A 57,671-nucleotide genomic window follows, 5' to 3' on the forward strand; every position below is an offset into this window, starting at 1 on the left:
GTAAAAGTTTATAAATACATACAAAATTATAATACAAACAATGATTCAAAATAATGGGTTTGGATAATAGCAATATAGAAGTACCACAAATGCAATTTCAAAATATATCAAAAGCACTTACCCTTATATAAATGCTTCCTGCGTTCCTCCTCAGCAAGTTTAGAAACATAATCCCCCATAGAAATCTCATAATAGGTTTTCGCAATATCAGCATAAACCACATACAACTGCTTGCAGTTCTCAAAATCAGTTTTGAGAGCTGCTATTTTTTTGCTCGAATATCCTGAGCGGATTAAAATCAACTGCGCTAATGCTAATAAAAAAACTGAGCATATTTCTCAAATAAAGGGAAATATGCTCAGTTTTTGTCCTTCCTTATGACAGCGCTGACATCTGCAAGCAAATAAGTAAAGATGTTTTTCTCTACAACAAAATTAACAGAACACGCAGGCAATTTGTGCAATTTAGATGAACTTTAAAAAACTTTCTCATTTCACCCCGACAAAACAGCCTGCTAATCTCCTTAACTTATGGAGGGCAATATTTTTCAGACTGCTTTTTCAAACAAAGAAATAAAACTTTTCTTTAAATCCTTAGATGAGAGGTTACGCTTTGCAAATTGCACAGGATATACGGCTGAGAATTATGCAATACAGACGAAGTTTCAAAAAGTTTTCCGAAGCTACCGTAAAAATCAAGGATTTTTGTCCTGACGTATAAAGGTGAAAATGCACTCTCTTAAAAAATTCAAGGAGGTACAAAGTATGACAATGAAAAACAAACAGGAGCTTATCGCACAGGCAGCCGCGCTTCTGAACGCAATGCTTGAGGCGGAGGACGATACCTCGGCGGCTGCGCTGCCAAAATCAAGCAAACCTATTGAAATGCTCACTGTCAAGGAATGTACGGAGGCTGTAAAAGGTTTATCCGAACACACCGTCCGTCAGCTCATTGCACAGAACAAGCTGCCGTATATCCGCACAAGTCAGGGACGGCACGGAAAAATTCTCATTTCAAAATTGGCGTTACTCTCGTATTTCGGAGGTGTTGCCTAAAGCCGAACTGGCTTTTGGACAAAAACGCAATAAACGAGGTAAAGTACTGTAATGAATTCCTGCAAGCCTATCCGCTTAAATGTATCGGCGGCAAACTTTATGACATTGACGGAGAAGTTTCCGACAGCATTGTCAGCGTCAGAATTTCTTAAATGCTCGTGTACGGGGATTCAAGGGCTTGAAAACAAGTTATATACCAATTGTCATTTAAGGTGTGCAGTGGAAAGCTGCTGCAATGATACTTTTGATAGAAGTGGACGGTATGGGAATGGATGTCAAAAGTATCTTTGCGTTACTTTCGCAGAAAGTAACAAATGCGAGACGCTCAAAAACAAGGAGGGGATTGTTTTACAAATATGAAAAGAACAATCAGCGGACGTATCGGAAAGGAGCACAGCCTTGCCCACAACAACCGTGAATTAATCACCGATAATGTTGACCGCAGCAAAATCAAAAACAATATTATTATCATCCAAGAAAGCATTGAGGATGTTTACCATGAGCTTTTCGACAAGGCTCTGACAGAATACAATGCCAAACAAAACCGCAAGGACCGTATCATCAGGGATTACTATGAGCATATCCGGCACAGCAGGCAGGAGCGTGACTTCCACGAGGTCATTTTTCAGATTGGAAATATGAACGATACCCCTGTTGGATCTGAAATTGGCAAAATTACTGCCGATATACTAAAACAGTTTGCCGAGGAATTTCAGGCAAGAAACCCACAGCTTCGTGTTTTCAACGCTGTGATACATATGGATGAGGAAACACCGCACCTGCACCTCGATTTTGTTCCCTTTGCAACAGGTCAGAAGCGTGGACTTTCAACAAGGGTATCGCTTACAAAAGCACTTGAACAGCAGGGCGGATTTAAGGCGGAGGGCAAAATGAACACCTCCTGCAAGCTGTGGATTGATACAGAAAAGCAACGGCTTTCGGAGCTTATGCACGCCAGAGGCATTGAGCGGGAGCAGCTCGGAACGAACAATGAGCATTTGTCGGTGCTTGATTTCAAGAAGCAGGAACGTTCCAAAGAGGTTGCGCGGCTTGAAAACAAAATCGAGTGTGCGGATAATCTTCTAAAGCGCCGAAATGACCTGCTGAACGATGTCGAAGCCGTTATCGACAGGCTGGACGGTGATTATTGGGAGAAAAAGGAAGCTGTTAAAACGCTTGAAGCTGAGTTATCAGATAAATCAGCGGCATTATCGGAAACCTCTGCCGTCGTTGCAGAAAATATGTCTATCCTTGACCGGACCGCCGATAAGGTCAGCAAAATTGTTGATATTGACAGCATTTCCGTAAAAGAAACGCTGTTCGGCGGTAAGGTTACGGTCGCTAAGGAGGATTACGATAGTCTGACTGTTCTTGCCAAAAAACACGTTACCGCTGTATATCATGAAAATGAACTGTCCTCTGAAATAGAAAAGCTAAATAAGGACAAGACAAGTTACGGCAAACGTTAAATTTGAAGTATTTGCGGAACAGTGATTTGAGGAATATGCTAAGCTTAATCTTCGGAATACCTCATATGAGCGTATGCTCCAGCTTCGTAATCGTGTATATCCTGCCATCGGTCATCTGCGAATAGACAAAATAACGGGACGGCACATTCAGCAGTTTATCAACGATCTTGCACTGAATGGGAAAAGCATGAAAACAGGCAAGCCTCTTTCACGCAAAACGGCGGTTCATCACCTTAGCTTTATTTCAGATGTGTTTGCATTCGCTGTGAGGATGGATATGCTATCGGATAATCCTTGCCGAAATGTTACTGTGCCCAAGGGCGAGAAAAAGGAAAAGGAAATCTACACCATTGAGGAAATAGAACAGCTTTTCCGACTGCTTGAAAATGCGCCGTTAAAGTATCGTACATTCTTTACGCTGGCTATATACAGTGGTCCGCATAGGCGAGCTGCTCGGTCTGGAATGGAAGGATATTGACTGGGATAATCATGTCATATCCGTCCGCAGAACATCTAACTATTCCGCTAAAAAGGGGATTTACACCGATACTACCAAGACGAAAAAATCACAGCGTTCGCTGAAATTTCCAACTGCAGTAATGGATTTGCTGAAATCTTATAAAGCCGAACAGGACGAGGAAAAGGCTAAGCCGGGAAGTAAGTGGATTGATTATAACAGGCTGTTTGTAAAGTATGACGGGCGACCTATGAATAACAATACGCCGTATTTTTGGTTCAATGAATTTTGTGAGGAAAACAACTTTCGTTTCTGTGACATACACTCCCTGCGGCATTTCTATGCAAGCGCTCTTATCAATGAGGGCGTAGACGCCGCGGCAATTTCGGTAGCGTTAAGTCACTCGGTTATCAGTACAACCACCTCAATTTACTGTCATGTATTTCAGCAGGCACAAGCAAGGGCGGGTGAAGCAATTGCTTCCGTTCTTGATTTTTCTTCAAAAGGCAAAGGAGCATAAGTTACGGCAAATGACAGGGAGTCGGAATAATGGACAAATAAAGGACAGAAGCTCGTAAACTCCTGTCCTGTAAAAGAAAAAACCACATAAAATCAACGATTTTATGTGGTAGATAATGGTGACGGAAGCTTGAATATAGACGAACTCATTTTCACCTCTAATACTTTTGGATACATAGTGAAGTTGAAATAGTTGTTTGCGATATTAACGATTCAGACGGTGCTCTGTTAACATTTACTGCTTGAACTTAAGATTATGGATATGAAAACTCCCTATCACCGAGATGATAGGGAGCTGCTTTTATAATGCTGCATCAAGTAGCTTTTGACTAATCCTGTTTGTTACTTCAAGATAATATTTCATTTCGGCATCATTCATTTCACCGTCGTCAAGTTCGCTCATCTTTTCCATTGTTTCGGAATATTGTGTGAGGTATTCTGTATATTCACTGAGTAAGCTTAAATCATCCGGTGACTCATTGAACTTTTTCATAAAGTCACAGTATTCATCAAAGAAATCCTCATAGCTGTCAAGAGCTTCTTTAAACTCAGGTCGCATGCCATCAACCAGATTTTCAGCAGGTTTATCTTCTTCCGGCACTTTTGTTTCAGTTTCGCTATCAGACTCAGTATTTTCTTCACTGTCAGAAGTATTGTTGTCAGCTTGACCTGCATCTTCTTTGATCTTTTCGACATCTTCTCGGAAATCTTCTATCTTTTTCTTTGCCTTTTCAATGTCATCATCCCAAAGCTCGCTTCTCAAATCTGTCCAGAATTCATATATGTCAGAACGCATATCATACCAATCTTCATATACATCAGAACGAGTATCGTACCACCGTTCATATTCATTTGAACGCATATCATACCACTCGCTGTATTCTGAATATTCTTCGTTATCGTACGCATCATCAAGCAGACCATCATAGAAGTCATCATACATATCTTCAAGAATACCATCGTATATGCCGTCATAAATTTCTTCGCCGCCGTCATCGTATATACTGTCATACAACTCGTCGAGTTCATCATATTTGTCATCGTTAGACATACCTGAATTAACAATATCCTCGGCGTATTCAAGGCTATATTCACACATTTTTACGCACAGATTATAGTTTGTATCATAGACTCTCGCACAGAAATCGTCCATTTTTTCTGTGCCGGAAAGAAATTTTGTGTATGTATCTATCTCTGACTTTAAGGTTTCATATTCACTTGATAATGCTGCCAGTGTATCTTCTATATCCTTAATGACAACATCGTTAATATCTTCATCTGAATTAGCCGACGGTACTTTTGTTTCCTCTTCGTCAGATGCCTCTGTTCTGTTTTCAGCAGTTTCCTTTTCCGTTACCTCTGCTGAGCTTGTTGTTGCTTCGCTTGAGGATTTATCCTCGGAATTCTCTTTGCTGCCACACGCAGAAAAAGAAAGAAGCACTGAAACTGCACAAAGCAGACCTGTTAATTTTCTTATTTTCATATTGTATCCTCCTAAAACTCACATCATTCCGATGCTTTAATACTTCTTTTGCTTTTTATCTTTGCAATCAGTAACAGCACAGCACCAATAACTGATATGGTTATACCGATGTAACAAATAATGCTTGCAATTCCCCAATTGTAAGAACTGCTTGGGATAACACCTCTGTCTTCAAAATCAAACCGGATGAACTGCATAATTGCAAAGGAAATAATGTTAAAAATCAAAATTGCTATAGGCTTCTTAATCACTGAAAATAAGAGTGTAAGTACCGAAAATAAAGCAAATGCAATGATAACAACCATATTAGCTATAGCTGTTTCCTCATATAAGCCTGTTTTAATAGCGGCAGAATCTATCTTTATAAATTCTATCAAGGAAATATGTACTGCATCCTCGTTTTTCATATCTGCTTCTTCCGAGTAGACAGAATCAGGATAACTCATAAGTCGCTCGCTATAATCGTCATTAGCTGATGCAAAAGGAACAAACAATGTAATAATCATTAGAAATGCACCAACAATCGCATCTAAAGCAGGATACAATAAAGTTTTATCTTTCATAAATAAACCCTCCAATATTATAGTTTGTATAAATATGAATTATTCTTCATATAATTATGCTACAATACTTCCTATTTGCCAAGCGATATAGGAAGTATAATTCTTATATATGGTAAACAGGAGGAAGAAGAATGCTTATTTTTGATTTCAGAGCGATAGGGAACAAATTGCTGGCAATACGCAAGAAGGCAGGACTTACTCAAAGCGAAGTAGCCGAAGCCGCAAACTTATCTGACAGGACTTATGCCGATATAGAACGTGGCACGGTGAATATGCGCATTGAAACCGTGTTAAAAATATGCGAAGCCCTGCATATAACGCCGGATATTGTTCTTACCGAAGAATGTCCAAGTCTTTCGACTAAACAAGCTGAGCTTATTGCAGAGCTTGACAAATGCACACCGCAACAAAAGGAAACAGCGCTGGAGCTTATAGCTGTCTATTTGAGGTCACTTAATCTTCCGTAACATTGTTCTTCTCATCAACAGGGAGTTTTTCTTCATCAGCAAGAGCTACTTCCTGTTTTAATATTTCTGCCACCTCCTGCATTTTCTTTCGGCTTTGACATTTTTCACGGTGCTTATGTATCAAATATGCACTGCCGCCAATGATAGCCGTACATATGACCCCGATTGTAATGCCACCTACTCTTGCATTTTTTACACAATGCACCTTATCTTCATCAAGCATACGGACAATCTTGATAAGACCGTCAACCATTGTGCTTTCGTTGCCACCACCGCATCTTTTCAAGAAGCGTGTAACGTGGTCTGCGGACTTGCCTTTGAGGTGAGATAAATCTTCGATTATAAGTGTTGTTGTGTTATTCATAGTGAATACCTCCGAAAAATAATCTTTATTTTAATTTTGCACTTGACTTAAGTGCAATTTTATTATATAATATCATTGTGGAAATGTAAAGTAAGTTTGCATTACTTTTAAGGTAAGGAGAATGTGGTTATGCACTATAATACAGAAATAATAGGTAAAGTGATTGAGTCTGAAAGGAAAAAATTAGGATTCTCTCAGGAAAGATTAGGAAAAAAATTAAGAGTTGTAGGCAAACAGATTTCAAATTACGAGCGAGGAAAAACACTTCCGCCTATAGATGTTTTATTTAAAATGTGTGATATTTTCAATTGTGAATTAGGATACTTGTTAGGAGAGCGTGATTATTCAAAAGGCACAAAAATCAAAACACTCATATCAGAAGAAACAGGGCTAAATATTGAAACCTTAGAAATAATTAAAACAATAACAGGAACAGAACATTCGTGTATTAACTGGGGATATGAATCAGAAAAATACAGAAGGGTGCTGAATAAACTTCTCATTTCAACTGAGTTTATTGATTTTGTAAAGGCTCTTGGGGATATGGAAGATGTTTATGCAGCGAAGAAGAAAACACAGCAACCATTAGAGAAGCTGTGTAAAGAACTTGGAAGCGAACTGTTTGACGTTGCTTGTAAACACACTGGTTCTTGTGCTGAAGAACTCGAAAGTTTGAATTTAACAGCGGAAGAAATTAATGCAATCAATCTTTTTGATAAAGCACAGGATGAGTGCTATTCGCTATACTTAAAAAACGAATACGACATTAAAGTGTGTAAGTATAGCGTTCAGGAAGCACTTACGCTTTTGATAAACCGGTTGTATTCGGATGAATGATTTTATAGGGTTAAAATGAAGAAGGTATGGAATAAAATTAAAACCGTAATTACTTTGCCACAATTTATAACCGTTGGAATACTATTGGTATCAGCTCTCATATCTATTCATATATCATATGCTTACTTAAGTTTAAATGGTTTTGTATCATCGATATTTTCAAATATATTTGCTGATTTAGTAACAGGAATAGCAGTATGTTTAATATCAGGTATAAAGCAATTAAGCATATATAAGACAGACGGAAAAATAGCTTGGCTTCGTGGGATACATAATGATTTCTTGAAGTTCAATAGTCATTATAAAGAAATGCTGCGAAAGGTTAATGACTCAACAATTACAACAACAGAACTATATAACGAGATATACGATGTACTGTGTGAAGGAAACGATATTAATGCGATAATTTCTCAAAGTCAGCATAATAAGTCTTTACCTTTTAATCCATATGTATTTTTAAAAAAAGAGTTAAACTACGATGCCGTTGAGCATAAGAAGAAAAATGATATCACACATGAAAAGATTACAAATATAAATATGGATACAGTAACAACACAGTATTTGCGAGAAATTTTTAATGAAATGGAACGCTCTTTATTCGTAATAAACGGCTCGATTGTTTTAAAAATCAAAGAGCTTGAAATCAAACAGAACATATCGAATAGATTTATTTTTTAAAGCAGCATTGCAGATTACCCTCGAAGAGCGCAAAGACTTGTGATAGCTCCGCTGTCAGAAGTATCTTTGCGTTACTTCTTGCGAAGAAGTAACAAGAAGCATAGCCAACCTCATCCCTGAAAAGTGATTTATCTCCACCTCCTATATGCCGAAAAACCGAATATTTCAGATAGCTGTTTTTGTGTGAATTGCATAGAAACAGCTATTTTTCTGTCCCGAAAAAACGCTTCAAAAAGTGTCACTTTCGGGATTTTTTTGTTTATGCTGCACCAAAACACGAACAGCAAACACAGCACAATGACGAACAGACTAATCCCTACTGGTTATGACACCATACCCCCGGAAAATCGACTTTTTCAGACCCGATATTTCTGGTATTCTGTCAATTTACGCAAACGTATGTTTCGGTGTATAATGAAGATACGAACAAAACGAGTACGTTAAGTTCGCAGCATCTTAAAAATTGAATATCCCCATTTACCCGAAATGTCCCCCTTACATATACAAAAGTGTATGTCAGCTTTACGCTGTATTACGTTTTAAAGGAGGAATTTCAATGAGAAATTCAACTTGGACATCTTCGGGGAGGTTAAGGCAACCGTCAGCGTTCCCTCTGCCGCCGAGTATTACGGCGTAGAGGTGCGTAACGGAATGACCACCTGCATTTTCCACAATGACAAAACTCCGTCGATGAAGCTCTACGACGACCACTTCTATTGCTTTGGCTGCACAGAACACGGCGATGTTGTAAACTTCACAGCAAAGCTATTTGGTTTGTCGCAATATGAAGCCGCAAAACGACCTGCTTGAGCCAGAGGACGTTATAACCTTACAGGAATTTCTCGGCTATTGTCTGCTGAACACCACGAAGGCTCAGGCTATGCTGTTTCTTGTAGGACGAGGCGGAGAAGGCAAAAGCCGTATCGGTGTAATTCTCGAAAAGCTGTTCGGCAAGACTTGTTATTTCGACAGCATTGTTGCTCTTTCAAAAAATAAATTTCGACAGGGCAATCTTGTAGGCAAGACAATTCTTGTTGATGATGATATGAGCTTTGAAGCTATCAAGGACACGTCGTTTCTGAAAAGTCTTGTAACGGCGGAAACAAGTATTTCCGTAGAAAAGAAAAATGTTCAGGCTGTGCAGGCGAAGCTCTGTGCAAGAGCTATCGTGTTTTCAAACGGCAATCCGACTTCACTTTATGATAAGACGGACGGTTGGCACAGACGACTTATCGTGCTTAACACAAAGCCTGTTCCCACAGGAAGAAAGCCTGACCGCTATCTTTCGGAAAAGCTTATAGCAGAGCTTGACGGAATTTTCTTCTGGGCACTTGACGGCTTGAAGCGTCTTATTGCCAACGACTTTATTTTTACACTCAGCGAAAAAACCAAGGAAACAATGGAAGCTATAAAGCAGGAAAATTGTAACATTGCAGAGTTTATGAACGACGCACAGGCTGTTCAGCTTTTACCCGACTACACAACCAGTTCCGTTGATATTTACAACGCTTATGTGAATTGGTGTCACGGCAACGGCTTGCAGGAGCTGAAACAGAAAAGCTTTTACGACTGGCTTTACCATAACTGCGAAACGTATAATCTTGTACCTACGAACAAGGCGTATAACGGCAGAAATTATGTCAGAGGTTATGTGGGAATCCGTGTTTCATACAGAAGTCATATCGAGTAAAAAAACTTTCTCCAAGTGAAAAAGGTATGTACGTACATACCAGACTATACAAATTTCTCTCTTTCAGGGTATGTATGTACGCAGCGTTTTGAACTGGAATGAAAATTTTTTCTTCGGGAAAGTTGTCAAGCTCTGATGAGCAGATTTCTTCCCTTGCAGGACAAGGGCGCACTTATATACCACAGCGGTGGTATGTGCGCTCTGCGAGGCTCTCTTGAAAAAGTTACTCAGCACTTTCGTGCATTCCTGTTGATAGCAAGCATCGCCCTTGTGGCTACACAACCGCTTTTTTGCAAACTATGCTTACCGTAACTTCGTGACAGCAAGCATAGCGTTTGTCTATACATCGCTTGGTTTTCTACGAAACCGCCGTTGCGACAAATGCAAAAAACTTGTTGGAGGAACCCAAACCCTCTTGTGTGAAAATCGGCAATACAGCCGAGAATGAAACGAGCCGCCGAGTGAAAAAACAGAGTGGCTATTATTGTATATAATACTCCGATACCGTTTCCCTCACATACGAAAGTATGTCAGCAATTGCTGATTTTATCTGAAAGAGGGTATGTTTATGAAAACATCCACCGAAACGGTTAGCTGCACGGAGTACACCGAAATCAGCGAATTTGAGCTTGACTGTGTTGCAAAAATGTTTCTTACCATGATACAGGAGTTCTATGCAACAGAAGAAGGACAAGCAGCCTTTGAAGCTTGGATTTCTGAGAAAGAATGCAAAGCCGCCTGAGGACGAATCCCTGCCGATTCCCCGAATTACCGTATTCGGGGGACGGCAGTACATAGATGTAAAAACAGAAATTTTCCGCTTTAAAGTGTTGAATGTTAGGGCGATATATGCTATACTTAAAACAGGAAAAGTCATTTTCAACAGAAAGGAAAATAAGATGAAAGCAGTAATTTATGCGAGATACTCCTCAGACAATCAGCGTGAGGAAAGTATCGAGGGACAGCTTCGTGAGTGTATGGCTTTTGCTGAGCGTAAAGGATATACCGTAATAAAATCATACGCAGACAGAGCGATTTCAGGCAAGCGTGCAGATAACCGTCCTGAATTTCAGCGAATGATAGCCGACAGTGCGAAAGGCGAATTTGATGTCGTAATCGTATGGAAGATTGACCGTTTCAGCCGTGATAAATACGACAGCGTAATCTATAAATCCAAGCTGAATAAAAATGGGGTCAGCGTGATTTCTGCAACAGAGCCTATTGACGATAGCCCAGAAGGAAAACTGATGGAGTCCATTTTCGAGGGATTTTCAGAATATTATGTCAAAGACCTCGAACTAAAAACAAGCCGAGGAATGACAGAGAATGCAATAAAGGGAAAATTCAACGGCGGTCATATAACCTATGGTTATACGATTGACAGCGAAAAGCATTTTCAGAAGCACGAAACGGAAGCTCCGATAGTAGCAGAGATTTTCAGAAAATATGCTGAGGGTGAGGCTATCCGCAGCATTATTGACGACCTGACAAGCAAAGGCGTTACAAATCGTGGCAGGAAGCTGACATACCATTTCATCAACTGGATTTTGAAAAATCGCAGATATATCGGAGAATATACATTCCGAGATACGATGAATACGGACGCAATTCCACCGATTGTTTCAGAGGAAATATTTGATAAGTGTCAGAAAAGATTATCTGCAAATAAGCACAAGGCGGCAAGCTTTAAAAAGGTTGATGAACGCTATTATCTCACAGGTAAAATCTTCTGCGGCGAGTGTGGAACTTCAATGTCGGGCATTAGTGGAACGAGCAAAACGAAAGAAAACTATCGCTATTATCAATGTATGAAATCCAAGAAAAAGACCTGAAAAAAGAAAATCGTACAGAAGGCTTTGATTGAGGATAAGGTTTTTGACTCGATTATGCATATACTCAAAGACAAAAGTCTTGTTGCTAAAATCAGTGAGAAATGCTACGCAATGCAGAACACGGAAAGCTCGGAAGTGCCCATTCTTAAAAAGCAGTTAAAGGCTGTGAAAAAGGAAATTGCTAATGTTATGGAGGCAATTAAGGCTGGAATTATTACAAAATCCACGAAAACAACGCTTACTGACCTTGAAGAAAAGCAGGAGGCAATCGAAGTTGCACTTCCCAAAGAGCAAATCTGCCGCCCGATACTTTCAAGAGAGCAGATTGAATTTTGGATAATGCAGTTTGCGAAAACAGATTTCAAGGACGAGCTTCAGAAACAGCGTCTTATTGATATTTTCATAAATAGCGTTTTTGTTTATGAGGACAGGCTTGTTGTTTTCCTCAATTTCAAGGAGGGCGAGGTTACCCTGAGCCTTGAAAATGTAAACGAGGACATAAAAAAAGAGAACACCCACAAGTGTGAGTGTTCGTCTTCGTTTGTAAATGGTGACCCGTACGGGAATCGAACCCATGATTCCGCCGTGAAAGGGCGGTGTCTTAACCGCTTGACCAACGGGCCTTGTGATATGAGAGCGTTGTATGAATGGTAGCGGTAACTGGATTTGAACCAGTGACACCCTGGGTATGAACCAAGTGCTCTAGCCAACTGAGCTATACCGCCTTAACCGCAGCCCTCATAGCGACTTAATTATTATACACTATAAAATTGGGCTTGTCAACAGTTTTTTATAAAAAAAATGTTTTTTTAGCTTTTTTGTTTACTTGGCACAATTTCAAGGCACACCTATCAGCTGTTATTGTTTGCTGCGACAATATATTAATGCCCTAATATTATATAAGTTATTCCTTTAGCACTCTCAACCGAAGAGTGCTAATTTTCATCTGCTTTTCACAAAGTTATGACACAAAAAACATAATACAGAACTATTATATAGATAACAAAAGAAAGGTGATACCAATGTATAATAGATAACACTTAAACCAAAATAAAATTATTAATGTGTATTATAAGAAGGAGGAATTTATATGTTTGGACTTACGCCGTTTGAAAGAAAAAGCTTTGACCTTTTTGACGCTTTTCATGACTTTGAAAAGGATTTTTTCGCAGGTAATATGCCGATAAATTCTTGCAGAACAGATATACGTGACGATGGAGATAAATTTGTGCTTGAAGCTGAGCTTCCGGGATTTGATAAAAGCGATATAAAGCTTGATATTAACGGAAATTACCTGATCCTGTCAGCAGAGCATAACACCGAATCTGAAGACAAATCAAAGAATGGCAATTATATTTGCCGTGAACGCAGCTTCGGCTCGTATCAGCGCAGCTTCGATATTTCAGCCGTAAAAGCAGATGAAATAAACGCCGAATATAAAAACGGTGTCCTGACAGTTGCGCTTCCTAAGAAAACCGAAAGCTCGCCTGGCATTAAACGCCTTGAGATCAAATAAATTTTACAGCCTCCGCACCGTAGAGATGCGGAGGTTTTTGCATTTGATATAATGTAAATCGTTTACCGTCATGTGTTTTTTGTTTAAAAGGGAAAACTTTAAGGAAGAAGGTTTAAAATCTTTGCCTTTCTTAATATTTTATGATACAATATATTATAGAAGTTAAAATAATTCTAATAAAACGGAGGATTTATAAATGAACATCGCTGTCGCCCAGTCCGGAGGACCAACCTGTGCAATCAATGCGTCGCTTGTAGGAGTTTTCAGGCAGGCTCTGAAAACCCCTGAAATTGACGCAGTATTCGGATCTATTAACGGTATTGAAGGAATCATAAACGACGAACTAATAGACCTGAAACTTATAATTAAATCAAATGAGGATATGGAGCTTTTAAGGCAAACTCCCTCTACCGTACTCGGCTCCTGCCGCTATAAGCTTCCCGCTTCGGAAAAGGACAGCGCTGTTTATGAAAAAATAATGTGCTGCTTTGAAAAGCACCGTATAGAGGCATTTTTCTATATAGGCGGAAACGATTCTATGGATACCGTTATGAAGCTTTCCGAACATCTCAAAGCTGCCGGCTCCTCCGTAAAAGTTATTGGCATTCCTAAAACAATCGACAACGATCTCCCTGTTACCGACCATACACCCGGCTTCGGTTCGGCGGCAAAGTACGTTGCTGCAACCGTTCAGGAAATTATTCGGGACAGCTCGGTATATTCAATTGAATCTATCACCATTGTTGAAATTATGGGGCGTCATGCCGGCTGGCTCACAGCCTCTACCTGCGTACTGCGCGCCAACGGAGAAATTGCTCCGCACCTGATCTATCTTCCGGAAAGAGAATTTTCAGTTGAAAGCTTTATTGAGGACGTCCGAGCAATGCAGGCAAAGCATAAAGCCGTTGTTATTGCGGTTTCAGAGGGCGTTGAAATATCGGAAAAGGACGGAGATTTCCGTTCAGGAGTTACAGACAGCTTCGGTCATAAGTATCTTTCGGGAATCGGCAAGGCATTGGAACAGATACTCCGAAAAGAGATCGGCTGCAAGGTACGGTCTATCGAACTGAACGTTATGCAGCGATGCTCCTCTCATATATGCTCGAAAACCGATATAGACGAAGCTGAGGAAATAGGCTCAAAGGGCGTTTCCGCAGCTCTCAGAGGTGAAACGGGCAAAACTATGGTTTTCAAAAGAATTTCAAGCTCTCCGTATGTCGTCACAATTGAATCCACCGATGCTTCCAATGTTGCAAACAAGGAAAAGTTTTTCCCTGAAAAATGGATAAACAGTCAAGGAAACAATGTTACAGATTCCGCTATTTCCTACTTTTTTCCCCTAATACAGGGCGATGTTAAAATTGCAATGCGAAACGGAATGCCGCTGCATTTTAAGCTGTAGTCTATTTTAGATCATATCGTCGTTTAAGGGCTTATTAAAAACGGCTGTATGAATTTATTCAGGTGATTTTATCAATAAGCCTGTACCCACAGCCCTGAAGTTATGATATGCTGTTATTTTTACGCATTTTTATTGTGCAAAGTGTACGAAAAAGGCTGAGAAACATTGTGCAAAAATCTCTGTCAAAAATATAGAAAAAACTATAGTAATTTATGAAATAATCTGTTATAATAGAATTGTTACCGTATGATAGGCTTGTAATGTCCTGACAGCTTTAATAGGATTGTCAAGGTACTATAAAAATACGGAATTCAAAATTTTTTTTGGAGGTAGATACCAATGGCAAATAAGTATTGTTACCTTTTCTCCGAGGGTAATGCTAGCATGAGAGAACTCCTCGGCGGTAAGGGCGCTAACCTTGCAGAAATGACCAATATCGGTCTTCCTGTTCCTCAGGGTTTCACGATCACAACCGAAGCCTGCACACAGTATTATGAGGACGGTAAGCAGATCAATGATGAAATTCAGGCTCAGATCAATGAGTATATCGGCAAAATGGAAGAAATCACCGGAAAGAAATTCGGCGACAAGGAGAATCCTCTTCTCGTTTCTGTACGTTCAGGTGCAAGAGCTTCAATGCCCGGCATGATGGATACGATCTTAAACCTCGGTCTTAATGAAGAGGTTGTAGAGGTTATTGCTGAAAAGTCAAATAACCCAAGATGGGCATGGGACTGCTACAGAAGATTTATTCAGATGTATTCCGACGTAGTTATGGAAGTCGGCAAGAAATATTTTGAAGAGCTTATCGACGAAATGAAGGCTAAGAAAGGCGTTACTCAGGACGTTGACCTGACTGCCGACGACCTCAAGGAGCTTGCAGGTCAGTTCAAGGCCGAATACAAGGAAAAGATTGGTTCAGACTTCCCTTCAGATCCTAAGGAACAGCTGATGGGAGCAGTTAAGGCTGTATTCCGTTCATGGGACAACCCGAGAGCTAACGTTTACAGAAGAGACAACGATATTCCTTATTCATGGGGTACAGCTGTCAATGTTCAGTCGATGGCTTTCGGAAACATGGGCGACGACTGCGGTACAGGCGTTGCATTTACCCGTGACCCTGCTACAGGCGCCAAGGGTCTGTTCGGAGAGTTCCTGACAAACGCTCAGGGCGAGGACGTTGTTGCAGGCGTTCGTACACCTATGCACATCTCCGAAATGGAGCAGAAATTCCCTGAAGCTTTCGCTCAATTCAACGAGGTATGCAATACTCTTGAAAATCACTACAGAGATATGCAGGACATGGAGTTTACAGTAGAACACGGAAAGCTTTTCATGCTCCAGACAAGAAACGGAAAGAGAACAGCTCAGGCTGCTCTGAAGATCGCCTGCGATCTCGTTGACGAAGGTATGAGAACTGAAGAAGAAGCAGTTGCTATGATCGACCCGAGAAACCTCGATACACTGCTTCACCCTCAGTTTGACGCAAAGGCTCTTAAAGCCGCAGTTCCTATGGGCAAGGGTCTGGGCGCTTCTCCCGGAGCTGCCTGCGGTAAGGTCGTATTTACAGCAGAAGACGCTGAAGCTTGGAATGCTAAGGGAGAAAAGGTCGTTCTCGTAAGACTTGAAACTTCACCTGAGGATATTACAGGTATGAAGGCTTCACAGGGTATTCTTACAGTAAGAGGCGGTATGACTTCACACGCTGCAGTTGTTGCCCGCGGTATGGGAACCTGCTGCGTATCCGGCTGCTCTGATATCGTTATGGATGAAGCTAACAAGAAGTTTACTCTCGGCGGCAAGGAATTCCACGAGGGAGACTATATTTCCATCGACGGTTCTACAGGTAACATCTACGACGGAATCATTCCTACAGTTGACGCTACTATTGCCGGTGAATTCGGAAGGATCATGTCATGGGCAGACAAGTACAGAAAGCTCAAAGTAAGAACAAATGCCGATACCCCTGCTGACGCTAAGAAGGCAAGAGAGCTTGGCGCTGAAGGAATCGGTCTCTGCCGTACTGAGCATATGTTCTTTGAAGCCGACAGAATCGCTGCTTTCAGAGAGATGATCTGCTCCGATACAGTTGAAGAAAGAGAAGCTGCTCTCGCTAAGATCGAGCCTATGCAGCAGAGCGACTTTGAAGCTCTTTATGAAGCACTTGAAGGAAATCCTGTAACAATCAGATTCCTTGATCCTCCTCTTCATGAATTTGTTCCTACAGAAGAAGCTGATATTAAGGCGCTTGCTGACGCTCAGGGCAAGTCCGTAGAAACGATCAAGGCTATTATCGCTTCCCTTCACGAATTTAACCCGATGATGGGTCACAGAGGCTGCCGTCTTGCGGTAACTTATCCTGAAATCGCAAAGATGCAGACAAAGGCTGTTATTAAGGCAGCGATCAATGTTAAGAACGCTCATCCCGACTGGACTATTGTTCCTGAAATAATGATCCCGCTTATCGGCGACGTTAAGGAGCTTAAATACGTTAAGAAGGTTGTAGTTGAAACTGCTGACGCTGTTATTGCAGAAGCCGGTTCAGACCTCAAGTATGAAGTTGGTACAATGATCGAGATCCCGAGAGCCGCTCTTACAGCTGATGATATTGCTAAGGAAGCTGACTTCTTCTGCTTCGGAACCAACGACCTTACGCAGATGACATTCGGCTTCTCAAGAGACGACGCAGGCAAGTTCCTTGACGCTTACTACGACGCTAAGATCTTCGAGAACGATCCGTTTGCTAAGCTTGATCAGACAGGCGTAGGCAAGCTTATGGAAATGGCTATCAAGCTTGGTAAGCCTGTAAATCCGAAGCTTCATATCGGTATCTGCGGAGAGCACGGCGGAGATCCTACATCTGTAGAGTTCTGCCATAAGATCGGTCTTGACTATGTATCCTGCTCGCCTTTCAGAGTGCCGATCGCGAGACTGGCTGCTGCACAGGCTGCTATCGCTGACAAGAAGTAATTCTTAAACAGGATAACATAGTGCTGTAAACAAATTAACCTCCACGGCTTTCTGGCTGTGGAGGTTTTTGATGTTTCGGAATCCATATGAGAAAATGTTAGACAAACACACAAATTTATGATATACTGAGCATAAAGCGGAGAGTGTTAAATGAACTATAAAGCTATCTTTTTTGATCGGGACGGTACGCTTACATATTTTGATAGCAAAAAGGAATTTTGGCGTAACAATATTATTAGCGAATGGAGCGGAAAACCTTTTGTATTACCATATGACAAAATGATGAAACTTTTTGAACTTGCCAGCGAAGGAAGAACACCTTGGTATAGAACCGTTGATGATGAACGGGAGTTTTTCAAAAAGTTTTACAAATATTTACTGATCGGTGAAGGCGTCAAAGAGGATATAGATAGCCGTTCTACATTATTGTTTAGTAAATTGTGGTGCAATAGAGATCGGGTTCTGTTTCCTGAAACGATTGAAGTGTTGGAGTATTTTCATAGTCACGGATATAAAATGGGCGTGATTAGCGATACCTCTCCGTCTCTTGAATATACCTTGCAACAATTAGGAGTTTCAAAATATTTTACATCATTCACCGCAAGTTCATTAGTCGGGGCAGGAAAACCAAGCCCAGTCATTTTTAATGCAGCTTTGAATGCACAAGGCGTTTCGGCAAAAGAAAGCTTATATGTTGATGATCATAAGCCGGAAGCCGACGGAGCAAGAGAACAAGGCTTCACTTCTTTTTTGATAGATAGAAGCGGCAATAATTCTGATAAATGGAGTATTCAAAGTTTAAAGCAGTTAATTGATTTTGTGGAGAAATAATTATGATGACAAATCAAATCGAAGATTACATAAAAGAAAGCTTAATTGATGAAGCTAAAGCATTGGCTTTAGAATTTGTCGATTTTTTAAGAAATAACAATATAGAATTTTACAAGGACAATAGTTCTTGTTGGAAAGATAAAATATATTATTGGCTTAAATTCAAGGGCGAATGCGTTGCTTTCATAGCCATAAAAGATCCTGACGAGCCTAAAAATCTTTGGACTGTTTGGTCTAATGATAGTACAGCTTTTAGCAACGACATTATGGATGATGAAATCAAGAACAATGCTTGGAATCATATTGATTTCTGTGCTCATTGCGGTTCTTGTAACGGCGGCAAAAATAAAATCATCTTCGGAAAAGAATTTAACGGAGTGTGTGGTTGCACATTTAGAGTCGATAATCCACAACGAAGCGATTTACCTTTCTTAAAGGAAATGGTGAAACTATGTAAATTGTATATTTCCAACCATGATATAATTAAGCAAGGTTGAACAGAACTATAAATATGAATTTGACCAGATATATTTGATTGGGCATAATTGGAGGGTAATACTATGAAACATTGTGGAACACAACAAATTCAAACATCTCGTCTGCTGTTAAGACCATTTACAGATGGGGATTGTGATAATATGCTAAAAAATTGGGTATCCAATCCTCTGGTACAGACTGAATACGGCGAACCTGTTTATACAACTCTTTCAGAAGTAAAACAACTCTTAGATAAATGGCAAAAGAATTATTCTAATTCTGATTTTTACAGATGGGCAATCATAGAAAAGAAAAGTTTGGAAAACATAGGGCAAATCGCCTTTTGCAGGGTTTATTCCGATTGTAAAACCGCAGAAATCGAATACTGTATAGGCGAAAGTTTTTGGGGCAACGGATATGCAAATGAAGCATTATCTGCTGTTATCGACTATGTGTTTTCCAATACAGATTTTCACAAACTTGAGGCTTATCATCGTATAGAAAATATAAAATCAGCAAGAGTATTGCAAAAATCGAGTATGCATATTACAGATGCTGTTCAAAGGTTTGTCAGAGAAGGCACTTTACCCAAAGGTGAGGTTTGTTATTGCATTACTAACGATTAGATAACTTCCAGTTTGTAGGTCAGATTAAAACAGAATATTTTACATAGCAGTCAAGAAAAAGCTTGGCTGCTTTTTGCACAAAAAATTCCCGCCATCATTTGATAACGGGAATCACACTGGAGGCGCCACCCGGATTTGAACCGGGGATCAAGGTGTTGCAGACCTACGCCTTACCACTTGGCTATAGCGCCTTATATGGAGCGGATTACGAGGCTCGAACTCGCTACCTCCACCTTGGCAAGGTGGCGCTCTACCAGATGAGCTAAATCCGCATATTTTTATAATTACGATGGTGCCTCCGGACGGAATCGAACCATCGACACGGGGATTTTCAGTCCCCTGCTCTACCTACTGAGCTACAGAGGCAAATACCTAAAGCACTCAGCTTTGTATGCTTTAATACAGTATATGCAATAGATTTAAAAAAATGAATGGCGACCTGAATGGGGCTCGAACCCACGACCTCTAGCGTGACAGGCTAGCGTTCTAACCAACTGAACTACCAGGCCATAAAGCGAATGAAACTCATTCGCTATGGTGGGAACAACAGGGCTCGAACCTGTGACCCTCTGCTTGTAAGGCAGATGCTCTCCCAGCTGAGCTATGCTCCCACATTTTTATCGCTTCAAGCGACGATATTAATTATACACTATCTTTTGCTATTTGTCAATAGGTTTTTTAAAATTTCTTTTGAATTACCGCACAGATTTATTATCAGCCCGAATAACCTAAAAATCCCGGCTCGGACTGATAATTTTTCTGCGGCGATTTAATTTTACTCTTACCTATAAACCGTATCTTTCAAGTACACTCTTTTTATCGCTTAGATCCAGCGTTCTTATTTTGCTTCTCAGTGGAAGAATGCGCGGCGGAGCAACTGATATTTCGTCTATTCCCATAGCCAGAAAGACCTCGGCAAGAGAAAGGTCTCCGCCAAGCTCTCCGCAGATCCCTACCCATTTTCCGTATTTATGAGCATTATCGCAGGCTGTTTTCATCAGTCTTAAAAGCGCCGTATGATTATTGGGGCAATAGCTTTCAAGCCGCATATTCTGCCTGTCCATTGCCAATGTGTACTGCTCAAGATCGTTGGTACCTATGCTGAAAAAGTCAGCCTCAGGAGCAAGCAGGTCGCTTAAAACCGCAGCAGCAGGAGTTTCTATCATTACACCTATCTCAATATTGTCGCTGTAAGGCTGTTCTGACGCTCTCAGCTGTGTCTTAGCTTCTTCTATTAGGACTTTAGTTCTTCTTATCTCCCCAACATCTGTGATCATAGGAAGCATTATTGCAAGCTGTCCATAGACTGACGCCCGTAATAACGCCCTCAGCTGAGTTTTGAACATCTCGGGCCGTTCAAGGCACAGTCTTATAGACCGCAGCCCGAGAGCAGGATTTTCTTCCTTTTCAAGTCCGAAATAACTGATATTTTTATCAGCGCCTATATCCATAGTACGGATTATAACTCTCTTTCCATTCATCTGCTCAAGAACTCTGCGGTAGCTGTAAAACTGATACTCCTCGTTAGGAGAGTCATTGTTTTCGAGATACAGGAACTCGCTCCTGAACAGACCTATCCCTCCTGCGTCGTTTTCAATTACGCTGTCCAGATCGGATAGACCGCCTATATTTGCATAAAGCTTTATCTCAGTTCCGTCAAGAGTAATATTCCTCCTGCCCCTGAGCCGTTTCAGAAGCTCTCTCTTTTTTGCTTCTGCTGTCTGCTTCTTATCCAGCTCTTGGCGAGTCTTATCGTCAGGCTCTATATACAGCATACCGCTGTATCCGTCAACCATAGCTTCACAGCCGTTATAGCTTTCAAGAAGTCCCTTGCCTATACCGATCACAGCCGGAATATTCATCGTTCTGGCAAGTATTGCAGTATGTGAATTGGAAGAGCCGTAGCAGGTACAGAACGCAGCTGCCTTTGATTTGTCGAGCCTTACCGTTTCCGACGGGACCAGATCGTCGGCGCATATGATAGATTTTTCATTAACACTGAAATTGTTCTCCGATTTATTCTGGATATGTCTTATAAGCCTGTCGCATACGTCCTTTACATCTGCGGAACGTTCTTTTATGTAATCGGAATCCATTTCGCTCAGCACCTGTGAAAAGTCTCTGGCTGTCTTTGCAACGGCGTAATCAGCATTGTAATGATCACGGGCAATTAAATCTCTGACCTCTTTCTCAAAATCAATATCCTTGATAATCATCTGCTGTATAAGAAAAATTCCTGCGTCATTTTCACCGACTTCTCCGACAGCTTTATGATAAAGCTCGTCAAGCTGCGACAGCGCACAGGCTTTAGCGTATTCGTAACGCTGAAGCTCCAAATCAGGATTATCGATCTTTCTTTTCTGAACTACGCTTTCGTCTCTGCGGTAAAAAGCTATCCTGCCGCTTACTATACCTCCGAAAACCGGTTTACCCTTCAGCTTGATCATTACTTTTTCACTCCTTCCGATTACAGGTCAAATATTTCACTTTTAATTTATATCATATGTTATATATATTATACCATTTTATCAGGATAATTCAAGGAGTTTTTGTACAATTTACATATCTTTAATAAACAAATAAATAGGTTTATAGCTGAACAAATTAACTGCATAGTCGATAAATCAATATCCTACGGTGTCGCAAATAGAAAAATCTTGTTGATTTACCCTTCAAGAAAAAAATGCATGCGAGATTGTCAGTATGTTAGATTTAAAAAAATATTTAATAAGTTAAATTTAATGTTGACATTTAATATACTATTATGTATAATAAGAATATGGAGGAATATATATGAAAAAACTTATTTTTACAATACTTTTTGTTTCATCAATCTTAAGCGCCTGCTCAAAAAACGCTGAAAATCCGATGCAAAGCTCAGCTCAATCTGCAAGAGAAAACGCAATATCCTCTCAAACGGCTGAAAATGCATGGGAAAGCGTAATTGACAAACCGGGTAATGAAAACGCAGAGATCGACCTAAGCGTTGATTTTGACAGCTACGATAATTTTATCGATTCTGAAAAGCTTAGGGAATACCTGGAGAAAAGAGGTCTGAATGAAAATCAGATTTCTGATCCGATCTACGACAAAGATAAATTTTCTATTGACAATATAACGCTTTATGAAAGCTGCTCATATTTCTCCTTTACCGAGCTTAGCACTAAAAAATCAATAACCGTTTGCCTTGCATTTACTCATTATGACAGCTTTGATTCTATGGCAGAATTTTTTGATGCTGATCTAAATGATCCTACAGCTTACAACTCTGCGGAAAACTGGGGGGCTGACAAAGAAAAGCAGGTATATGCTATAAAAAATGAAAGAATCAGTCTGTACAGACTGACCGGAAAAGGACTGCTCTACAGTATTTTCTCCGATGATCTGTCAGATGATGAGCTTTACGGCTATATTGAAAAAATAAAGTTTTAATAAAAGCGGCGGGATCCTTTATTTCAGAATCCCGCCGCTGATTTATTTCACAGTTTCAACCTTGATCAGATTGGTAGTTCCGCTCATTCCCAAAGGAACTCCAGCAGTTACAACGACCAGATCGCCGTGCTTAAGGTAACCCTTATTTAAAGAAACTTCAATAGCATGGTCGATAAGCTCGTCGGTATTTGTTTTCTCATCTATAACACCCGGCTGTATACCCCAAGACATATTCATCTGACGGCAGGTCGTTTCGTCAGTAGTAAGACCGATAATAGGACAATCGGGACGGTATTTTGAGAGCATTCTCGCCGTTGTTCCTCCCTTTGTGACCGTAAGGATAGCCGCCGCCTTCAAGTCATGAGCTGTGGTGACAGTAGCATGAGAAATAGCCTCTGTTACCGTTGAGCTTTCAGAGTCGCCCCTCTTTTTAAAGCGCCCTATATAATCTATATCCTTTTCAGTCGTTTCAGCAATAAGCGCCATAGTTTTGACAGCCTCCATAGGAAATGCGCCTGCGGCTGTTTCTCCCGAAAGCATAATTGCGGAGGTACCGTCATATATAGCGTTGGCAACGTCAGTTATCTCGGCACGGGTAGGACGCGGATTAGTGATCATAGATTCAAGCATCTGCGTAGCAGTTATAACCTGCTTTCCGGCATTGTAAGCCTTATGGATAAGCTCCTTTTGTATTGCCGGAATTTTTTCAAAGGGTATTTCTACTCCCATATCTCCCCTTGCAACCATTATACCGTCCGCTGCGTCGAGGATCTCGTCAATATTCTCTACTCCCTCCGAATTTTCAATTTTAGCTATGATCCTTGGGTTGAACCAGCCTAAGCTCTGTGTAAACTTTCTTAAATAAATTACATCTGCACCAGTTCTTACAAACGAAGCGGCAATAAAATCAAAGCCCATTTTTGCCCCAAATTCCAGATCAGCCATATCGGCATCGGAAATATAAGGCATTGAAAGCTTTACGCCGGGAACGTTTATCCCCTTATGATCTGAAAGCTTTCCTCCGTGAATAACCTCGCAGACAATGTCCGTATCTGATACAGATTTGACTGCAAGCTCAATTACGCCGTCATTTATAAGAATTTTCGAGCCTACGTTAACGTCCTTTGGTAGATGTTCAAAGGTGATGGATGCGATCTTGTCCGTACCCTCTATATCTCTTGTAGTAAGCGTAAACTCATCTCCGGTTTTTATATTAACGGGCTTATGATCCTTAAAATCACGCAGACGTATTTCCGGACCCTTCGTATCCAAAAGCGTTGCCACATTAAGACCAAGCTCTTCACTGAGCTTTCTGACAGTTTCAAAACGCTGTCTGTGAACCTCATGGTCAGAGTGTGAGAAATTAAACCTTGCTACGTCCATACCTGACTTCATAAGCTCCCGCATTATATTTTCATCGTCAGTCGCAGGACCTATAGTACATACGATCTTTGTCTTTCTCATTTTATTCCCAACTTTCAATATTTAATTCTACATTAATTATAACCTACATTTTGGGCTTAGTCAATAGAAATAATTCCGCCCGAAAGTAAAATTTAAGTAAGAGACTAAAAGCTTGGTTTTTCGGCAAATACTTATTTTAAACAAGATCTCAGTTTGAATCAAGAGTCATAGCATTATACACAACCTTTAATTTGAATTTAAGCAAATATTACAATCCATCATAATATACATATAAACACTCTTCATTTTATGCATATTTATTGAAAATACACTTGACAAACAGAAAAAAATGCTGTATACTTTAATACATAAAAGCACAAAAAGATAAAAGCTTTAAATCACAACATCAAGGAGTTAAATACAATGATAGTTATTTTAAATTCAACAGCAACGAAAAACAACGTTCAGGAGCTTGTTGCTGAGCTTCATTCAAAGGGTCTTAAAACAAATCTCAGTGAGGGTTCTCATACGACGATCGTCGGTATTATCGGAGATACTACCAAAATTGATATTGATACTCTGAAGGGTTCATCATTTGTTGAGGACGTTAAACGTGTTTCTGAGCCGTATAAAGCGGCTAACCGCAAAATGCACCCTGAGGATTCAATGATAAAAGTAACGGATAACGTTACGATAGGCGAGGGTACTTTCAATGTAATTGCAGGTCCCTGCTCCGTTGAAACCGAGGAACAGATAATAGAGGTTGCAAAAGACGTAAAAGCAAGCGGCGCTACGCTTCTGAGAGGCGGCGCATTTAAGCCGAGAACCTCCCCCTATTCATTTCAAGGACTTGAGGGCGAAGGCCTGAAGCTGCTGCTTGAAGCAAAGAAGGAGACCGGACTTCCTATCGTAACCGAAATAATGAATCTTGTTCACCTGGATATGTTCAGCGACGTAGATGTTATCCAGGTCGGCGCAAGAAATATGCAGAACTTCGATCTGCTTAAGGTCCTTGGAAAGTGCAGAAAGCCTATTCTCCTGAAACGCGGACTTTCCAGCACTATCGAGGAATGGCTGATGAGTGCCGAATATATTATGGCAGGCGGAAACCCAAACGTAATTCTATGTGAAAGAGGAATAAGAACCTTTGAAAACTCAACCAGGAATACGCTTGATATTTCCGCAGTACCTATGCTTAAAAAGCTTACGCATCTGCCGATTATAATAGACCCGAGCCATGCCACAGGTCTTTCATGGATGGTAGCGCCTCTTGCCAAAACTGCAGTTGCTGCCGGCGCCGACGGTCTTATGGTAGAAGTGCATAACAACCCCGCTAAAGCTCTCTGCGACGGAGCGCAATCCCTTGACCCGAAGCAGTTTGATGAATTAATGAAGGATATAAAGCGCAGAACAGCCTTTGAGGGAAAAGCTTTAGGTAAATAAAACTTATTTGCAAAATAATAAAAATGCGAACTCAGACCGCTGCCTGTGTTCGCATTTTTACTTCTGAATACCAATAAACTGTACCTTTTATTTATCCTTATACTTCTCTACAGTATTTTCAACCTTATCCACACTGTTTTTTTCGGTAATTTCCACCTTATATGAATAGCGTTTACTTTCACCGTTCTCCTTAACTTCAGTGGTCTCAATAAAATACAGTAGCTCTTCGCCTCTGAAAAAATATTCAGCCGAAAAACCCGTAACCTCTCCGCTTTCAGCGTCAGCTCCTATTTTTTCTGCGTCGTAGATATGAACGATATGGGTTACTCCGTTCTCTTCCGTTACCTCTGCGCTTGTTACTGCCGCCGGAGCAAAAAGTATCAGACCCTCGTCAGCCTGGGGGTGAGTAGCATCTCGGGTATACAGATTAAAATTCTTATCGCCTTTTTGAACATGGCTGTACTCTCCGTTCTCATAGGAAAAACTCTCTGCTCCGTTATTGAACTGGGCGTACTCTGAGTTTTCGCTTTTTCCCTCGTAAGAATACATCAGTATGTCCTTTTCATCGTATTTAAACGTAAAAGTCTGTTCGATCTCTTCGGTTTCGGTATTTGTCATTATTACCTTTGCGCTGTCAAGAGCCTTATATTCTTCCCTTGCCTTTTTTATCAGCTCGTCACCGTCTACGCTGGGATTTAACGAACATGAAGTTAATATCAATGCGCTTAACGCTGCCGCAGCAGCTATCCTTAATACAGTAAATTTCATTTTTCTCTCCGGCCGCCTTATAATCCCTTGCAGGTCTTTGCGTATACGATAAGTGCCGCAGGGATAGTAAATATCTGAGAGATCGTAGCGTTTATAACAAGTCCGAGATTGAACTTGATAACGTAAAGATCGACCGCAAAGCTTTCAAGTCCTACTCTCTTGCCCCACGCAAGCCATCCTACATAGGCTTTTCCCTCACATACATACGCAATAAACGCTCCCAGTATAATCCCCGCAAGCATAAAAAATATAAAGGCAAAGGTCTTTTTGAAATTCTTCATTTTTATATTCTCCGTAACCGGCCTGTCCGGCCTTTATTTAAATTGAAAACAGGCGAACCAAGTCCGCCTGAATTTTTCATACTCAAAGGACCTCAAAGAAAACTACTTTCTCCTTGAAGTACCTCTTCTTTTATTATCCATAACGTGCTTCAGATCGGAAAAACGTTCCTCGCTTACGCTTTTGAATTTACTGAGCATATCTTCAAAATCAGCATTTCCCGAACCCGACCTGGAATCATATACAGGCGGCGGATTTTTTGAGAAATCCTGCGGCTCTTTATCAAAGCTCTTTTTTCTCGGCGCATTCTGACTCTGATAGCCGCCGGGTCTGCTCTGAGAATTCTGCCTGTTCTGTCCCCCGCGCTGATTATTGAAACCGCCCTCTCGCGGCTTTCTCGGCGGAGCAGGCAAAGCCTTTTTTATAGACAGACTGATCTTATTATCCTCGCCAAGCGACAGAACCTTTACCTTAACGGTCTGCCCCTCCTGAAGAAAATCCTTGATCTCACTTACAAAGGTGTTCGCCACCTCTGAAATATGAACCATTCCCGTAGTATCCTTATCAAGCTCTACAAAAGCTCCAAACTTTGTGATACCGGTTACCTTACCCTCGTAAATCTTTCCAACCTCAAGCTGCATTTGATTTTGTAATCCTCTCTGAATTTAATATTTTTTACCGCTTTCCGCGGTCTGAAAACTATGATCCAACTCCCCGAATAATACAGCAAGAGACTGATACCATAGGCAGAGCAGCATAATTTATCCTCATTTACCGTATCAGATATGTATGCTATTTTCCCTCTACTACATAAAATCTTCTCTCGTTCGGATAAGCATAACCAAGTCTTTCAATAGCTATGCGTTCCATATATTCAGACTCATCGTCCGCACTGAGAAGCCTTATATATTCATCATTCTGCTGTTCGGCTTCAGTTATTTTAGCTGAAAGCCCTTCGCTCTGCTTTTTCAGCTGGGCGATCTGAGCCTGCTGAGAAATAATATTGAATACCGAATAGATAATCAGACAGAAAACGGCAATAGTGGTAATGATCTTCACCAGACCGGCCCTTTTTCCGCCTTCATCTGCCGCTTCTCTGCTGTGCCTGTTTCTCGACGGCATTTTACCACGCTTCCTTTCTTTAAACTATCCTCACATCTTTTCATACTACTCATAAATATTATACACCATTAAAATCTATACTTTCAAGACCTTTTGTACGTTTTTTTTACTTTTATGAAATTTTGGGTACTTTTTCACAAAAGCCGACTTAATAAATAGTGCAATTTTAGCAATAAATCCTGCCGCAGGAGAGATAAAAATACGCCAGATAAAGCTTGTAACCGCATTTACCGCAGAAACTACTATATTCCCCAGAACTATACGTTCAAGCAGCGCACCTATTGCCATTCCCACAAACGTAAAAAATCTCAGCTGTCCTGTCTGGGCCGCTCCGAAAATAAAATATATAAAGCCGAAAAACAATGCGTATACAAAATCTTCGATAAAAAACATTGCCTTGTTATGCTTGACAGCCGTCCTGAATACTCTCAGGCAGTCGTATACTGCCCCAAGACCTGCTCCGGCTAAACAGGAAAGCAAAAACACCTGAGTTTCAGCCGCAACGCCCAGCTGCATAGGAATCATATAAGCCACCTCACTTGAATATCTTTCCGAAAGCCGACAGCTTTTTCTTTCTGTCCTTATCGCCGTATATAAGTGCGCATATATCGCCCTCTACAGACAGATCTCCGCTTTCGACGCTCATTTCATTAATGTGAAGATCAGTTCCCTTTATCGTCAGTTCTCCCAGCTGAGTGAAAAGCGCTATCTCTGTTTCGTTAAAACTGTCTACGTCCGTTACTCCCGACAATACAAGATGCGAGCGGTTTTCCAGTATAACGTTATGCTTACCCTGAATTTCAGACATATAAATACCTCCCGTTAAATTATTCCGTATTAATTTATATGTCTGAATATATCTGAAAATTCTGGAGAATTTATAAACGTTTTTTCAGATTATAAATATTCGTAAAAACCCCGTCCGCCTCAGGATACAGCGGACGGGGTTTTATCAGCATACGAAGCTGCCGTTTTTGTAATCTACCGTTATAACCGAATCAGGCTCGACCTCGCCTGCAATGATCTTTCTGGCTATAAGCGTTTCGATCTTTCTCTGAATAAATCTTTTCAGCGGTCTTGCACCGTAATTCGGATCAAAGCCCTGCTCAATGACAGCGTTTTTAGCAGCGTCGGTGATCTCAATTCCTACCTGCTTATCGGCAAGGCGCTTTCTCAGCTCGTTTATCATAAGGTCTGCGATCTTCAGTATCTCAGCCTTCTGCAGCGGCTTGTAGTAAATAATCTCGTCCAGACGGTTTAAAAATTCAGGTCTGAACTGGTTTTTCAGCAGCTTATCTACCTGTTCTCTGGCTTCCTCTGAAATCTCGCCGCTGTCTGTAATTCCGTCAAGAATGTAAGGTGAGCCTAGATTAGAGGTAAGAATTATTATCGTATTCTTGAAATCAACGGTTCTTCCCTGGGAATCGGTTATCCTTCCGTCGTCCAGCACCTGAAGCAGAATGTTGAATACGTCCGGATGAGCCTTTTCTATCTCGTCCAGCAGAACTACGGAATAAGGCTTTCTCCTTACGGCTTCTGTAAGCTGTCCTCCCTCCTCGTAGCCAACGTATCCGGGAGGCGCTCCGATAAGACGGCTTACACTGAACTTCTCCATATACTCCGACATATCTATACGGACAATATTTTTCTCATCGTCAAACAGCGACTCTGCCAGCGCTTTTGCAAGCTCAGTCTTTCCAACTCCTGTGGGGCCGAGGAACAGAAACGAACCTATAGGCTGACTGGGATTGGCTATTCCGGCTCTTGAACGCATAATAGCTTCCGTTACCTTTTCTACCGCTTCATTCTGTCCTATTACACGCCTGTGCAGAATATCCTCAAGGCCAAGCAGCTTTTCACGCTCGCCCTCCATAAGCTTTGAAACTGGGATTCCTGTCCAGCGGCAGATTATCTTTGCTATCTCCTCATCGGTTACCTTATCTCTCAGCAAGGTATTGGAGGTATAGCTTTTTTCCGCATTGCGCTCCTCCTCCTCAAGCTGCTTCTGCAATGACGGAAGCCTGCCGTACTTAAGCTCGGCAAGTTTATTCAGATCGTAGCTGCGTTCGGCCTTTTCTATTTCGGCGTTACAGGCCTCAATTTCCTCTCTCAGCTTCTGAACCTTGGAAATTGCGTTCTTTTCGTTCTCCCACTTGGCTTTCATCTCATTAAACTGCTCACGCATTTCCGAAAGCTCCTTTTGAACCTCCTTCAAATGCTCCAATGCAAGCTTGTCGGTTTCCTTTTTAAGCGCCGCTTCCTCAATTTCATGCTGCATTATCTTACGCTGTATCTCATCAAGCTCCGTCGGCATAGAATCCATCTCGGTACGGATAAGCGCACACGCCTCGTCAACCAGGTCTATAGCTTTATCCGGCAGGAACCTGTCGGAAATATACCTGTTTGACAGCGTAGCGGCGGCTATAAGCGCCTGATCCTGAATCTTTACGCCGTGATATACTTCATAACGTTCTTTAAGTCCTCTTAGGATCGAAATAGTATCCTCAACGGTAGGCTCGTCTACAAGCACAGTCTGAAAACGTCTTTCAAGCGCAGCGTCCTTCTCAATATACTGACGGTATTCGTTAAGCGTGGTCGCGCCGATACAGTGCAGTTCACCTCTTGCAAGCAGCGGTTTAAGCAGATTTCCTGCGTCCATTGCTCCGTCTGTCTTTCCCGCTCCGACGATAGTATGAAGCTCGTCGATAAACAGAATTATCTGACCCTCGCTCTTTTTGACCTCCTGCAAAACAGCTTTAAGACGCTCCTCAAACTCTCCCCTGTACTTTGCACCTGCTACAAGCGCTCCCATATCAAGTGAAAATACCTTTCTGTCCTTAAGATTATCGGGAACATCGCCCCTTACAATACGCTGAGCAAGTCCCTCGGCAATAGCGGTCTTTCCTACGCCCGGCTCGCCGATAAGCACAGGGTTGTTCTTTGTCTTCCTAGAAAGTATCCTTATAACGTTTCTTATTTCGTTATCTCTTCCGATAACAGGGTCCAGCTTTCCCTCTCTTGCCATTTCCACAAGCTCCTGCCCGTACTTTTTAAGCACATCGTAGGTTTCCTCGGGATTCTGGCTTGTAACCTGTGCGCTTCCCCTTACCTCTTGAAGCGCCGACAGAAATTTAGATTTAGTAATATTAAATGCTTTGAGTATTTCTCCCACCGCTTTATTGGGAGCTTCCATAATTCCAAGTACGATATGCTCAACGGAAACGTACTCGTCTTTCATTCGTGCCGCCTGCGCCTCCGCTTCTGCAAGAGCCTTGTCAAGCTCGCTTGAAATATAGACCGAACCCTGCTCTCTTCCTCCTACCTGAACCTTCGGAAGAGCATTTACCGCATTTTCAGCAGAGTCTGCAATACTCTGAGGATCAGCTCCCATTTTTAAAAACAGCTGAGGAATAAGCCCGTTTTCCTGCTTCAGCAGTGCAAACAGCAAATGCTCCTGATCGACTGCCTGATTGGAATTTCTTGAAGCAACAGACTGAGCCTCCTGCAATGCCTCAAGCGATTTCTGTGTGAATTTCTGAATGTTCATAAACTTAACCCCCTTATTTCAAATCAAACCTTAAATAACTGCTACGCCTTTACTCAGATAATCCGAATAAAGTCCTCCTATTTTCCTTTCCGCCGTCTGAGGTGAATCGGAATCCTCAAAATATATTTTAACAGCAGAATCTATCATATTGATATATCCGCCTATTGAATCTGCGATCTGAGTATCGGAAAGTCCGCTTCCGGACGGAGCGTAAAACTCCCGTGAAAACGACAGCTCCGAAAACTCCCACGGCACGCCTCCGACAAATATTCGGGAAAGATACTTATCCTCCACCGACTTCCAGAGCTTAAAGAACTCATGAAGCGTCTGTATCAGCCGGCTGCTCTGAGTTCGGAACGAGATCCTGAGCTTTCCGACTGCTCCCTCAAAGGAACGGTAAAGCTCAATGCTGTACTTTATCGTCGGCTTATACTTGTATTTAAGCGGACTCTTTATTGACAGCATAGCGTCCGACGGCTGATCCAACAGCTGAAATCTTCCGTCCATAAGCTTTTCTATCCTTGAAAAAATATCCCTCATTCTCATTTCGGGAGTCAGAAGCGATACCCTTTCCGCCAATATCTGATTTATAAGATTTGACCTGCTTGTATTCATTGAATAAGCAAGCTCGTCTATTGCCTCAACGACGTCGTCCATAAGTACCAGACTGTATACGCTTTTCTTCATTTTTACATCATCTCGTTTCCCTTTACTGCATTATTCTTCTCTCAACTATAGTAATTATTCTGTTGTCCTCTTTTTATTGTTCAGCTTTCTATATACTATTATACCATATTTATATAACTTGTCAAGGCAATTATATAATAAGTCCTGTAAATTATATAGCTGCATAAAAAAGCCGCCCAAATAAAGACGGCTTATGTGCATTATTTACATTATTTTTTCTTGTCAAACCAGACCCTTACGTTAAAATCGGCGGAACAGGCAGGGCATCTTGTAGAATGTCTGCCCTTAACCCTCGGAAGCCTTAAAACCTTTCCGCAGTTCGGACAGCGCTTGAAGCAGTAGGTTTTATTCTGCATTGCTCTGCTTTTACGCTCCGAAAACCAGCTCCTTACACCTGTAAAAAGCTTCTGAAACTTTATATTTTCGCTCATTCTTTTTACCGTATTTCTTGACATTACACGGTAAAACGTAAATACAAATACGGCTATTCCAAGAATATAAAGCAGCCACGAATGAACAAACACATTTATGAGCATAACCGCTATATACAATACAGACAATCCGTAAAACAAATTGTCCGTTCCATATCTTCCGTACATAAACCTCGCTATTTTCTCTCTGAAATTCATCGCTGTTCCCTCGCCCTGATTTCAGGACGCGGCTCCTTTCTGTGGATTTATTCTAATAATTACGGGGCAGTCCTATCCGACTACCCCGTTAAAAACTATCCGTTTAATTCCTTATAATACTCGTTCTGTTTCTCGTAAACCGTTTCCGGAGTATAGCGCTTGATCGCCTTTTCATTTTTGGTAAAGCTTATTGCTTCGACCCAATCGTCAAGCTTTGTCTGGAATTCATCGCCCTTCATTTCCTGAAGAATAGTATCCTTCTTTTCCTCTGTATAATCGGTTCTCTCCGAAACGTCGCCCTTTATTATAATATAATAAGCGCTGTCGTTTTCATACGCCGCCGCTTTCCCCACTTCAAGACCGTTTACTTCAGTAAGCAGCTTTCCGTAATTGCTTTCAAGGTCTTCATCTTCATAAGAACCATAGTTTACCATTGTTTCATTAGGATACGGATCCTTCTCTTCGGAAGAACTGTCCGTTTCAGAAGAATTTCCGCTCTCTGCGGCGCTTTCAGACGAAATATCCGAAGAATCAGCGCTTTCCGCAGATGATGTATCCGAAACCGACGAGGTATCGTCCGAGCTGTCTGAACTGTCAGCAGCGCTGCTATCCGCTGCGGAGCTTTCGGAGCTGTCCGAACTTTCCGTACTGCTGCTGCCGTTCTGAGAAGAAGACTGCTCCTCTTTATATTTATTATACTCGTCTATAACCTGATCGAACTCTTCAAAGGAAAGTCCCTCTGCCTTTTCAAGATATTCGTCTCTCAGAGCAAGATTTTTCTCATTCTCGGTTTTCTTTGTTTCCTCGTCCTCAGAGGTGGATTTGCTTATGGATATAGTTTTATAACGAAGGTAGTTTTCATTTACATAGGTCTGAATCTGATCGGCAGATACCTCTTCTTTTCCGCCCTCGCCGTAGAAGTAATTAAAAAGCTTTTCACGCTTCTTAGTGCAGAGATAAACCTCCTTCAGGGACTCCTTGCTTATACCTTCCTTTTCGTAAAGATCTCCCTGATTATCCCATGAATCGTTGACATTTGAATTGATTTCTTTAAGTTCGTCGGAAGTAAGCTCAAGACCGAACTCTTCAAACTTCTTTGTTATCGCAACATATTCCTTGGTATTTTTGAGAGCCTGCTCGGAAATATATTCCGAAAACGGCTTGCCCTCTATCTCCTGGCTGAAATAATCCTCTGTAACTCCGCCGTTGTAATAAAGCATAGTTATCTGATAGGACATTTCATTCAGCATATAATCAATATAAATTCCCGCGCGTATCTCCTCATTATCAGCCTTTATCGTATAGCTGGTATCGGAACAGCCCGCAGCTGAACAGGCAATAATTGCAGCGGTCAGCAAAGCGGCGGTTTTTTTGAATCCTGCCATATTTATATACATTCCTTTCGCGAATATTCTTGATCCAAAGCGGACGATCCGCCTGTGAGTACACCTTAACTTATATATTATACAACGTTTTTTCAGATAAGTCAAGTATTTCTGCTCAAATAAGAATGACACGATACAAGCGGCTTTGCATTACATATAAGCTTAAACTTCAACGGTGACAGAACCGTGAAAGCTCAAGAATAATCTGATGAAAATCAAATATCCTCCGTATATGAAAAACGGAGGATATTAAAGATCTTATTCCGCAGAACTGTCAGCAGCTTCAGAACTGCTTTGAACAGCCGAGTCGTTTTCACCGTCAGCCGTGCTTTCATCTTTCAGTGGGATATTATAGCCGTTTTCATTTTCTTTTCCATAGGTGGACATATATACCTTAGTGAATTTGATTTCCGCAGCCGGCTGATAATTCTTTCCGCTTTCACTGTCCGGAACGTCCTCGTCAACTATCTTAGAGGAATTTATTTTGTCAAGAACCTCCCAGCCGTCATATACCTGACCGAAAAATGTATACATCTGAATATAATTGGGAACACCGCCGTACTGCTCAAATATCCCGCTTACCCGCTTAAAGCCGTTGGCGTCTTCAGAATCGGAGTTCTCCCTCAGCTCGCCTATATCAACTGCGTCGTTAAGCACGGTAAATACGCTGCCTGCCTTGCTTTTGCTGAATGTCCCCCCCTGTTTTACCAGCGAGCCAAGCGTTCCCTTCAGCGGAAGTACATTCGGCGAAACCTCAAGCTTAAGCATAGTAACATCGGTATTTTCGTCAGCCATTCCGTCCTTGGTTTTGCTGCCGCCTATAAATCCGCCTGTAACTCCGCCGCTTTTAAGCAGAGTACATACATAGGTATCGTTAAAATATCCGTCGTTTACAAGCTTCTCAAAAAACTCGCAGTATTCCGGCGCTTCGTCCTTAAACAACACAGCCTTGAATGTTCCCTCCGTAGTTTCAAAAACAGCTACGGGCGCGTCGTCCGACGGTTCTTTAAGCTGAATAAAGTCAGATTCCGAATAATCTATTGTTTTATTCTTGCCCCCTGCAAAAAACATTATAACGGCAAAGACCACAACAAAAATCACCGCTATCAGCGACAGCTGAAAATAGGTTTTTGTTTTTCTTTTTCTAAATGGGTCGTTCATTGAATTGTTTCCGTTCATTTTAAGTCCTTTCATTTTAACGGTCCTGCTGAAAGCGGAGCGTTCTGATATTACTTTTTGGTTATCCTTGTACCCTGTCTGGTTTCCTCAACAATATAGCCGAGCGATACGATCTTATCCCTGAGTGAATCTGCAAGAGCAAAATCCTTTGCCTTTCTAGCCTGCTTCCTCTGCTCGGCAAGCTTAGCTATCTCCTCCGGAAGTTCCTCAGCGTCTGCGGCTGCAAGCCTTTGTGCGGCTTCTGTCAGCCCGAGAGAAAGCACCTTGTCAAAATCCTCGATAAGCGCAAGCTTTGTCGCAGCGTCAGCCTCCGATTTAACAACGTCGTATAAGGCGGTAATCGCGTTAGAGGTATTGAGATCGTCGTCCATAGCGGAAACAAAGCCCGCTCTCAACCTTTCAAATTCAGCCTTATCTATATCTCCCTTTTTTTCAGGCATAAGCGCGGCTATCCTGGATATAAGCTTATTGTAGGCGGCCTTCGCGTTATCCAGATTCTCATATGAAAATACCAGCGACTTCCTGTAATGAGAAAGCAGACAGAAAAACCTGTATATCATCGGTGAATAGCCTTTCGATTCCAGAAGCGAAACCGTAAGAAATTCTCCCTTTGATTTTGACATTTTTCCGCTGTTTGTATTCAGGTGGTGTACATGAAACCAGTAATTGCACCACTTATGACCCGTATAAGCCTCAGACTGTGCTATTTCGTTAGTATGGTGAGGAAAAGCGTTGTCAATTCCTCCGCAGTGAATATCGAGATACTCTCCAAGATGTTTCATTGAAATACAAGAACATTCTATATGCCAACCCGGGTAGCCGACTCCCCAAGGCGAATCCCATTTCAGCTCCTGATCGTCAAACTTGGATTTTGTGAACCAGAGGACAAAATCAGCTTTACTGCGCTTATTTGAATCCTCCTCAACTCCTTCTCTTACGCCTACTGCCAGATCCTCTTCTTTAAAATCGCTGAAAACATAGTATTTTTCAAGCTTAGAGGTATCAAAATAAATATTTCCTCCCGCCTCGTAAGCATAGCCCTTTTCAATAAGGCTCTCGATTACTTTGATAAACTCTCCGATACAGTCGGTCGCAGGCTCTATTACGTCGGGAGTTTTTATATTCAGCTTTTTACAGTCCTCAAAGAAAGCGTCCGTATAAAACTTTGCTATTTCCATTACGGTTTTATGCTCGCGCTTTGCACCCTTGAGCATTTTATCATCGCCCGTATCTCCGTCCGAGGTAAGATGGCCGACGTCGGTAATATTCATAACCCGCTTTACGTCCAGACCCGAATAGCGGAAATACTTTTCAAGCACGTCCTCCATTATATAGCTGCGGAGATTTCCGATATGAGCATAATGATAAACCGTTGGACCGCAGGTATACATTGCGACTTTTCCCGGCTCATTAGGCACAAATTCCTCGATACTGTGTGTGAGAGTATTATAGATATTCATATTTTACCTCTTTCCTTATAGCTTTCCGTTTTTATATTCAGCAAATTATTTCGTTCAATTTAATTAATTCAGCTTTCTTTATCTAATTCCCCTACCCTTTTCTCAAGCTTTTCAAGCCTTATCCTGTAAGCGCAAAGCTCGGTCGCAACAGGGTCGGGTATGTGTATCTGGTCGAGATCCTGACAGCCAGCTCCCGTTTTCTTTCCGTTGCGCCTTACTATCCTTGCCGGAACTCCTACCGCAGTACAGTTTGGAGGAACTTCCTCAAGCACAACCGCGTTAGCCGCAATCTTTGCTCCGTCGCCGACCTTAAACGGGCCGAGTATCTTTGCCCCCGAACCTACCATTACGTTGTTTCCCAGCGTAGGGTGTCTTTTGCCGTGATCCTTGCCTGTTCCTCCAAGCGTTACTCCCTGATACAGCAGACAATTATCTCCTATCTCAGCCGTTTCTCCTATAACTACTCCACTTCCGTGGTCGATAAGAAGTCCTTTTCCTATTTTTGCGCCCGGGTGGATCTCGATCCCTGTCAGAAATCTTGCAAGCTGTGAAACGATCCTCGCAAGTGTTCCGTGCTTTCGTATATAAAGCTGATGGGCGGCTCTGTACATTATAACCGCATGAAGTCCCGAATATGTCAGAATGATCTCCAGCGAGCTGTGAGCCGCCGGATCGCGGTCCTTAACTGACTGAATATCCGTCTTTATATTATCAATAAACGACACGATCATCTCTCCTTTCATATTTTAGTTCTCTAAAAGTTTATTATCTGATTACAAGCTTATCGGAATAAGCTTTAAAAACGGCATTGAAAAACATCTCTGCCGTACTGCCGCCGCCGCACAGGCTTAAAGAATACATAATTACAGTGCTTGTCTGCCGCAGCGGTATGCTTTAATATAAAATTTCTCTTATATGGATCATCCGGAGGAGGTATATTCCCGAATTGCATTACGAAAACCTCCAGACTGAGCTATATATCAACAAGGACTGCCTCCGAACCATGCCTTAGCACAGTTCCAGGAGGCAGCCCTGAGCTGCGGTTCCACTCCGATTTTTTCCGAACACATAAAAGCATTCGGACTTGAAATCTTTAACGCAGAATATACGGGGCGCGATACTGAGGCTTTTGACCTGTTCCCGAAAATAAATACGCCCTGCTGGCAGCCGCACTTCGCAAAGTGTGCCATGAAGCCTTTCACCCGCCGGCTTCTCTCTGCAATGACAACCGCAATGCTACTCTTGCTGTTACGCATTTGATACTCTTCTATTGTATGAAATATATTTATTAGGTGTTACTACTTGCTTGAATCTATATACGACCAGTAGCCTTTAAGATAGATCCCGCCTGAAATAACGGTCAGCACGGCGGATATCCATATAAGTATCTCATTGATAATAAATATATCCTTATCAAATCCGCTGTATCCTACCAAAAACATGACTGCAATAAGAGCAAACATTGTAAAGGCGGTTTTGAGCTTTCCCCATATTCCGGCGGCAACTACAACGCCTTCGTTTGCAACAACCAGCCTGAGTCCCGATACCATAAATTCTCTTGCCAGAATAATCACGACGGCTGCCGGGTCGATCCAGTCAAGATATGTAAAGCAGCACAGCGCCGACATTACCAGCATTTTGTCAGCAAGAGGATCGAGAAATTTTCCGAAGGTAGTAACCAGATTATGCTTTCTTGCCAGCTTACCGTCAAACCAGTCGGTAATTGAAGCAAGCGCAAAAACCCCAAGCGCAATATATATATTATACGGAATAGAGTCTATAAGCAGCGCCGCCATAAAAAGCGGTATAAGACAAACCCTGAGTACTGTAAGCTTGTTTGGTAAATTCATCTGTCCAATCTTTCCTTTCTATCCTCCGAAGCCTGCCGGCGGATAACAACGACGCTCAGACGCGCGCCGGAAAACAAATTTAATAAAAGCTGTAAATATCAACTGAACTTATATTCTTGTGCCGATAAGATCGTAATCCAGCGTATCGTCAATATGAACGCTGACATAATCGCCCTCACGAAGCTTTGTATCGCTGATAAAGAAGATCTTTCCGTCTATTTCGGGCGCATCGGCAGCGCTTCTGCCGTACCAGCATTCCGCATAACGGTCAAAGCCCTCAGTAACTACCTCTATAGTTTTGTCCAAAGCCTTTTCATTGAGAGAATCAGAAATAAACATCTGCTCCTCCATTATAAGCTCTGCCCGTCTTTCACGTATCTTCAGCGGGATCTGATCCTCCATACCGGCAGCCGGAGTTCCCTCCTCTGCGGAATATGCAAAACAGCCGAGCCTGTCAAAACGCATCTCTCTGACAAATTCGCACAGCTCCTCAAACTGCTCGTCGGTTTCCCCCGGAAATCCTGCGATCAAAGTTGTTCTTAGCGTAATACCAGGTATTCTTCTGCGTATTTTCTGAATAAGCGCCGTAAGCGTTTCCCTGTCGCCGTGACGGTTCATTCTTTTGAGTACCTCTTTATTGCAGTGCTGGATCGGAATATCAAGATACTTTACAAGCTTTTCCTCTTGGGCTATTGCGTCCAGCAGCTCATCGGTAATTCTTTCGGGATAAGCGTAAAGAGTTCTTATCCACTTCAAGCCGTCTATCCTGCAAAGCTCCCTTAAAAGCTTAGCAAGCGACGGTTCACCGTATATATCCTCCCCATAACGGGTCGTATCCTGAGCTACGACTACAAGCTCTGTAACTCCGTTTTCCGCAAGCCACTTCGCCTCGGAGATAATATCTTCAAGCTTCCTGCTTCTGAAGCGTCCTCTTATAGACGGTATAGCACAGTAAGTACAGCAGTTATCGCAGCCCTCGGCTATTTTGATATAAGCGTAAAACGGCTGAGTCGAGATAATCCTGCCGCCCTCAAGGCAAAGACCGCATTTATCTCCGAAATCGGTTATGCTCTCCTGCCTTTCCAGAACCTCCCTGATAATACTGCAAAGCTTATCGTTAGAGCCTATACCGATAACGGCGTCAAGCTCCGGTATCTCATTTAGAACCTCTTCACGGTATCTTTCCGCAAGACAGCCGGTGCATATTACCGCCTTTATCCTGCCCTCCTGCTTCAATGTACAGAACTCGAGAATAGTGTCAATAGCTTCCTGCTTTGCAGATTCGATAAAACCGCAGGTATTGACGATAACCACATCGGAAAGAGCGGCGTCCTGAACGATCTCAAAGCCTTCGCTGCGGAGGCTGTAAAGCATATGCTCGGCGTCAACCTGATTTTTCGGACATCCAAGGGATACCATTCCAACTCGTACAGACATTAAAACAATCTCCAATCAAACCTTAAAACGTTACCGCCGCTGATCTCCGGCGTTTCCTTCAGAATAATCTATTATATTATCGCACTTTTGATAACAAATGTCAAGTGTTTTATGTCGTTTCACAAGGAAGTCGATTCTGATTTTTGTTTGAACAGGTATACCTGGTAACTATTTTGTCGGACAAATTAGTTTGAGCTGTTGTTTTCCGGCTACACGTTAAGGAAAAGACAGAAAAATTATATTTTTATTACAGCAAAAAAATTTACTGTCAAGTTCTGCGATCCAGCCACTGCTCGTCGAGCCAATCTATACGGGAAAGTATCCAATTTATCAGCTCATATGAGCAGTCTGTCGCCCATTCGTCCGTTTTGTTAAGATCGGACTTGTACTTTTCCAGTATTTGCGTTTCCTCTGAAATACAGTTTTTAAGCACATCGGAGTTCTTCATTTCAGTCCATTTCTCCCTGACCGAGTTCAGAAACCAATCCTGCTTTATAAGCAGGATAAACCACGGATTTGAACGGTCTCCGTACTTGTCGGCAAAGCTCTGGTCACAGAACCCTCCCGCATAGTATTTTCCGTCAGGGGAATCGCTGTACGCCCAATTGAAATCCCACGGCGACGTAAAGGTAAGCTTAGGACACCTGCTTTTTTCAGAAAAATCCACGCAGAAATAAAAGCTTCCTTCTCCGCAGTCGTAATCGTGGACTATTTCATATAGTATATACATATCAACAGCAGATCCGATATCCATAACTGCCCGAACTGTTTCCTCCGCACTTTCATACTGCGACTCGGTCAGGTCGAAGTTTTCATCAAATGTCAGGTAATTTCCGTTCTCGCAGGCTTCGTAAACTATTCTGAAAAGATTATCGGCGTATTTGTCTATAAAATCTATCTGATCCTGAGAGTACAGATCGTTCTTGACCGAATATTCGGCGGGAACGAACTGCCTTGTTTCACCGTTTATATCAGTTACGGCAGCCCCGCAGTAATCCATCGTTATATAGTAATTATCTGTATCGGAAGCTGCATAATTATCCATTTCAAGATAATATCCTATATCTGTCCCCGTATATCCCTCCTCCGGCTCGGTTACGTCAACGCGGTTTTTATTGATCTGACACTGCTCGCAAAGCAGATATATACCCTGAAACTCCTCGTTTACATATAAATGCACAAGCTGTGAATCCGAACAGAAATACTTTCCGTCCATGATCGCCCTGCCCATTCTGAATGCTATATCGTTTCTTATAAGATCCCAGTCGGATTTAAGCAGCACCCAGCTCCTGAATTCAGCTCCGCCGTTAAGTCCCAGCATATTTGTTTTTGTATCGAACCTTATTCTATAGGGAACGGTATTATTAAGAATCTGGTTTACATCACCGTAGTATGCGCTGGAATTTCCTCTTACCCTTATCCCCGCCGAAGCCTCGTCTATAGTCAGCTTATCTTCACAATTGAAAACATCGACAACGCAGGGAATATACTCCTCAAGAGATACTATCTCCTCCGAATCCCTTGTAGTAACGCTTATTATCGGGATCTTACAGTTTTCCGAAACCTTTTTATTAAAGTCCTGCTTAATAGTTTTATCTATTCCGAATTCCCCGTAGCTTGCCGGTATCTCGTTTACAGGCTGCTTTGAAGTAACCGGAAGAGTAACTGCGGGTTCAGCGGCAGTCGTTACAGCTGCCGATTTTTCCTGATTCGGTACTGACGAGCCGTCAGAGCTTTTTGCACAGCCCGAAAACACAAATACTCCGGCGCATAAGACGCATATCAGCGAAATAAATTTTCTTTTCATCAGTAAGCACTCCTCAACTAATTTATGACCGTTTATCAGCTGTGAATATTATAACTCGGCTTACACCGTTTGTCAATTGAATAAACATATTATAAAATAAATTCCTCAATAGTCACATTTATTTATGGCTTGATTTGTAAAAAGTGCTGATTCGCCATAAAAAGGCATTATTATGTATAAACATAAAATTTTTATTCCAAAGGCGCAATTTTGTACGATCCAATTAAAAACTCGTATAAATCTATTATAAATAATATTATATGCTAAATTAGAAGTATTATCTGTTATTCATTTTTTCTTGTTAATAAGCTATAATTATTTAGCGTAAAGAGGTTATTATTTTATTAACCTTGCATAAATTGTAAAAAATCAGCTTATAAACGAAAGGAATGAAATATATTATGGATCTAAGAAAACCGCTGTATATACTGACTGCCGCAGTATTGCTTGCAGGTTGCAGCAGCACTGACAAAGGCTCGTCTGCGGTTCAGACGGACAGCTCTGAAAGTGTAATCGTTTCCGAGGACGGAACTGAAATCAAGCTCAACGACAGCGAGGTCACTTTTTCATCTCAAAGCGGAATTTATCCGGAGACCTTTAAGCTTGAGCTTTCCTGTGAAAACGCAAAGGCTGTTTACTATACTACAGACGGAAGCGATCCCAGAACAAGCGATACCAGAATAAAATATACCGAACCTGTGGAAATAGCAGACCGCAAAAACGATGAAAATACAATTTCCTCCGTTGATCCCCTCCTGTTTACGGGAAGCTATTCAAAGTATCTGTATAAAAAGAAAGCCTTTGAAACTACCGTAACGGCGCCTGAAAACTCGGCTGTGGACAAATGTACGGTAGTAAGAGCCGCCGCCGAAGCTGAGGACGGATCATATTCACAGGCCTTTACAGGCACCTTTTACATAGGTTCAGCCGAGGAGCATATCCAGGGACTCAAGGAAAGCTGCGAGGCTATGGGAACTGAGCTTGCCGTAATAAGCATAAGCATGGATCAAGACGATCTATTTGACAGCGAAAAGGGCATTTATGTAAAGGGAGATATTTTTGACAAAGCCTTTGAGGAATACCTTGAAAGCGGAGAAAAAATAGACGGCGAAACCGCCCGCCGGCTTGACGCCAATTACAAGCAGAAAGGCAGGGACTGGGAACGCAGCTGTCATATAGACTTTTTTGAATTCGGCACAGACAGCGCCGAGCTGACCCTGTCACAGGACTGCGGAATAAGGATACAGGGAAACTATTCACGCTCCGATCTTCAGAAGGGCTTCCGGCTTTTCGCCCGCAGAGATTACGGCGACAATAAGTTCAGGTATCCTGTTTTCGGAGAAGAACTTAAAAGCTCCTCAGGAAAAACTATCGACAGCTTTAAGACGCTTGTACTCCGTGCCGGAGGAAACTGTGCGTTTACCGCGAAATTCAATGATACATACTGGCAGGAGCTTGTAAGCAGTCTGGACTGTACGACTAAAGCCTCGCGTCCGTGCGTAGTTTATCTCAACGGAGAATACTGGGGACTTTATGTTCTTGAAGAAGATTACTCAGACAACTACTTTGAGGATCATTACGGAGTAGTAAAAGAGAACATTGCGGTTTACAAAGGCGACGCAGAAAGTCTTAAACTCGGATATGCCCTTGATGAAGGAACTCTGCCTGAGGGTGAAACTGACGAAAGATACTTTTTTAACGAGCTGAACGACTTTTTCAAAAATCATAAGGATCTGACACAACAGAGCGATTATGAGGAATTTTCCAAGCTTGTTGATATTGAAAGCGCAAGAGATTATTTCCTGGCTGAAATATGGATAAACAATAAGTGGGACTGGCCGGGCAAGAACTGGTCTATGTGGAAAACGACAGAGACCGACTCTTCCAATGAATATGCCGACGGCAGATGGCGGTTTATGTTCTACGATATGGAATTCGGAGGAGTAAGCGGAGAAAGCGACGCTTATGCAAATACCGTTAAAGACGACAATTACAAGCCGCAGGGGCTTCTGGATAAGAGCACTAACAATCCTGCCGTGCTCTGCTACGCTTATCTTATGACAAACGAGGATTTCAGAAACGACTTCAATTCACGGCTTCTGGAAATGTCGGAGGGCGTCTTTGAAAAGGATAACGCAATTAAGCTGCTTGACAGCTATACAGCTGCTTACGAACCGCTTTTCGATCAGTTTTTTGACAGATATCCCGGCTCGGGAAGTACCGATAATGCAGTAAACGGAGGCTACGCTTCTGTTGCCTGCATAAGGGATTTCCTGAACAAGCGTGGAGATAATATCCAAAAGATAACAGATTGGATAAACGAGCAGTATTCGTAAACAAACAGGAATGTTCAGAAAGGAGAAACGCTCTGTAAAAAAGAGCGTGTTATATAAAAATGGCGCAGTACCAAAGCGTTTTTAAGCGCTATGAGCTAAAATACAGGCTGAGGGGCAGTCAGTATGCAGATTTTCTGGAGGCTGTTTCAGCTCTTATGACGTCGGACTGTTACGGAAGAACGACGATCTGCAACATATATTTTGACACTCCCGATTTCAGGCTTATAAGAGCTTCCCTCGAAAAACCGATATACAAGGAAAAATTAAGGCTGCGCACTTACGGAGTGCCAAACGAAGCTTCTCCGTCCTTTGCGGAGCTGAAGAAAAAATACAAGGGGATCGTATATAAGCGAAGAATATCCCTCCCATACCGAGAGGCCTATGGCTGGCTCGTAAACGGAGGACCTCCGCCTGAAGATCAGGTCGCAGAAGAAATACAAAAATTCATTGAATTTTACGGGCGTCTTATTCCTGCGGGCGCGCTCTTTTATGACCGAACCTCATATATAGGAAATGAAGATCCTTCGCTCAGACTTACGATAGACGAAAACGTCAGATGGCGGGCCGAAAATTCAAGTCTTACCGAAGGGGATCATGGAAAAAGCCTCTTCGGAAACAGCGAATACATAATGGAAATAAAAATACCCGATTCAATGCCGCTCTGGCTGTCGCATATTCTGGATAAGCTGAAAATTTATCCGGAATCATGCTCGAAATACGGAACGGCTTATATATCAATGCTAAAAAGTAATACCAAAGGAGTAAATTTAAATGTCTGATTTGTTTTTAAGCATAATAAAGAACGGCCTGACCGCCGGAAGCTTTCTGATATGCACTGCCTTTTCACTTATACTCGGTCTTATTATGGCGTTTGCTTATTCAAGAAAAACGAGGTATACCCAAAGCTTTCTTCTTACGCTGGTCATACTTCCCGCCGCAGTACAGACGGTAATAATGCTTGTTAACGGCAACGTAGGTACTGGTATTGCAGTAGCCGGAGCGTTTACTCTGGTAAGATTCCGTTCCGTTCCCGGCAGCGCAAAGGAGATCTCAGCAATATTCATGGCAATGGCGGCAGGTCTTGCCTGCGGAACGGGCTATGTCGGAATAGCGTCGCTGTTCACTGTAATTATGTGTGCAGTTATGCTGATAACCGCATATACCAAATTCGGTACGCCTAAAGCCGAGGAAAGAAATCTTAAGATCACTATCCCGGAGAGTCTTGACTACAGCAGTATATTCGATGAAATATTTGCCGGATATACAAGCGCACACGAGTTGATAAACGTTAAAACCGCCAACCTCGGCAGTCTTTACAAGCTTGATTATATGATAGTTATGAAGGATCCTTTAAAAGAAAAGGAAATGATCGACAAGATAAGATGTTTAAACGGCAATCTTGAGATCAGCTGCGGAAGACCAGTAAGCAGCGAAGCTTCACTTTAAAAATCAACCGCTTTCTGAAAAAATTCAGAAAGCGGTTTTTTTATTATCGTACTATGTTTCAGATAAAACAGCATTTATCTTTTTGATATATCTGCTATATTGCTTTCCGTTCAATGTGCTATTTTGTACAAAATGTATTTGATCCTACTAATATCGTTTACAGCGATTGATTAATACTTTAAGATATGCAATAATATTTATTTTATGATAAAATGATCCCCTTACCGCTAGACAATATGCTCTGCAATAAGAGGATCTTATTTTATAATTTAAGTCAATGGAATAGCAACGGTTATCTCCGTTCCCTTTCCTAAACTGCTGGTGATAGAGATCTCTCCGTTATGATATGCAACTATATGCTTTACTATTGAAAGTCCAAGACCCGTTCCGCCCGTCTGCTTTGATCGGCTTTTATCAACGCGGTAAAATCTTTCAAATACTCTTTCCCTATCCCTGTCGGCTATTCCTATCCCGTTATCTCTTACGGTAATAACAGCGTTGTCACCTTTTCTTGAAACCTCTACCCATACGGAACCGCCGTCATTATTGTATTTGACCGCATTATCCATAAGATTGAGAAGAAGCTCCGTCATATAGCTCTGATTTCCCTTGATAACTACATTATCACCCTTAACAAATACCGAAACCTTATGATTATACGCTTTATTCTGCAATATCTCCTCAACGTCCTGAGCAGTATGAAGAATATCGACCTCGTCGCTTTCGCTGTTGGCATGCTCCTCAATTTCCGACAGCCTGATAATATCGTTTATAAGATACAGCAGACGCTCGGCTTCCCTATAGATAGTTCCGCCGTATTTCTTAATATCTTCAGAACCGGTAATGATCCCGCCCTCCATCATTTCTCCGAAGCCCTTGATAGTAGTAAGAGGCGTTTTCAGCTCATGAGATACATTTGCTGAGAAATCATGTCTTATCTGTTCGCTCTTTATGCTTTCAGTAACGTCCGCCATAAGAATAATAATTCCGTAATCTCCGTTAAAGGCAGACTTATTTATAAACGTTCTGAAATAACGGTTCTTAACTGTAACTACACCGCTTGCCGAATCGCTTTCATCAAGCTTTTCAAGCAGCTCCATCAGTTCCTTATTGACCGTGAGATGAGTCAGCTTTTCATGTGAATGAGGGTCAAAATGCGGATTAAGAAGCTTAACTGCGCTTCTGTTTACCGAAAGCACTGTATGATCGGAATCCAGCAGTATCATTGCCTCCACCATATTGTCAGTAATAAGAGTTATCTTTTCCTTTTCACGTTTTAGCTTTGCAACGTTTTTGGAGATCCTCTTCATAAGCAGGTCGGCGTTTTTGATTATAGGCTTAAGTTCTTCATAGGGTGTATCCAGACCTCCGAGTCCGTCGCCGTTGATATCAAACTGGGTAACCAGTCTGTTTATAGGCTTTATAAGACTTTCCGACAACTTGATTGAAATGATCGTTGTTACAACAAAAATTCCCCCTGCAGCGCAGATTATTATCGGAATTACTGAAATAAAAATTGAAAGAAGATTGCTTCTTTCCCTCGCAAATCTTAAAACTCCCTCATCGTATTTTACTGCGTAATAATAAACAGTTTTGTCAAGGGTTTCAGAGAATCTTGTCGACTCTCCCATTCCCTCCTCCAGAGCCTGTTTTATCTCTTTACGATCAAGATGATTTTCCATTTCAGCCGGCTCTGCTTGATTATCATATAAAACATCGCCGTAATTATCAACATAAGTCAGTCTTACGTTATAATCCAAAGCATTTTTAAGGCTTGCGTCAAGCTCAGAAAGATCCGCATTTTCCCCGATACTCTGAACAGCTATGTCAGCGGCGGCTTTAAGCTCGTCCTGAGCTGCGCTTTTATAGAAAGAATAGCTTATTCTGCCGATTATCAGCGAAAATAAAGACAGAGAAACCGCAACAACAGCAGTCATGACCCTGAAAATTTTTTTCTGCATTGCCCTTAGCCTCCCCGCTGTAAATTCAAAGCTTTGCTACCCGCACTTATATCCGACGCCTCTTACAGTTTTTATAATATCCCTGCACCCCGCCGCTTCAAGCTTCTGCCTCAGCGTCTTTATATGCATATCTACCGTTCTTGTTTCTCCTGCAAACTCGTATCCCCATACCATTTCCATAAGCTTGTCCCTTGTTACGGCGATAGACTGATTCCTCATAAGATACATCAACAACTCAAATTCCTTATAAGTAAGCGTTACCTCTGTTCCGTTATAAGTAACTATCCTCCGTGAAGCGTCAAGCGAACAGCCTCCGATTTCAAACACCTCGGACTCTCCGCCCTGCTTTGACGTGCGCCTTAATACAGCCTTAATTCTTGAAAGCAGCTCCATAACTCCGAACGGCTTTGTAATATAATCGTCTGCGCCGGATTCCAGTCCCCTTACCTTTTCAAGCTCGCTTGTTTTTGCAGTAAGCATAATAACCGGTATCTCTCTGAGCCTTGCTTCGCTTTTAAGCTTGCCGAGTATAGTCAGACCGTCCTCGTCCGGCAGCATTATATCAAGAAGGATAAGCGACGGCGCTCCGCTTTTAAGTTCTTCATAAAATGGCTTAGCCTTGGGAAATGCCTTTACCTTGTAGCCCCCTGATCTTAGTGCGCAGGAAACCAGCTCCCGTATTCCGTCGTCGTCCTCGACGCAGTAAATAACCGACATAATATCAATCCTTTCAAAACCGATCCGTCCTCGGTCTATCCCTTTGATCAGAAATCCTTTTTCGGAAGCGCAAATATCTGCTGATACTTTTCAACCTCCGAATCAAAAGCCTCGCCGCTGGTCTTTACCGTTCTCAGATATTCATGAGTTTCAAAATTATCGTCGTTTACCTGAACAAGACATACCGCAATATTGGAGCAGTGATCCGAAACCCTTTCAAGATTCGTCAGAAGATCGGTAAAGATAAAGCCAAGCTCTATTGTACACATACCTCTCTGAAGCCTTTTAACGTGCCTGCTTTTCAGCTTTGTCCTGAGCTGATCAACGACCTCCTCAAGAGGCTCTACCAGATAGGCGCTGTAAAGATCCTGCTCCGTAAACGCCTTTACTGCCAGATCAAGAATTTCCTTTACCGCTTCACAGATCACCTTCAGCTCCTTGACTGCCTGAACTGAAAATTCAATATCCTTGTCATGCTTTTCCTTAGCCGTTTCCGCCATGTTCTTAGCATGATCCGAGATACGCTCAAAGTCTCCGATAGTATGCAGAAGAGTAGCTACCGACTGCGAATCCCTATAGGACAGATCCGTACTGGAAAGCTTGACAAGATAAGCTCCGAGTCTGTCCTCGTACATATCTACTGCGCTCTCCATGCTGCTTATCTGCTCCGCCTTGTCGTCGCTGTAATTCTCAAAAAGCTCCATAGCAAGCAGAATAGATCTCCTTGAAATATCAGCCATATTAGATGCAACCGTCCTGCACTGCTCTATAGCGAAGGAAGGGGACTGCAAAAATCTTTCGTCAAGCAGCTTGAACTGATCCTCTGCGCTGACCGGCTGCTCATTCCTGCTGTCCTTTATAGTAAGGTATGCAAGCTTTTCAAGCAGCTTAATAAACGGAAGCAGAACTAAGGTAGTTGTGAAATTAAATATGGTGTGAACGATCGCAATATTTGCAGCTCCTACGGTATCGTTCATAAACGGAAAACTGAAAACAGCGTTAAGCGTATAGAACGCCGCCAGAAACAGAACTGTTCCGATAATATTAAAATAAAGATGGACCACAGCTACACGCTTTGCATTTTTTGAAGTTCCTATCGAAGAAAGCAAAGCGGTAACGCAGGTACCTATATTCTGTCCGAGGATTATCGGAAGAGCTGCGCCGAACTTTATAGCTCCGGTAGAAGAAAGCGCCTGAAGTATACCGACTGACGCCGAGGAGGACTGTATGATCGCAGTAAGCAAAGCTCCTGCCAATACGCCCAGCAAAGGATTGCGGAACAAAAGCAGGATATTGGCGAATTCCGGTACGTCCTTCAGCGGCTCAACCGCACCGGACATCATGTCCATTCCGAACATCAGCACCGCGAAGCCCAAAAAGATCGTTCCTATATCCTTCCTTTTTCCGTTTTTTGAAAACGTCAGAAATACAACGCCTATTACTGCAAGTACAGGAGAAAACGAAGACGGCTTAAGCATTTGTATCAGAAAGCTGTCGCCCTCAACTCCGGAAAGCGATAATATCCATGCGGTTACGGTAGTACCGATATTTGCTCCCATTATAACGCCTATTGCCTGATGAAGCTTCATTATTCCGGCATTAACAAAACCTACCAGCATAACGGTCGTTGCCGACGACGACTGAATAACCGCCGTAACGGTCATACCAAGCAAAACAGCTTTAAGAGGATTCGACGTAAGCTTTTCAAAAATCTTTTCAAGCTTTCCGCCTGCAAGCTTCTCCAGACCTCCGCCCATTACATTCATTCCGTAAAGAAACAGTGCAAGTCCGCCGATCAAAGTCAGTACAGAAAAAATATTCATACTTTACTCTCCTGATTTTACATTCTTACTTTTTATATTATCCGATTTTACAATAACTATTATAAACGGCAAATGTAAAATCCCAAACCCCTGAATGTAAAATCAGTGTAAAATCAGGTAAAGTATATATGAACGGCGCTCTACATTATTCTGTGTGATTTATGAACTCCGGTTATCGAAAACAGCACCCATTCTGCAACGTTTACCGCATGATCCCCTATTCTTTCAAAATATTTGGCTATCATAACCGTATCGACCGCCTGCTCGCCTTTTGATTTATCTGCCGCTATCTGCTCTATAACCTTGTTTTTTATCTGCGAAAACAAGTCGTCTATCTCGTCGTCGGAAGCTATAACGGCACAGGCAAGCTCTTCGTCGTGATTTACATAAGCGTCTATGCTCTGCGATACCATACAGGCGGCTCCCCTTGCCATCTGCGATATTTCACCAAGCTCCCAGTTCTTTTTCTGAGCAATAAGCGTAATATTAAGCTGTGCTATATCTGCCGCCTGATCTCCTATCCTCTCCATATCGGTTATCATTTTCAAAGCGGTGGAAACTCTCCTCAGATCGTCTGCAAAAACCGGCTGATACTGTAAAAGCAGCTTTAAGCAGAGTCTTTCTATCTCTCTTTCCGCATCGTTTATTTTAGTATCAAATTCTACCGTCTGTCCCGCAAGCTCCGTATTCTGCTCCTCCAATGACTTTACCGACATAGCGATTATCTGCTCAACAAGAGCCGCCATATTCATAAGCAGTATATTAAGCTGATTAAGCTGTTTATCAAAGCTTTCCCGCATTTAATTTTCCTCCTTATCCGAAGCGTCCTGTAATATAATCGAGAGTTTTCTGCTGCGACGGAGAACTGAATATCTTCTGGGTCGTGTCAGACTCCACGATCTCTCCATGCAGGAAAAACGCCGTTTTATCGGAAATTCTGGTCGCCTGCTGCATATTATGGGTTACGATAATTATTGTATAATCGTTTTTTATCCGCTGACAAAGCTCCTCGATCTTTATAGTTGAAATAGGATCCAGCGCTGAGGTCGGCTCGTCCATAAGTATTACCTCCGGCTTTACCGCCAGCGCCCTCGCAATACACAGTCTCTGCTGCTGTCCTCCGGAAGTGCCGAGCGCCGACTTTTTCAGCCTGTCCTTGCATTCGTCCCAGATCGACGCCTGCCTCAGGGAAGTTTCAACTATCTCGTCAAGCTCCGCCTTTTTCTTTATTCCGTGAGTTCTCGGGCCATAAGCGATATTGTCGTAAATTGACATGGGAAAAAGATTAGGCTTCTGAAATACCATTCCGACTCTCTTTCTAAGCTCGGTAATTTCTATATCCTTATAAATATCCTGTCCGTCAAGCCTGAAATCGCCTGTTATTTTACAGCCCTCTACCAGATCGTTCATTCGGTTAAGAGATTTCAGCAGCGTTGATTTTCCGCAGCCGGAGGGTCCGATAAATGCGGTTATCTCATTGTCGCAAACCTCAAGATTTATATTTTTTAAAGCCTGAAAATCTCCGTAAAACAGATCTGCGTTTTTTATATCAAATTTAATAGGCATATATCATTTTTCTCCTTTTGAAAGCTTTTTTGCAATAAGCGAAGCCAGACCGTTGAGCAGCAATACCGTCGCAAGCAGAACAACTGCCGTTGCGCTTGCCTCGTTCATATGAAGTCCCTCGTTTGAAAGCGCATACATATGTATTGCAAGCGTTCTTCCGGAATCGAACAGCCCCGGAATTTTCGCTACCGTACCGGCAGTATATATCAGAGCGGCGGTTTCTCCTACGATACGTCCAACCGCAAGAATTATTCCCGAAAGTATCCCGCTCATAGCCGGTGGAAGAACTATTACAAAGATCGTCCTAAGCTTTCCTGCTCCAAGTCCGTAGCTGCCCTCCCTGAAGCTGTCGTCAACCGATTTCAGCGCCTCCTCGGTCGAGCGTATTATAAGCGGAAGCACCATTATCGCCAAAGTACAGGCGCCCGCCATTAGGGAAAGCTTCCATTTAAGAGCTAATACAAAAAACATATTACCGAAAAGTCCGTATATAATAGAGGGGATCCCGGCAAGAGTTTCCGTCGTAAGCCTTATCCATTTTACAAGCCGGCTGCCCTTTTTAGCATACTCTACAAGATATACTGCACAGAAAACCCCCAGCGGAGCGGCTATAAGCAGAGCGATCCCCACCATTTCAAAGGTAGTTATCACCGCAGGCATCATTGAGGCGTTTTCACTTGTATATGTCCAAGAAAAAAGACTGGAATTTAAATACGGCACTCCTTTTATAACTACATATCCTGCTATAAGGAAAAAAATAGCTATCGTTATACCTACCGCTATTTTAGTAAGTACCGAAAATACGAGCGACATAGGGTGCGCCTTGTAGGTCTTCATTTTTTCACTCATAGCTCAGCGCTCCTTTTTCGACGTAATTACATTGAACAGCAGATTTATCAGCAGAATAAATACGAACAGCACTACCCCGGTTGCTATCAGCGCATCGTAATGAAGTCCGGTAGCGTAGCTCATTTCGATCACAATATTCGCCGTCATTGTCCTTACTCCGTCCAATACGCTCCCGGGCAGCCTGGGCTGATTTCCCGCTATCATAATTACAGCCATAGTTTCGCCTATCGCACGTCCTACGGCTAAAATCACGCTCGCCAGAATACCCGACCGTGCAGCGGGAATTATAACTGTACTTACCGCTCTTTCATGAGTAGCGCCTAAAGCAAGCGCGCCCTCGTAATAGCTCTCCGGAACTGCCTTCATTGCGCTTCGGCTCATTCCTACTACCGTCGGAAGTATCATTATTCCCAGAAGTATCGATGCGGTAAGTATACTGTTTCCGCGTCCGCCTCCCCCAAAAACGTTTCTTATAAGCGGAACAATAACTATCATTCCGAAAAATCCGTATACTATAGAGGGTATCCCTGCAAGAAGGTTGATCGGCGGCATAAGCCATTTATAAAGCTTTTTAGGGCAAAATTCAGCCATATATACCGCAGTCATCAAGCCTATAGGAACTCCTGCTATTATCGCCCCCGCAGTAACGTAAAGGCTTCCTATTATCATAGGAAAGATCCCGAAGCTGGGGTTTGAATCCTGCGGCTTCCATTCAGTTCCAAAAAGGAACTCGCCTGCTCCTATTTCGGCTATTGCAGGACAGCCCTTTACAAACATAAAGGCGCAGATAAGCACTACCGCCGCTATTGAAACGCAGGCTGAAACAAAGAATACGCCGCTCATGGCTTTTTCGGCGATCTTATTTAAGCTGTGCCTTTTCGGCTTCTGATACGCCGTAAGCTTGACCGTTTTTGTATTCTCAGTATCCGTAATAATCACTCCCGACATTAATTGTTACGTTAAGACAACAGGCGGATTTTCATATAAGATCCGCCCGATCTGTCTTAAACATATTAAAACAGTATTATTTCAGGTCGTCCCACGAAGTGGTTTCACCGGTGTATATGCTTTTTATCTGCTCAACCGTAAGATCGTCCGTTTCATTGTCCTTATTAACGATGATCGCAATAGCGTCCTGTGCAATTACAATTCCGGTAACTCCGGTCTCCTCTGATTTAAGCTCTCTTGAAGCCATTCCAATATCGCAGGTACCCTCCTGAGCGTACTTTACTCCTGTAGAAGAGTCCGACTGCTGAACCTCTACCGTTACCTTTGAATTGACCTTTTTATACGCCTCGGCAAGCTTTTCCATAACCGGAGTTACAGACGACGATCCGGCAACTACGACCTTGCCCTCAGCGCCGTTTGAAGAGAACGCCTCGGCAGACTTGTTAACTGCAATATAATCCTTGCCGATTATCTCCTGCCCCTCCTTGCTCAGAATGTAATTCTGAAAATCCTGAGCAGCTTCGGAAATTCCGCCTTCCTTGACTATGATATTAAAAGGCCTTACCAGAGTATATGATCCGTTTTCAACGTTTTCGGCAGCTGCCTCCGCTCCGCCGACCTTAACCGCTTTGACCGTATCGTTAAGCGAGCCAAGCGAAATATATCCGATCGCATTTTTATCTCCCGCTACCTGCGTAAGAACAACGTCAGTAGACTTGCATATCATGGCTTCCGACGTAGTTTTGTCAGTTTTGTTTCCGTCGGCGTCTTTTTCCTCAACTCCGGTAAGTTCAATAAACGCTCCTCTTGTTCCCGAACCGTCCTCACGTGAGATAACAGCGATCGTGCTGTCCGACGAGCCGCACGAAGCAAGCATAGAAACCGAAACTGCCGCTGCTGCCAGCAGGCTGAAAATTCTTGTTTTTCTCATCATAATAAATACCATCCTTTTACCCTTATGCCGTATTTACGGCATACGCTCTTTCCGAGCTTTGTTGTTTTATTTGTATTCAGCTGATGTTATAATCATACTACCGCTTTGTAAAAACGGAAACCGACCCTTTGTAAAGTCTGAGTAAGAATTTGCAGCATGCCGGATCAAAGATAATGTCGGTACGGGGAGAAATCTGTAAACGTATTCAGCCGCATATTAATATATGAAACCATGTAAAATTTCTCAAACCGCTTGACAGCCGTACTTTGCAATGCTATAATGCAATTGATTTAATCTTTATTTTTACATTTTAAAGGATTTTACAATTAGCTGCAGGAGTTGTTTCACAATGAAATTTTCATATTCATGTACCAGAAAAGCGTGTTATACCGGATATATAACCCAGGCGGCGGTAAATAACCTCGCTCCATTGCTTTTTGCGGTTTTTCAGAAAAGCTTTGATATTTCATTAGCCCAGATAGGCTTTCTTGTCGCATATAATTTTGCGGTCCAAACAGCAATAGACCTTCTTTCCGCCGGCTTTGTCGATAAGATAGGCGTACGAAGGTCGATCGTTTCAGCTCATATCTTTGCGTCTGCGGGACTTGTGCTTATGGGAATACTTCCTTTTATAATGCAAAACGGTTATGCGGGGCTTATTTTAAGCTCAACGTTTTACGCAATAGGAGGCGGCCTTATCGAGGTTCTTGTCAGTCCTATAATCGAAGCTCTGCCAAGCGAAAACAAATCCGCAGGGATGAGCCTGCTTCATTCCTTTTACTGCTGGGGTCATGTAGCGGTCATACTGCTGTCTACGCTGTTCTTTAATTTATTCGGAATTGAAAACTGGCGTTTTCTGGCGTTCTTCTGGGCGGCTGTGCCTTTACTGAATTCTTTTATCTTCGCCTGCTGTCCGCTGTGTCCGTTTGTTAAAGACGGAGAACCGGCAGGAATAAAAAAACTTGCAGCGTCAAAAATATTCTGGCTGTTCTTTATAATGATGATATGCTCCGGTGCAGCTGAACAGGCTATAAGCCAATGGACTTCATTTTTCGCTCAGAACGGTCTTAAAGTATCAAAAACTGCGGGAGATCTTGCGGGAGCCTGTATGTTTGCAGCGCTTATGGGAGCTTCAAGAATGTTTTACGGAAAATTTGCAGAAAAAATTCCGCTGAAAAAATTTATATTGTACAGCAGTATTTTGTGTATCGCAGGATATCTGACCGCCGTATTTTCTCCTTATGCTTTCCTTTCGCTCGCCGCCTGCGGTATCTGCGGACTTTCGGTAGGAATTATGTGGCCAGGAGTTTTCAGTCTTTCCTCCGAAAGCTGTCCTCAGGGCGGAACCGCAATGTTTGCGCTGCTCGCCCTTGCCGGAGATATAGGCTGCGCCTCAGGTCCTGCTCTTGTCGGACAGGCAGCCCAGCTTAGCGGAAGCCTTAAAACCGGGATACTCTGCGCCGCAGTTTTCCCTGTAATGCTGATTATCTGTATTAAGCTTGCCGGAAACAAAAGCTCCGCAGCGTCGTAAACGTAAAATAGACCTATCCAATGAGGTCGAAATATGTATGATACAAGGACAAAAAATATTTGAAAAGCTCTTGAAATGAGCTGTGAAATGTGTTATGATTTTAATTGAATAGTTTTAAATACGATCACACACGAATTCTGAAAGGGCATTTTTTATAATGGGACAGCAAAATAACAGCAGAGAACTAAGAAAAAAACGCGCCCGGGTGCAGCAATACACAATATCAGTGTGCTGTCTGGCGCTTATGATATTTATAATGATATGGATAGTAAACGTTGCGCTAACCGGCAGGAAAATACAGACCGGCGATTTCTCATCTTCACAGTCGTCGCTGTCCGAACAGGCGGACATTAAGGATTCATCAGTAAAAAAGGACGATTCAGTCAAGCCGGATCCCTCTGATAATTCCGACAGTTCGTCAGGATCCTCAGAAAGCTCCTCAGAATCTTCGGAAAGTTCCGCTGAGTCGTCGGAAAGCGATGCTTCTTCATCAGAAAAGGAAATAAAGGACGATTTTTCCGACGCTGTTTTTATCGGCGATTCAAGAACGGTAGGCCTCGGAATGAATACGGATCGCCCCAAAGCGACCTTTTACGCCTCTACGGGACTTAACGTAAGCAGTATAGAAACCAGCGAAACTATCCTTCTTGACAACGGAAACTACGGCACAGTATACGACGCATTAAAGCAAAAGCAGTTTAACAGAGTCTATATAATGTTCGGGATAAACGAGCTGGGATGGCCGTATCCCGACGTTTTCCAGGAAGAATACGAAGCTGTAATAAATAAAATCAAGGAGCTTCAGCCGTCGGCACAGATATATGTGCAGTCGATCCTTCCCGTATCTTCGCTTGCTCTTAATACTAATACGGTCTTTACAAATGAAAACGTGGACAACTTTAACCTTTACGTTCAGAATGCTGCGGCAAATACGAATTCTATTTATATCGACGTTGCGTCATGTCTGAAAGATGAAAACGGTGCGCTTCCGCTCGAAGCTTCAACCGACGGTATACATCTGATTCGGGAATACTGCATGATCTGGATGAATTATCTTGCTGAAAATTCATAAATTCAGAAATTCTATTTATAATATATATATTAAAAAGGAAAGGAACTATAAAGTATGAAGCTGAAGAAATCACTGTGCGCCGTTATTGCGGCGGCAACGCTGTGCGCCTTAGGACTGACCTCCTGTGCAAATGATGAAAAGGTCACTGCCGAGGACGGAAATTCGACCGCTGCGGTTCAGACAGACGTAACAAAAAACGTAACTGAGATCGCGGACAAGCTAAGATCGGATATTGCTTTTGTTGATTCCCTTAACGAGCTTTCTCCTGAAATGGTTGAAAAGCTTATAGGAGTTTCACAGGACAAATATGTTTCAGGAAAGGTCTATATCGGCTCGGGAGGAGCTACCGCCGAAGAAATAGCCTGCTTTGAGGCTAACGACGAAAGCGCTGCCGCAGATATCAAAGCAGCTCTTGAAGCAAGGATAGCAGCTCAGAAAAAGGCTTTTGAAAACTATCAGCCTAAGGAAATGGACAAGCTTAACTCCCCTGTTCTTACCGTTCAGGGCAAGTATGTATTTATGTGCATTTCAGATGACAACGCCAAGGCGGAGGAAATAATCGGCTGAGACATAACTTTAAAGATCGGGGAATAAAAATCTATGCTTTTCAGTAGTACGACATTTTTATTTGCTTTTCTGCCGCTGGTTCTAATAACGTATTTTATCGTCCCACGTGTTTTAAAAAACGCAGTTCTGCTGATCTTCAGCCTTGTGTTTTACGCATGGGGCGAACCTGTTTATATAGTGCTGATGCTGGCATCTATAACGGTAGCTTACGTTACGGGAATTTTTGCGGACAAAAAACGAAAGCCGGGCTGTGAAA

General features: G+C 42.2%; 55 protein-coding genes, 7 tRNA genes and 1 pseudogene (2 of these 63 running past the window's edge). 27 read left to right on the top strand and 36 right to left on the bottom strand.

Features of this window, described 5'->3' with window-relative positions:
- The 5 genes and pseudogenes from ACYQ0H_RS04715 to ACYQ0H_RS04735 all read left to right on the top strand — a co-directional run.
- Positions 1-54: the 3' portion of a hypothetical protein gene (locus ACYQ0H_RS04715; protein ID WP_459811695.1), read on the top strand. It extends 405 nt beyond the left edge of the window; the window shows 54 of its 459 coding nt (coding positions 406-459); the start codon falls outside the window, past its left edge; its stop codon occupies positions 52-54.
- Between the two features lie 710 nt (positions 55-764).
- Positions 765-1,055, top strand: a complete 291-nt coding sequence (locus ACYQ0H_RS04720; protein ID WP_459811696.1) for a DNA-binding protein — start codon at positions 765-767, stop codon at positions 1,053-1,055.
- A 14-nt stretch (positions 1,056-1,069) separates the two neighbouring features.
- Positions 1,070-1,207 (top strand): hypothetical protein, encoded by a 138-nt coding sequence (locus tag ACYQ0H_RS04725; protein WP_459811697.1) that lies wholly within the window; start codon positions 1,070-1,072, stop codon positions 1,205-1,207.
- A 204-nt stretch (positions 1,208-1,411) separates the two neighbouring features.
- The gene (locus ACYQ0H_RS04730) at positions 1,412-2,524 is read left to right on the top strand and encodes a plasmid recombination protein (protein WP_459811698.1); all 1,113 of its coding nucleotides are present in this window, start codon (positions 1,412-1,414) and stop codon (positions 2,522-2,524) included.
- A pseudogene (locus ACYQ0H_RS04735) lies at positions 2,505-3,501 on the top strand (tyrosine-type recombinase/integrase); the annotation flags it as partial. The gene ACYQ0H_RS04730 and the pseudogene ACYQ0H_RS04735, both read left to right, overlap by 20 nt.
- Before the next feature lie 300 nt (positions 3,502-3,801).
- Here the strand turns inward: ACYQ0H_RS04735 and ACYQ0H_RS04740 are convergent.
- Positions 3,802-4,983, bottom strand: coding sequence for a DUF6591 domain-containing protein (locus tag ACYQ0H_RS04740; protein WP_459811699.1), 1,182 nt, complete (start codon positions 4,981-4,983; stop codon positions 3,802-3,804).
- Between the two features lie 23 nt (positions 4,984-5,006).
- Positions 5,007-5,546, bottom strand: coding sequence for a hypothetical protein (locus ACYQ0H_RS04745; protein WP_459811700.1), 540 nt, complete (start codon positions 5,544-5,546; stop codon positions 5,007-5,009).
- Between the two features lie 131 nt (positions 5,547-5,677).
- Here ACYQ0H_RS04745 and ACYQ0H_RS04750 point away from each other — a divergent pair, with 131 nt between their 5' ends.
- Positions 5,678-6,013 carry a helix-turn-helix domain-containing protein gene (locus ACYQ0H_RS04750; protein ID WP_459811701.1) on the top strand — a complete coding sequence of 112 codons (336 nt, stop codon included), beginning with the start codon at positions 5,678-5,680 and terminating at the stop codon, positions 6,011-6,013.
- Here ACYQ0H_RS04750 and ACYQ0H_RS04755 read toward each other — a convergent pair.
- A complete protein-coding gene (locus ACYQ0H_RS04755) occupies positions 6,000-6,377 on the bottom strand; it encodes a hypothetical protein (protein WP_459811702.1) in 378 nt (125 codons plus the stop codon). The genes ACYQ0H_RS04750 and ACYQ0H_RS04755 overlap by 14 nt on opposite strands.
- A 129-nt stretch (positions 6,378-6,506) precedes the next feature.
- Between ACYQ0H_RS04755 and ACYQ0H_RS04760 the strand changes: the two genes are divergently transcribed.
- The 6 genes from ACYQ0H_RS04760 (at position 6,507) to ACYQ0H_RS04785 (ending at position 11,414) form a co-directional block, all read left to right on the top strand.
- The gene (locus ACYQ0H_RS04760) at positions 6,507-7,214 is read left to right on the top strand and encodes a helix-turn-helix domain-containing protein (RefSeq protein ID WP_459811703.1); all 708 of its coding nucleotides are present in this window, start codon (positions 6,507-6,509) and stop codon (positions 7,212-7,214) included.
- A gap of 15 nt (positions 7,215-7,229) precedes the next feature.
- Entirely contained in the window at positions 7,230-7,892 is a 663-nt protein-coding gene (locus tag ACYQ0H_RS04765) for a hypothetical protein (RefSeq protein WP_459811704.1), read from the top strand.
- Between the two features lie 570 nt (positions 7,893-8,462).
- Complete coding sequence (locus ACYQ0H_RS04770) at positions 8,463-8,702, top strand: CHC2 zinc finger domain-containing protein (RefSeq protein WP_459811705.1); 240 nt, start codon at positions 8,463-8,465, stop codon at positions 8,700-8,702.
- A complete protein-coding gene (locus tag ACYQ0H_RS04775) occupies positions 8,677-9,582 on the top strand; it encodes a DNA primase family protein (protein ID WP_459811706.1) in 906 nt (301 codons plus the stop codon). Before ACYQ0H_RS04770 ends, ACYQ0H_RS04775 begins: the two co-directional genes overlap by 26 nt.
- 568 nt (positions 9,583-10,150) lie before the next feature.
- Positions 10,151-10,324 (top strand): hypothetical protein, encoded by a 174-nt coding sequence (locus tag ACYQ0H_RS04780; protein ID WP_459811707.1) that lies wholly within the window; start codon positions 10,151-10,153, stop codon positions 10,322-10,324.
- The gene (locus ACYQ0H_RS04785) at positions 10,284-11,414 is read left to right on the top strand and encodes a recombinase family protein (protein ID WP_459811708.1); all 1,131 of its coding nucleotides are present in this window, start codon (positions 10,284-10,286) and stop codon (positions 11,412-11,414) included. The genes ACYQ0H_RS04780 and ACYQ0H_RS04785 overlap by 41 nt, the downstream gene beginning before the upstream one ends.
- Before the next feature lie 548 nt (positions 11,415-11,962).
- On the opposite strand, the gene ACYQ0H_RS04790 is transcribed toward ACYQ0H_RS04785, so the two are convergent.
- A tRNA-Glu gene (locus ACYQ0H_RS04790) sits at positions 11,963-12,037 on the bottom strand.
- A 25-nt stretch (positions 12,038-12,062) separates the two neighbouring features.
- Positions 12,063-12,139 (bottom strand) — tRNA-Met (locus ACYQ0H_RS04795).
- Positions 12,140-12,504: 365 nt separating this feature from the next.
- On the opposite strand from ACYQ0H_RS04795, the gene ACYQ0H_RS04800 reads away from it, so the two are divergent.
- The 6 genes from ACYQ0H_RS04800 (at position 12,505) to ACYQ0H_RS04825 (ending at position 19,236) form a co-directional block, all read left to right on the top strand.
- Positions 12,505-12,930, top strand: a complete 426-nt coding sequence (locus ACYQ0H_RS04800) for an Hsp20/alpha crystallin family protein (RefSeq protein WP_459811709.1) — start codon at positions 12,505-12,507, stop codon at positions 12,928-12,930.
- 196 nt (positions 12,931-13,126) lie between these two features.
- Complete coding sequence (locus ACYQ0H_RS04805; protein WP_459811710.1) at positions 13,127-14,332, top strand: 6-phosphofructokinase; 1,206 nt, start codon at positions 13,127-13,129, stop codon at positions 14,330-14,332.
- Positions 14,333-14,671: 339 nt separating this feature from the next.
- A complete protein-coding gene (gene ppdK, locus ACYQ0H_RS04810; RefSeq protein WP_459811711.1) occupies positions 14,672-17,302 on the top strand; it encodes a pyruvate, phosphate dikinase in 2,631 nt (876 codons plus the stop codon).
- A gap of 150 nt (positions 17,303-17,452) precedes the next feature.
- Positions 17,453-18,133, top strand: coding sequence for an HAD family hydrolase (locus tag ACYQ0H_RS04815; protein ID WP_459811712.1), 681 nt, complete (start codon positions 17,453-17,455; stop codon positions 18,131-18,133).
- A 2-nt stretch (positions 18,134-18,135) separates the two neighbouring features.
- Positions 18,136-18,630, top strand: a complete 495-nt coding sequence (locus ACYQ0H_RS04820) for a hypothetical protein (protein ID WP_459811713.1) — start codon at positions 18,136-18,138, stop codon at positions 18,628-18,630.
- 63 nt (positions 18,631-18,693) lie between these two features.
- Positions 18,694-19,236 carry a GNAT family N-acetyltransferase gene (locus ACYQ0H_RS04825; RefSeq protein WP_459811714.1) on the top strand — a complete coding sequence of 181 codons (543 nt, stop codon included), beginning with the start codon at positions 18,694-18,696 and terminating at the stop codon, positions 19,234-19,236.
- Positions 19,237-19,353: 117 nt separating this feature from the next.
- Here the strand turns inward: ACYQ0H_RS04825 and ACYQ0H_RS04830 are convergent.
- From ACYQ0H_RS04830 to ptsP, 6 genes are all read right to left on the bottom strand, one after another.
- A tRNA-Cys gene (locus ACYQ0H_RS04830) sits at positions 19,354-19,427 on the bottom strand.
- Between the two features lie 5 nt (positions 19,428-19,432).
- Positions 19,433-19,508, bottom strand: a tRNA-Gly gene (locus tag ACYQ0H_RS04835).
- Positions 19,509-19,526: 18 nt separating this feature from the next.
- Positions 19,527-19,602: transfer RNA gene (locus tag ACYQ0H_RS04840), tRNA-Phe, on the bottom strand.
- Positions 19,603-19,668: 66 nt separating this feature from the next.
- Positions 19,669-19,745 (bottom strand) — tRNA-Asp (locus ACYQ0H_RS04845).
- A gap of 26 nt (positions 19,746-19,771) precedes the next feature.
- A tRNA-Val gene (locus ACYQ0H_RS04850) sits at positions 19,772-19,847 on the bottom strand.
- Between the two features lie 174 nt (positions 19,848-20,021).
- On the bottom strand, positions 20,022-21,683 hold the full coding sequence (gene ptsP / locus ACYQ0H_RS04855) for a phosphoenolpyruvate--protein phosphotransferase (protein ID WP_459811715.1): 1,662 nt from the start codon (positions 21,681-21,683) through the stop codon (positions 20,022-20,024).
- Between the two features lie 346 nt (positions 21,684-22,029).
- Between ptsP and ACYQ0H_RS04860 the strand changes: the two genes are divergently transcribed.
- A complete protein-coding gene (locus ACYQ0H_RS04860) occupies positions 22,030-22,668 on the top strand; it encodes a hypothetical protein (RefSeq protein WP_459811716.1) in 639 nt (212 codons plus the stop codon).
- A 42-nt stretch (positions 22,669-22,710) separates the two neighbouring features.
- On the opposite strand, the gene pyk is transcribed toward ACYQ0H_RS04860, so the two are convergent.
- On the bottom strand, positions 22,711-24,132 hold the full coding sequence (gene pyk / locus ACYQ0H_RS04865; protein ID WP_459811717.1) for a pyruvate kinase: 1,422 nt from the start codon (positions 24,130-24,132) through the stop codon (positions 22,711-22,713).
- A gap of 363 nt (positions 24,133-24,495) precedes the next feature.
- Here pyk and aroF point away from each other — a divergent pair, with 363 nt between their 5' ends.
- Entirely contained in the window at positions 24,496-25,515 is a 1,020-nt protein-coding gene (gene aroF / locus ACYQ0H_RS04870) for a 3-deoxy-7-phosphoheptulonate synthase (protein ID WP_459811718.1), read from the top strand.
- An 87-nt stretch (positions 25,516-25,602) separates the two neighbouring features.
- On the opposite strand, the gene ACYQ0H_RS04875 is transcribed toward aroF, so the two are convergent.
- From ACYQ0H_RS04875 to ACYQ0H_RS04950, 16 genes are all read right to left on the bottom strand, one after another.
- Positions 25,603-26,283, bottom strand: coding sequence for a hypothetical protein (locus ACYQ0H_RS04875; RefSeq protein WP_459811719.1), 681 nt, complete (start codon positions 26,281-26,283; stop codon positions 25,603-25,605).
- A 17-nt stretch (positions 26,284-26,300) separates the two neighbouring features.
- The gene (locus ACYQ0H_RS04880) at positions 26,301-26,564 is read right to left on the bottom strand and encodes a DUF4321 domain-containing protein (RefSeq protein ID WP_459811720.1); all 264 of its coding nucleotides are present in this window, start codon (positions 26,562-26,564) and stop codon (positions 26,301-26,303) included.
- Between the two features lie 102 nt (positions 26,565-26,666).
- Positions 26,667-27,203 (bottom strand): S1 RNA-binding domain-containing protein, encoded by a 537-nt coding sequence (locus ACYQ0H_RS04885; protein ID WP_459811721.1) that lies wholly within the window; start codon positions 27,201-27,203, stop codon positions 26,667-26,669.
- 151 nt (positions 27,204-27,354) lie between these two features.
- On the bottom strand, positions 27,355-27,684 hold the full coding sequence (locus ACYQ0H_RS04890) for an FtsB family cell division protein (RefSeq protein WP_459811722.1): 330 nt from the start codon (positions 27,682-27,684) through the stop codon (positions 27,355-27,357).
- 75 nt (positions 27,685-27,759) lie between these two features.
- Positions 27,760-28,209, bottom strand: coding sequence for a spore cortex biosynthesis protein YabQ (yabQ, locus tag ACYQ0H_RS04895; RefSeq protein WP_459811723.1), 450 nt, complete (start codon positions 28,207-28,209; stop codon positions 27,760-27,762).
- A 10-nt stretch (positions 28,210-28,219) separates the two neighbouring features.
- Positions 28,220-28,492 carry a sporulation protein YabP gene (yabP, locus tag ACYQ0H_RS04900; protein ID WP_459811724.1) on the bottom strand — a complete coding sequence of 91 codons (273 nt, stop codon included), beginning with the start codon at positions 28,490-28,492 and terminating at the stop codon, positions 28,220-28,222.
- A 144-nt stretch (positions 28,493-28,636) separates the two neighbouring features.
- A complete protein-coding gene (gene clpB, locus ACYQ0H_RS04905; RefSeq protein ID WP_459811725.1) occupies positions 28,637-31,231 on the bottom strand; it encodes an ATP-dependent chaperone ClpB in 2,595 nt (864 codons plus the stop codon).
- A 30-nt stretch (positions 31,232-31,261) separates the two neighbouring features.
- Positions 31,262-31,918 (bottom strand): ribbon-helix-helix domain-containing protein, encoded by a 657-nt coding sequence (locus tag ACYQ0H_RS04910; RefSeq protein WP_459811726.1) that lies wholly within the window; start codon positions 31,916-31,918, stop codon positions 31,262-31,264.
- Between the two features lie 209 nt (positions 31,919-32,127).
- Positions 32,128-32,547: a hypothetical protein gene (locus ACYQ0H_RS04915; protein WP_459811727.1), complete on the bottom strand. Its 420-nt coding sequence runs from the start codon at positions 32,545-32,547 to the stop codon at positions 32,128-32,130.
- Positions 32,548-32,642: 95 nt separating this feature from the next.
- Positions 32,643-33,932 carry a hypothetical protein gene (locus tag ACYQ0H_RS04920; RefSeq protein WP_459811728.1) on the bottom strand — a complete coding sequence of 430 codons (1,290 nt, stop codon included), beginning with the start codon at positions 33,930-33,932 and terminating at the stop codon, positions 32,643-32,645.
- 258 nt (positions 33,933-34,190) lie between these two features.
- Complete coding sequence (locus ACYQ0H_RS04925; RefSeq protein WP_459811729.1) at positions 34,191-35,126, bottom strand: peptidylprolyl isomerase; 936 nt, start codon at positions 35,124-35,126, stop codon at positions 34,191-34,193.
- Positions 35,127-35,161: 35 nt separating this feature from the next.
- Complete coding sequence (cysS, locus tag ACYQ0H_RS04930; RefSeq protein WP_459811730.1) at positions 35,162-36,571, bottom strand: cysteine--tRNA ligase; 1,410 nt, start codon at positions 36,569-36,571, stop codon at positions 35,162-35,164.
- Between the two features lie 68 nt (positions 36,572-36,639).
- Positions 36,640-37,314 carry a serine O-acetyltransferase EpsC gene (gene epsC, locus ACYQ0H_RS04935; RefSeq protein ID WP_459811731.1) on the bottom strand — a complete coding sequence of 225 codons (675 nt, stop codon included), beginning with the start codon at positions 37,312-37,314 and terminating at the stop codon, positions 36,640-36,642.
- Between the two features lie 555 nt (positions 37,315-37,869).
- Complete coding sequence (pgsA, locus tag ACYQ0H_RS04940; protein WP_459811732.1) at positions 37,870-38,421, bottom strand: CDP-diacylglycerol--glycerol-3-phosphate 3-phosphatidyltransferase; 552 nt, start codon at positions 38,419-38,421, stop codon at positions 37,870-37,872.
- 108 nt (positions 38,422-38,529) lie between these two features.
- A complete protein-coding gene (rimO, locus tag ACYQ0H_RS04945) occupies positions 38,530-39,858 on the bottom strand; it encodes a 30S ribosomal protein S12 methylthiotransferase RimO (protein ID WP_459811733.1) in 1,329 nt (442 codons plus the stop codon).
- A 268-nt stretch (positions 39,859-40,126) separates the two neighbouring features.
- Positions 40,127-41,665: a CotH kinase family protein gene (locus ACYQ0H_RS04950; protein WP_459811734.1), complete on the bottom strand. Its 1,539-nt coding sequence runs from the start codon at positions 41,663-41,665 to the stop codon at positions 40,127-40,129.
- Between the two features lie 401 nt (positions 41,666-42,066).
- Between ACYQ0H_RS04950 and ACYQ0H_RS04955 the strand changes: the two genes are divergently transcribed.
- From ACYQ0H_RS04955 to ACYQ0H_RS04965, 3 genes are read left to right on the top strand one after another with little or no spacing between them, the layout of a single operon-like run.
- Positions 42,067-44,001, top strand: a complete 1,935-nt coding sequence (locus ACYQ0H_RS04955; protein ID WP_459811735.1) for a CotH kinase family protein — start codon at positions 42,067-42,069, stop codon at positions 43,999-44,001.
- A gap of 59 nt (positions 44,002-44,060) precedes the next feature.
- Positions 44,061-44,780: a polyphosphate polymerase domain-containing protein gene (locus ACYQ0H_RS04960; protein WP_459811736.1), complete on the top strand. Its 720-nt coding sequence runs from the start codon at positions 44,061-44,063 to the stop codon at positions 44,778-44,780.
- The gene (locus ACYQ0H_RS04965) at positions 44,773-45,447 is read left to right on the top strand and encodes a DUF4956 domain-containing protein (RefSeq protein WP_459811737.1); all 675 of its coding nucleotides are present in this window, start codon (positions 44,773-44,775) and stop codon (positions 45,445-45,447) included. The genes ACYQ0H_RS04960 and ACYQ0H_RS04965 overlap by 8 nt, the downstream gene beginning before the upstream one ends.
- A 269-nt stretch (positions 45,448-45,716) precedes the next feature.
- On the opposite strand, the gene ACYQ0H_RS04970 is transcribed toward ACYQ0H_RS04965, so the two are convergent.
- The 8 genes from ACYQ0H_RS04970 to ACYQ0H_RS05005 form a co-directional block, all read right to left on the bottom strand.
- Positions 45,717-47,408 (bottom strand): sensor histidine kinase, encoded by a 1,692-nt coding sequence (locus tag ACYQ0H_RS04970; RefSeq protein WP_459811738.1) that lies wholly within the window; start codon positions 47,406-47,408, stop codon positions 45,717-45,719.
- 36 nt (positions 47,409-47,444) lie between these two features.
- Positions 47,445-48,125, bottom strand: a complete 681-nt coding sequence (locus ACYQ0H_RS04975) for a response regulator transcription factor (protein WP_459811739.1) — start codon at positions 48,123-48,125, stop codon at positions 47,445-47,447.
- Positions 48,126-48,172: 47 nt separating this feature from the next.
- Positions 48,173-49,948: a Na/Pi cotransporter family protein gene (locus ACYQ0H_RS04980; protein WP_459811740.1), complete on the bottom strand. Its 1,776-nt coding sequence runs from the start codon at positions 49,946-49,948 to the stop codon at positions 48,173-48,175.
- A 140-nt stretch (positions 49,949-50,088) separates the two neighbouring features.
- Positions 50,089-50,748, bottom strand: a complete 660-nt coding sequence (gene phoU / locus ACYQ0H_RS04985) for a phosphate signaling complex protein PhoU (protein WP_459811741.1) — start codon at positions 50,746-50,748, stop codon at positions 50,089-50,091.
- A 13-nt stretch (positions 50,749-50,761) separates the two neighbouring features.
- Positions 50,762-51,514, bottom strand: coding sequence for a phosphate ABC transporter ATP-binding protein PstB (gene pstB, locus ACYQ0H_RS04990; protein ID WP_459811742.1), 753 nt, complete (start codon positions 51,512-51,514; stop codon positions 50,762-50,764).
- A gap of 3 nt (positions 51,515-51,517) precedes the next feature.
- On the bottom strand, positions 51,518-52,363 hold the full coding sequence (gene pstA, locus ACYQ0H_RS04995; RefSeq protein ID WP_459811743.1) for a phosphate ABC transporter permease PstA: 846 nt from the start codon (positions 52,361-52,363) through the stop codon (positions 51,518-51,520).
- A gap of 3 nt (positions 52,364-52,366) precedes the next feature.
- The gene (pstC, locus tag ACYQ0H_RS05000) at positions 52,367-53,206 is read right to left on the bottom strand and encodes a phosphate ABC transporter permease subunit PstC (RefSeq protein ID WP_459811831.1); all 840 of its coding nucleotides are present in this window, start codon (positions 53,204-53,206) and stop codon (positions 52,367-52,369) included.
- A 181-nt stretch (positions 53,207-53,387) separates the two neighbouring features.
- Entirely contained in the window at positions 53,388-54,245 is an 858-nt protein-coding gene (locus ACYQ0H_RS05005) for a substrate-binding domain-containing protein (protein ID WP_459811744.1), read from the bottom strand.
- 349 nt (positions 54,246-54,594) lie between these two features.
- On the opposite strand from ACYQ0H_RS05005, the gene ACYQ0H_RS05010 reads away from it, so the two are divergent.
- The 4 genes from ACYQ0H_RS05010 to ACYQ0H_RS05025 all read left to right on the top strand — a co-directional run.
- Positions 54,595-55,776 (top strand): MFS transporter, encoded by a 1,182-nt coding sequence (locus tag ACYQ0H_RS05010; RefSeq protein ID WP_459811745.1) that lies wholly within the window; start codon positions 54,595-54,597, stop codon positions 55,774-55,776.
- 205 nt (positions 55,777-55,981) lie between these two features.
- Positions 55,982-56,848: a GDSL-type esterase/lipase family protein gene (locus ACYQ0H_RS05015; protein WP_459811746.1), complete on the top strand. Its 867-nt coding sequence runs from the start codon at positions 55,982-55,984 to the stop codon at positions 56,846-56,848.
- A 54-nt stretch (positions 56,849-56,902) separates the two neighbouring features.
- Positions 56,903-57,415, top strand: coding sequence for a DUF4358 domain-containing protein (locus tag ACYQ0H_RS05020; RefSeq protein WP_459811747.1), 513 nt, complete (start codon positions 56,903-56,905; stop codon positions 57,413-57,415).
- A 33-nt stretch (positions 57,416-57,448) separates the two neighbouring features.
- Positions 57,449-57,671, top strand: partial view of an MBOAT family O-acyltransferase gene (locus tag ACYQ0H_RS05025; RefSeq protein ID WP_459811748.1) — the 5' end (the start) only. Its footprint extends 1,193 nt past the window's final position; the window shows 223 of its 1,416 coding nt (coding positions 1-223); its start codon is at positions 57,449-57,451; its stop codon lies beyond the right edge, outside the window.

Source organism: Hominimerdicola intestinalis (assembly GCF_054655215.1).

Bases quoted from the DNA above. Each gene is read 5' to 3' on its own strand.
- ACYQ0H_RS04955 (WP_459811735.1), top strand. From the start codon at position 42,067: ATGGATCTAAGAAAACCGCTGTATATACTGACTGCCGCAGTATTGCTT.
- ptsP (WP_459811715.1), bottom strand. From the start codon at position 21,683: ATGATCAAGCTGAAGGGTAAACCGGTTTTCGGAGGTATAGTAAGCGGC.
- ACYQ0H_RS04960 (WP_459811736.1), top strand. From the start codon at position 44,061: ATGGCGCAGTACCAAAGCGTTTTTAAGCGCTATGAGCTAAAATACAGG.
- pgsA (WP_459811732.1), bottom strand. From the start codon at position 38,421: ATGAATTTACCAAACAAGCTTACAGTACTCAGGGTTTGTCTTATACCG.
- ACYQ0H_RS04730 (WP_459811698.1), top strand. From the start codon at position 1,412: ATGAAAAGAACAATCAGCGGACGTATCGGAAAGGAGCACAGCCTTGCC.
- ACYQ0H_RS04965 (WP_459811737.1), top strand. From the start codon at position 44,773: ATGTCTGATTTGTTTTTAAGCATAATAAAGAACGGCCTGACCGCCGGA.
- ACYQ0H_RS04890 (WP_459811722.1), bottom strand. From the start codon at position 27,684: ATGCCGTCGAGAAACAGGCACAGCAGAGAAGCGGCAGATGAAGGCGGA.
- rimO (WP_459811733.1), bottom strand. From the start codon at position 39,858: ATGTCTGTACGAGTTGGAATGGTATCCCTTGGATGTCCGAAAAATCAG.
- ACYQ0H_RS04825 (WP_459811714.1), top strand. From the start codon at position 18,694: ATGAAACATTGTGGAACACAACAAATTCAAACATCTCGTCTGCTGTTA.
- yabQ (WP_459811723.1), bottom strand. From the start codon at position 28,209: ATGATTCCTATGCAGCTGGGCGTTGCGGCTGAAACTCAGGTGTTTTTG.
- cysS (WP_459811730.1), bottom strand. From the start codon at position 36,571: ATGAATATCTATAATACTCTCACACACAGTATCGAGGAATTTGTGCCT.
- ACYQ0H_RS04970 (WP_459811738.1), bottom strand. From the start codon at position 47,408: ATGCAGAAAAAAATTTTCAGGGTCATGACTGCTGTTGTTGCGGTTTCT.
- yabP (WP_459811724.1), bottom strand. From the start codon at position 28,492: ATGTCTGAAATTCAGGGTAAGCATAACGTTATACTGGAAAACCGCTCG.
- ACYQ0H_RS04750 (WP_459811701.1), top strand. From the start codon at position 5,678: ATGCTTATTTTTGATTTCAGAGCGATAGGGAACAAATTGCTGGCAATA.
- pstC (WP_459811831.1), bottom strand. From the start codon at position 53,206: ATGAGCGGCGTATTCTTTGTTTCAGCCTGCGTTTCAATAGCGGCGGTA.
- ACYQ0H_RS04755 (WP_459811702.1), bottom strand. From the start codon at position 6,377: ATGAATAACACAACAACACTTATAATCGAAGATTTATCTCACCTCAAA.
- ACYQ0H_RS04950 (WP_459811734.1), bottom strand. From the start codon at position 41,665: ATGAAAAGAAAATTTATTTCGCTGATATGCGTCTTATGCGCCGGAGTA.
- pstB (WP_459811742.1), bottom strand. From the start codon at position 51,514: ATGCCTATTAAATTTGATATAAAAAACGCAGATCTGTTTTACGGAGAT.
- ACYQ0H_RS04820 (WP_459811713.1), top strand. From the start codon at position 18,136: ATGATGACAAATCAAATCGAAGATTACATAAAAGAAAGCTTAATTGAT.
- ACYQ0H_RS04720 (WP_459811696.1), top strand. From the start codon at position 765: ATGACAATGAAAAACAAACAGGAGCTTATCGCACAGGCAGCCGCGCTT.
- ACYQ0H_RS04740 (WP_459811699.1), bottom strand. From the start codon at position 4,983: ATGAAAATAAGAAAATTAACAGGTCTGCTTTGTGCAGTTTCAGTGCTT.
- ACYQ0H_RS05010 (WP_459811745.1), top strand. From the start codon at position 54,595: ATGAAATTTTCATATTCATGTACCAGAAAAGCGTGTTATACCGGATAT.
- epsC (WP_459811731.1), bottom strand. From the start codon at position 37,314: ATGAAAGGAGAGATGATCGTGTCGTTTATTGATAATATAAAGACGGAT.
- ACYQ0H_RS04805 (WP_459811710.1), top strand. From the start codon at position 13,127: ATGAACATCGCTGTCGCCCAGTCCGGAGGACCAACCTGTGCAATCAAT.
- ACYQ0H_RS04780 (WP_459811707.1), top strand. From the start codon at position 10,151: ATGAAAACATCCACCGAAACGGTTAGCTGCACGGAGTACACCGAAATC.
- ACYQ0H_RS05020 (WP_459811747.1), top strand. From the start codon at position 56,903: ATGAAGCTGAAGAAATCACTGTGCGCCGTTATTGCGGCGGCAACGCTG.
- ACYQ0H_RS04910 (WP_459811726.1), bottom strand. From the start codon at position 31,918: ATGAAGAAAAGCGTATACAGTCTGGTACTTATGGACGACGTCGTTGAG.
- ACYQ0H_RS04915 (WP_459811727.1), bottom strand. From the start codon at position 32,547: ATGAATTTCAGAGAGAAAATAGCGAGGTTTATGTACGGAAGATATGGA.
- ACYQ0H_RS04925 (WP_459811729.1), bottom strand. From the start codon at position 35,126: ATGAAAGGACTTAAAATGAACGGAAACAATTCAATGAACGACCCATTT.
- ACYQ0H_RS04920 (WP_459811728.1), bottom strand. From the start codon at position 33,932: ATGGCAGGATTCAAAAAAACCGCCGCTTTGCTGACCGCTGCAATTATT.
- ACYQ0H_RS04860 (WP_459811716.1), top strand. From the start codon at position 22,030: ATGAAAAAACTTATTTTTACAATACTTTTTGTTTCATCAATCTTAAGC.
- clpB (WP_459811725.1), bottom strand. From the start codon at position 31,231: ATGAACATTCAGAAATTCACACAGAAATCGCTTGAGGCATTGCAGGAG.
- ACYQ0H_RS04880 (WP_459811720.1), bottom strand. From the start codon at position 26,564: ATGAAGAATTTCAAAAAGACCTTTGCCTTTATATTTTTTATGCTTGCG.
- ppdK (WP_459811711.1), top strand. From the start codon at position 14,672: ATGGCAAATAAGTATTGTTACCTTTTCTCCGAGGGTAATGCTAGCATG.
- ACYQ0H_RS04875 (WP_459811719.1), bottom strand. From the start codon at position 26,283: ATGAAATTTACTGTATTAAGGATAGCTGCTGCGGCAGCGTTAAGCGCA.
- ACYQ0H_RS04800 (WP_459811709.1), top strand. From the start codon at position 12,505: ATGTTTGGACTTACGCCGTTTGAAAGAAAAAGCTTTGACCTTTTTGAC.
- pstA (WP_459811743.1), bottom strand. From the start codon at position 52,363: ATGAGTGAAAAAATGAAGACCTACAAGGCGCACCCTATGTCGCTCGTA.
- ACYQ0H_RS04975 (WP_459811739.1), bottom strand. From the start codon at position 48,125: ATGTCGGTTATTTACTGCGTCGAGGACGACGACGGAATACGGGAGCTG.
- ACYQ0H_RS04765 (WP_459811704.1), top strand. From the start codon at position 7,230: ATGAAGAAGGTATGGAATAAAATTAAAACCGTAATTACTTTGCCACAA.
- pyk (WP_459811717.1), bottom strand. From the start codon at position 24,132: ATGAGAAAGACAAAGATCGTATGTACTATAGGTCCTGCGACTGACGAT.
- ACYQ0H_RS04980 (WP_459811740.1), bottom strand. From the start codon at position 49,948: ATGAATATTTTTTCTGTACTGACTTTGATCGGCGGACTTGCACTGTTT.
- phoU (WP_459811741.1), bottom strand. From the start codon at position 50,748: ATGCGGGAAAGCTTTGATAAACAGCTTAATCAGCTTAATATACTGCTT.
- ACYQ0H_RS04775 (WP_459811706.1), top strand. From the start codon at position 8,677: ATGAAGCCGCAAAACGACCTGCTTGAGCCAGAGGACGTTATAACCTTA.
- ACYQ0H_RS04885 (WP_459811721.1), bottom strand. From the start codon at position 27,203: ATGCAGCTTGAGGTTGGAAAGATTTACGAGGGTAAGGTAACCGGTATC.
- aroF (WP_459811718.1), top strand. From the start codon at position 24,496: ATGATAGTTATTTTAAATTCAACAGCAACGAAAAACAACGTTCAGGAG.
- ACYQ0H_RS05005 (WP_459811744.1), bottom strand. From the start codon at position 54,245: ATGATGAGAAAAACAAGAATTTTCAGCCTGCTGGCAGCAGCGGCAGTT.
- ACYQ0H_RS04815 (WP_459811712.1), top strand. From the start codon at position 17,453: ATGAACTATAAAGCTATCTTTTTTGATCGGGACGGTACGCTTACATAT.
- ACYQ0H_RS04745 (WP_459811700.1), bottom strand. From the start codon at position 5,546: ATGAAAGATAAAACTTTATTGTATCCTGCTTTAGATGCGATTGTTGGT.
- ACYQ0H_RS04760 (WP_459811703.1), top strand. From the start codon at position 6,507: ATGCACTATAATACAGAAATAATAGGTAAAGTGATTGAGTCTGAAAGG.